This window comes from Ruania alba, from assembly GCF_900105765.1.
GTDB classification, from domain to species: Bacteria; Actinomycetota; Actinomycetes; order Actinomycetales; family Beutenbergiaceae; genus Ruania; species Ruania alba.
In genome coordinates this window covers 1,427,615-1,485,285 of record NZ_FNTX01000001.1, presented here as the reverse complement: position 1 = coordinate 1,485,285, position 57,671 = coordinate 1,427,615, and the positions used below count along the sequence as shown (strand labels likewise).

At 68.4% G+C, this 57,671-nt stretch carries 48 protein-coding genes and 1 pseudogene (2 of these 49 running past the window's edge); 21 read left to right on the top strand and 28 right to left on the bottom strand.

Annotated features, from left to right (window positions below; all coding sequences use genetic code 11):
* Together BLU77_RS06820 and BLU77_RS06815 are read left to right on the top strand one after the other, a co-directional pair.
* A protein-coding gene (locus BLU77_RS06820) for a thiolase family protein (protein ID WP_089772254.1) crosses the window boundary here: on the top strand, positions 1 to 791 show its 3' portion. The gene continues 454 nt to the left of window position 1, outside the view; 791 of the gene's 1,245 nt are visible here — the last part of the coding sequence; the start codon falls outside the window, past its left edge; its stop codon occupies positions 789 to 791.
* The gene (locus BLU77_RS06815; RefSeq protein ID WP_089772253.1) at positions 788 to 2,818 is read left to right on the top strand and encodes a 3-hydroxyacyl-CoA dehydrogenase NAD-binding domain-containing protein; all 2,031 of its coding nucleotides are present in this window, start codon (positions 788 to 790) and stop codon (positions 2,816 to 2,818) included. Before BLU77_RS06820 ends, BLU77_RS06815 begins: the two co-directional genes overlap by 4 nt.
* 73 nt (positions 2,819 to 2,891) lie before the next feature.
* Here the strand turns inward: BLU77_RS06815 and BLU77_RS06810 are convergent, their stop codons facing one another.
* From BLU77_RS06810 to BLU77_RS06800, 3 genes are all read right to left on the bottom strand, one after another.
* Positions 2,892 to 3,902, bottom strand: coding sequence for a ribose-phosphate diphosphokinase (locus BLU77_RS06810; protein ID WP_245708702.1), 1,011 nt, complete (start codon positions 3,900 to 3,902; stop codon positions 2,892 to 2,894).
* A 76-nt stretch (positions 3,903 to 3,978) separates the two neighbouring features.
* The gene (dxs, locus tag BLU77_RS06805; RefSeq protein ID WP_089773039.1) at positions 3,979 to 5,907 is read right to left on the bottom strand and encodes a 1-deoxy-D-xylulose-5-phosphate synthase; all 1,929 of its coding nucleotides are present in this window, start codon (positions 5,905 to 5,907) and stop codon (positions 3,979 to 3,981) included.
* A 13-nt stretch (positions 5,908 to 5,920) separates the two neighbouring features.
* Positions 5,921 to 6,619: a YqaJ viral recombinase family protein gene (locus BLU77_RS06800; protein ID WP_089772252.1), complete on the bottom strand. Its 699-nt coding sequence runs from the start codon at positions 6,617 to 6,619 to the stop codon at positions 5,921 to 5,923.
* Between the two features lie 93 nt (positions 6,620 to 6,712).
* Between BLU77_RS06800 and BLU77_RS06795 the strand changes: the two genes are divergently transcribed.
* The 3 genes from BLU77_RS06795 (at position 6,713) to BLU77_RS06785 (ending at position 11,755) form a co-directional block, all read left to right on the top strand.
* Entirely contained in the window at positions 6,713 to 8,167 is a 1,455-nt protein-coding gene (locus BLU77_RS06795; protein WP_089772251.1) for a GuaB1 family IMP dehydrogenase-related protein, read from the top strand.
* Between the two features lie 2 nt (positions 8,168 to 8,169).
* Positions 8,170 to 10,122, top strand: coding sequence for a S9 family peptidase (locus tag BLU77_RS06790; RefSeq protein ID WP_089772250.1), 1,953 nt, complete (start codon positions 8,170 to 8,172; stop codon positions 10,120 to 10,122).
* Positions 10,123 to 10,390: 268 nt separating this feature from the next.
* Positions 10,391 to 11,755 (top strand): MFS transporter, encoded by a 1,365-nt coding sequence (locus BLU77_RS06785; protein WP_217632369.1) that lies wholly within the window; start codon positions 10,391 to 10,393, stop codon positions 11,753 to 11,755.
* Between the two features lie 238 nt (positions 11,756 to 11,993).
* On the opposite strand, the gene acnA is transcribed toward BLU77_RS06785, so the two are convergent.
* From acnA to BLU77_RS06770, 3 genes are all read right to left on the bottom strand, one after another.
* Positions 11,994 to 14,747: an aconitate hydratase AcnA gene (gene acnA / locus BLU77_RS06780; RefSeq protein ID WP_089772249.1), complete on the bottom strand. Its 2,754-nt coding sequence runs from the start codon at positions 14,745 to 14,747 to the stop codon at positions 11,994 to 11,996.
* A gap of 146 nt (positions 14,748 to 14,893) precedes the next feature.
* Positions 14,894 to 16,138, bottom strand: a complete 1,245-nt coding sequence (locus BLU77_RS06775) for a class I SAM-dependent RNA methyltransferase (protein ID WP_089772248.1) — start codon at positions 16,136 to 16,138, stop codon at positions 14,894 to 14,896.
* Positions 16,135 to 18,150: an APC family permease gene (locus tag BLU77_RS06770; protein WP_089772247.1), complete on the bottom strand. Its 2,016-nt coding sequence runs from the start codon at positions 18,148 to 18,150 to the stop codon at positions 16,135 to 16,137. Before BLU77_RS06770 ends, BLU77_RS06775 begins: the two co-directional genes overlap by 4 nt.
* A gap of 123 nt (positions 18,151 to 18,273) precedes the next feature.
* Between BLU77_RS06770 and BLU77_RS06765 the strand changes: the two genes are divergently transcribed.
* On the top strand, positions 18,274 to 18,927 hold the full coding sequence (locus tag BLU77_RS06765; protein ID WP_089773037.1) for a potassium channel family protein: 654 nt from the start codon (positions 18,274 to 18,276) through the stop codon (positions 18,925 to 18,927).
* Entirely contained in the window at positions 18,927 to 19,607 is a 681-nt protein-coding gene (locus BLU77_RS06760) for a potassium channel family protein (protein WP_089772246.1), read from the top strand. The genes BLU77_RS06765 and BLU77_RS06760 overlap by 1 nt, the downstream gene beginning before the upstream one ends.
* On the opposite strand, the gene BLU77_RS06755 is transcribed toward BLU77_RS06760, so the two are convergent.
* From BLU77_RS06755 to dut, 4 genes are read right to left on the bottom strand one after another with little or no spacing between them, the layout of a single operon-like run.
* Positions 19,537 to 20,280, bottom strand: coding sequence for a DUF3159 domain-containing protein (locus tag BLU77_RS06755; protein WP_245708701.1), 744 nt, complete (start codon positions 20,278 to 20,280; stop codon positions 19,537 to 19,539). The genes BLU77_RS06760 and BLU77_RS06755 overlap by 71 nt on opposite strands.
* The gene (locus tag BLU77_RS06750; RefSeq protein ID WP_089772245.1) at positions 20,277 to 20,654 is read right to left on the bottom strand and encodes an OB-fold nucleic acid binding domain-containing protein; all 378 of its coding nucleotides are present in this window, start codon (positions 20,652 to 20,654) and stop codon (positions 20,277 to 20,279) included. The genes BLU77_RS06755 and BLU77_RS06750 overlap by 4 nt, the downstream gene beginning before the upstream one ends.
* A gap of 37 nt (positions 20,655 to 20,691) precedes the next feature.
* Positions 20,692 to 21,420, bottom strand: coding sequence for a DUF3710 domain-containing protein (locus BLU77_RS06745; protein WP_089772244.1), 729 nt, complete (start codon positions 21,418 to 21,420; stop codon positions 20,692 to 20,694).
* Positions 21,420 to 21,899 (bottom strand): dUTP diphosphatase, encoded by a 480-nt coding sequence (gene dut / locus BLU77_RS06740; protein WP_089772243.1) that lies wholly within the window; start codon positions 21,897 to 21,899, stop codon positions 21,420 to 21,422. The genes BLU77_RS06745 and dut overlap by 1 nt, the downstream gene beginning before the upstream one ends.
* A gap of 60 nt (positions 21,900 to 21,959) precedes the next feature.
* On the opposite strand from dut, the gene BLU77_RS06735 reads away from it, so the two are divergent.
* On the top strand, positions 21,960 to 22,400 hold the full coding sequence (locus tag BLU77_RS06735; protein ID WP_089772242.1) for a DUF3093 domain-containing protein: 441 nt from the start codon (positions 21,960 to 21,962) through the stop codon (positions 22,398 to 22,400).
* A 48-nt stretch (positions 22,401 to 22,448) separates the two neighbouring features.
* On the opposite strand, the gene BLU77_RS06730 is transcribed toward BLU77_RS06735, so the two are convergent.
* Entirely contained in the window at positions 22,449 to 22,748 is a 300-nt protein-coding gene (locus BLU77_RS06730; RefSeq protein WP_089772241.1) for a DUF4193 domain-containing protein, read from the bottom strand.
* 350 nt (positions 22,749 to 23,098) lie between these two features.
* On the opposite strand from BLU77_RS06730, the gene sepH reads away from it, so the two are divergent.
* Positions 23,099 to 24,184, top strand: coding sequence for a septation protein SepH (sepH, locus tag BLU77_RS06725; RefSeq protein ID WP_089772240.1), 1,086 nt, complete (start codon positions 23,099 to 23,101; stop codon positions 24,182 to 24,184).
* A 5-nt stretch (positions 24,185 to 24,189) separates the two neighbouring features.
* Here sepH and BLU77_RS06720 read toward each other — a convergent pair whose 3' ends face one another.
* Genes BLU77_RS06720 through BLU77_RS06710 form a run of 3 tightly spaced genes read right to left on the bottom strand, consistent with a single transcriptional unit; the run spans position 24,190 to position 28,597 of the window.
* On the bottom strand, positions 24,190 to 25,320 hold the full coding sequence (locus BLU77_RS06720) for an alkaline phosphatase family protein (protein WP_089772239.1): 1,131 nt from the start codon (positions 25,318 to 25,320) through the stop codon (positions 24,190 to 24,192).
* Positions 25,317 to 25,910 carry a DUF5998 family protein gene (locus BLU77_RS06715; RefSeq protein ID WP_089772238.1) on the bottom strand — a complete coding sequence of 198 codons (594 nt, stop codon included), beginning with the start codon at positions 25,908 to 25,910 and terminating at the stop codon, positions 25,317 to 25,319. The genes BLU77_RS06720 and BLU77_RS06715 overlap by 4 nt, the downstream gene beginning before the upstream one ends.
* A gap of 20 nt (positions 25,911 to 25,930) precedes the next feature.
* On the bottom strand, positions 25,931 to 28,597 hold the full coding sequence (locus BLU77_RS06710) for a GNAT family N-acetyltransferase (RefSeq protein WP_089772237.1): 2,667 nt from the start codon (positions 28,595 to 28,597) through the stop codon (positions 25,931 to 25,933).
* 72 nt (positions 28,598 to 28,669) lie between these two features.
* On the opposite strand from BLU77_RS06710, the gene BLU77_RS06705 reads away from it, so the two are divergent.
* Positions 28,670 to 31,144, top strand: a complete 2,475-nt coding sequence (locus tag BLU77_RS06705; RefSeq protein WP_089772236.1) for a DNA gyrase/topoisomerase IV subunit A — start codon at positions 28,670 to 28,672, stop codon at positions 31,142 to 31,144.
* Here the strand turns inward: BLU77_RS06705 and BLU77_RS21705 are convergent.
* The 4 genes from BLU77_RS21705 to BLU77_RS06685 are packed head-to-tail and all read right to left on the bottom strand — an operon-like array spanning position 31,103 to position 35,790.
* Positions 31,103 to 31,822, bottom strand: a complete 720-nt coding sequence (locus tag BLU77_RS21705) for a lysoplasmalogenase family protein (RefSeq protein WP_139177643.1) — start codon at positions 31,820 to 31,822, stop codon at positions 31,103 to 31,105. The two genes, BLU77_RS06705 and BLU77_RS21705, sit on opposite strands and share 42 nt — an antisense overlap.
* A gap of 7 nt (positions 31,823 to 31,829) precedes the next feature.
* Positions 31,830 to 32,807: a GNAT family N-acetyltransferase gene (locus tag BLU77_RS06695; protein ID WP_089772235.1), complete on the bottom strand. Its 978-nt coding sequence runs from the start codon at positions 32,805 to 32,807 to the stop codon at positions 31,830 to 31,832.
* Positions 32,804 to 33,667 (bottom strand): N-acetyltransferase, encoded by an 864-nt coding sequence (locus BLU77_RS06690; RefSeq protein WP_089772234.1) that lies wholly within the window; start codon positions 33,665 to 33,667, stop codon positions 32,804 to 32,806. The genes BLU77_RS06695 and BLU77_RS06690 overlap by 4 nt, the downstream gene beginning before the upstream one ends.
* On the bottom strand, positions 33,664 to 35,790 hold the full coding sequence (locus BLU77_RS06685) for a DNA gyrase/topoisomerase IV subunit B (RefSeq protein ID WP_089772233.1): 2,127 nt from the start codon (positions 35,788 to 35,790) through the stop codon (positions 33,664 to 33,666). The genes BLU77_RS06690 and BLU77_RS06685 overlap by 4 nt, the downstream gene beginning before the upstream one ends.
* 153 nt (positions 35,791 to 35,943) lie before the next feature.
* Between BLU77_RS06685 and BLU77_RS06680 the strand changes: the two genes are divergently transcribed.
* A complete protein-coding gene (locus BLU77_RS06680; protein ID WP_089772232.1) occupies positions 35,944 to 36,168 on the top strand; it encodes a DUF7455 domain-containing protein in 225 nt (74 codons plus the stop codon).
* Positions 36,169 to 36,387: 219 nt separating this feature from the next.
* On the top strand, positions 36,388 to 36,936 hold the full coding sequence (locus tag BLU77_RS06675) for a ferritin (protein WP_089773034.1): 549 nt from the start codon (positions 36,388 to 36,390) through the stop codon (positions 36,934 to 36,936).
* A 134-nt stretch (positions 36,937 to 37,070) separates the two neighbouring features.
* On the opposite strand, the gene BLU77_RS06670 is transcribed toward BLU77_RS06675, so the two are convergent.
* The 4 genes from BLU77_RS06670 to BLU77_RS06655 all read right to left on the bottom strand — a co-directional run bounded on the left by BLU77_RS06670 (position 37,071) and on the right by BLU77_RS06655 (position 40,832).
* Entirely contained in the window at positions 37,071 to 38,606 is a 1,536-nt protein-coding gene (locus BLU77_RS06670; protein WP_425441218.1) for an RNA polymerase sigma factor, read from the bottom strand.
* 234 nt (positions 38,607 to 38,840) lie between these two features.
* Positions 38,841 to 39,218: a glycine cleavage system protein GcvH gene (gcvH, locus tag BLU77_RS06665; protein ID WP_089772230.1), complete on the bottom strand. Its 378-nt coding sequence runs from the start codon at positions 39,216 to 39,218 to the stop codon at positions 38,841 to 38,843.
* A 12-nt stretch (positions 39,219 to 39,230) separates the two neighbouring features.
* Entirely contained in the window at positions 39,231 to 39,617 is a 387-nt protein-coding gene (locus BLU77_RS06660; protein ID WP_089772229.1) for a universal stress protein, read from the bottom strand.
* 105 nt (positions 39,618 to 39,722) lie between these two features.
* A complete protein-coding gene (locus BLU77_RS06655) occupies positions 39,723 to 40,832 on the bottom strand; it encodes a DUF4192 domain-containing protein (protein WP_175476963.1) in 1,110 nt (369 codons plus the stop codon).
* Positions 40,833 to 41,062: 230 nt separating this feature from the next.
* Between BLU77_RS06655 and BLU77_RS06650 the strand changes: the two genes are divergently transcribed.
* Positions 41,063 to 42,046, top strand: coding sequence for a polyprenyl synthetase family protein (locus BLU77_RS06650; RefSeq protein WP_089772227.1), 984 nt, complete (start codon positions 41,063 to 41,065; stop codon positions 42,044 to 42,046).
* A 165-nt stretch (positions 42,047 to 42,211) separates the two neighbouring features.
* Here BLU77_RS06650 and BLU77_RS06645 read toward each other — a convergent pair whose 3' ends face one another.
* Complete coding sequence (locus BLU77_RS06645; protein ID WP_089772226.1) at positions 42,212 to 42,586, bottom strand: Rv2175c family DNA-binding protein; 375 nt, start codon at positions 42,584 to 42,586, stop codon at positions 42,212 to 42,214.
* Positions 42,587 to 42,765: 179 nt separating this feature from the next.
* Between BLU77_RS06645 and BLU77_RS06640 the strand changes: the two genes are divergently transcribed.
* Complete coding sequence (locus tag BLU77_RS06640) at positions 42,766 to 44,307, top strand: lytic transglycosylase (RefSeq protein ID WP_089772225.1); 1,542 nt, start codon at positions 42,766 to 42,768, stop codon at positions 44,305 to 44,307.
* A 37-nt stretch (positions 44,308 to 44,344) separates the two neighbouring features.
* Positions 44,345 to 46,306, top strand: a complete 1,962-nt coding sequence (pknB, locus tag BLU77_RS06635) for a Stk1 family PASTA domain-containing Ser/Thr kinase (RefSeq protein WP_089772224.1) — start codon at positions 44,345 to 44,347, stop codon at positions 46,304 to 46,306.
* Between the two features lie 22 nt (positions 46,307 to 46,328).
* Here pknB and BLU77_RS06630 read toward each other — a convergent pair whose 3' ends face one another.
* From BLU77_RS06630 to BLU77_RS06620, 3 genes and pseudogenes are all read right to left on the bottom strand, one after another.
* Positions 46,329 to 46,967, bottom strand: coding sequence for a molybdopterin-dependent oxidoreductase (locus tag BLU77_RS06630; RefSeq protein ID WP_089772223.1), 639 nt, complete (start codon positions 46,965 to 46,967; stop codon positions 46,329 to 46,331).
* Positions 46,967 to 48,318: pseudogene (locus BLU77_RS06625) on the bottom strand (class II 3-deoxy-7-phosphoheptulonate synthase). Before BLU77_RS06625 ends, BLU77_RS06630 begins: the two are co-directional and overlap by 1 nt.
* 158 nt (positions 48,319 to 48,476) lie before the next feature.
* Positions 48,477 to 49,715, bottom strand: coding sequence for a pyrophosphate--fructose-6-phosphate 1-phosphotransferase (locus BLU77_RS06620; RefSeq protein WP_089772222.1), 1,239 nt, complete (start codon positions 49,713 to 49,715; stop codon positions 48,477 to 48,479).
* A 151-nt stretch (positions 49,716 to 49,866) separates the two neighbouring features.
* Between BLU77_RS06620 and BLU77_RS06615 the strand changes: the two genes are divergently transcribed.
* From BLU77_RS06615 to BLU77_RS06600, 4 genes are all read left to right on the top strand, one after another.
* A complete protein-coding gene (locus tag BLU77_RS06615; RefSeq protein ID WP_089772221.1) occupies positions 49,867 to 50,358 on the top strand; it encodes a hypothetical protein in 492 nt (163 codons plus the stop codon).
* Between the two features lie 70 nt (positions 50,359 to 50,428).
* Positions 50,429 to 52,237, top strand: coding sequence for an AMP-dependent synthetase/ligase (locus BLU77_RS06610; RefSeq protein ID WP_089772220.1), 1,809 nt, complete (start codon positions 50,429 to 50,431; stop codon positions 52,235 to 52,237).
* A gap of 175 nt (positions 52,238 to 52,412) precedes the next feature.
* Positions 52,413 to 54,227, top strand: coding sequence for a DEDD exonuclease domain-containing protein (locus BLU77_RS06605; RefSeq protein ID WP_089772219.1), 1,815 nt, complete (start codon positions 52,413 to 52,415; stop codon positions 54,225 to 54,227).
* A gap of 58 nt (positions 54,228 to 54,285) precedes the next feature.
* Positions 54,286 to 54,567, top strand: coding sequence for an Lrp/AsnC family transcriptional regulator (locus tag BLU77_RS06600; protein ID WP_089772218.1), 282 nt, complete (start codon positions 54,286 to 54,288; stop codon positions 54,565 to 54,567).
* A 30-nt stretch (positions 54,568 to 54,597) separates the two neighbouring features.
* Here the strand turns inward: BLU77_RS06600 and trpD are convergent, their stop codons facing one another.
* Both trpD and BLU77_RS06590 read right to left on the bottom strand, forming a co-directional pair.
* Complete coding sequence (gene trpD / locus BLU77_RS06595) at positions 54,598 to 55,668, bottom strand: anthranilate phosphoribosyltransferase (protein ID WP_089772217.1); 1,071 nt, start codon at positions 55,666 to 55,668, stop codon at positions 54,598 to 54,600.
* Positions 55,665 to 56,090, bottom strand: a complete 426-nt coding sequence (locus BLU77_RS06590) for a response regulator (RefSeq protein WP_089772216.1) — start codon at positions 56,088 to 56,090, stop codon at positions 55,665 to 55,667. Before BLU77_RS06590 ends, trpD begins: the two co-directional genes overlap by 4 nt.
* A gap of 260 nt (positions 56,091 to 56,350) precedes the next feature.
* Between BLU77_RS06590 and ctaE the strand changes: the two genes are divergently transcribed.
* Both ctaE and qcrC read left to right on the top strand, forming a co-directional pair.
* Positions 56,351 to 56,995 carry an aa3-type cytochrome oxidase subunit III gene (ctaE, locus tag BLU77_RS06585; RefSeq protein ID WP_425441208.1) on the top strand — a complete coding sequence of 215 codons (645 nt, stop codon included), beginning with the start codon at positions 56,351 to 56,353 and terminating at the stop codon, positions 56,993 to 56,995.
* A 53-nt stretch (positions 56,996 to 57,048) separates the two neighbouring features.
* A protein-coding gene (gene qcrC / locus BLU77_RS06580) for a cytochrome bc1 complex diheme cytochrome c subunit (RefSeq protein ID WP_089772214.1) crosses the window boundary here: on the top strand, positions 57,049 to 57,671 show its 5' portion. It continues 157 nt past the right edge of the window; only the first 623 of its 780 coding nucleotides appear in the window; the start codon lies at positions 57,049 to 57,051; the stop codon falls past the right edge of the window.

Genomic DNA, 57,671 nt, shown 5'->3' with positions numbered 1-57,671 from the left:
TCGTGATGGGAGCCACGGCGGAGAACCTGCACGACCGCTACCCACGGCTCACCCGCGCACGGGCGGACAGCTACGCGGAAGCCTCGCAGCGCAAGTACGCCCAGGCGCTGGCGGACGGGCACATCACCGGTGACCTGGTCCCGGTCGCGGTTCCGGATCCGGAGCGTGGGTGGGGCCTGGCCACCGCCGACGAGCCACCACGGCCGGAGACCACGGTCGCAGCCATGGCGACTCTCCCGACGCCGTTCCGGCCGGGCGGACGGGTCACGGCCGCCACGTCCTCCCCGTTGACCGACGGTGCGACAGCGGCGCTGCTGATGGATGCCGAGACCGCAGAGAGCCTGCACCTGCAGCCCCGCATGACCCTCGTCTCCTACGCCTATGCGGGTGTCGACCCCGAGGTGATGGGAGTGGGCCCGGTGCCGGCCACGCACCGAGCACTCGAGCTCGCCGGACTGACCATGGACGACATCGGTGCGATCGAGATCAACGAAGCGTTCGCCGTCCAGGTGCTCGCCTTCCTGGACGCCTTCGACATCGACGACGACGACGAACGAGTGAACCCCTATGGCGGAGCGATTGCGGTGGGGCACCCGTTGGCCGCCTCGGGTGTGCGGCTGATGAGCCAGCTGGCTCGCCGGTTCGCCGAGCGTCCCGAGGTGCGATACGGCATGACCACGATGTGCGTGGGACTCGGCCAGGGCGGGACGGTGATCTGGGAGAACCCGCACCACGACGCCTCAACCCGGGTCGGTGCAGCAGATTCACGTCAGGAAGAGGTCACCCGATGAGCGAACGCGTCACCCACTCACTGGTCCGGGACGTCACCCTGAGCGGTCATGGCACCCTGGCCCTGATCACCCTCGACAACGGCGCCGGGCCACGCAAGCCGAACACCGTCGGTCCCGAGGGGATGGCCGAGCTCCGTGCAGCCCTGGAGAGCCTCACCATCCGCGCTCGCGCAGGCGAGATCGTCGGTGTGGCAGTCACCGGCAAGCCGTTCCACTTCGCCGCGGGCGCAGATCTGCACGGTGCGGCCGAGCTGACCAGCCCCGAGGCGGCGCGTGGGATCGCGGTGGCCGGTCATGAGACGTTCCGGCTGCTCAGCGACATGCCGGTCCCGACCTTCGCGTTCGTGTCCGGTGCCGCGCTCGGCGGCGGGTTGGAGCTCGCGCTCTCCTGCCACTACCGCACGGTCTCCGGCGCCGTGCGCGGGATCGGTCTGCCCGAGGTGTTCCTCGGCCTCATCCCCGGCTGGGGCGGCACCTATCTGCTCCCCCGGCTGATCGGGATGGAACGGGCGCTCAGCGTGATCGTGGAGAACCCGCTGCGGCAGAACACCCAGCTCAGTGGTCCCGAAGCGGCCCGGCTGGGTATCGCCGATGTGGTGCTGGACCCAGCCGACTTCGTCGCGGAGTCGCTACGCTGGAGCGCCCAGGTGATCGGTGGAGCGACCGTGCCCCCGCGCGGCGAGCGGGACGATCCGGACACCGCGCGTGCGCTCGTGGAATCGGCCCGGACCGAGGTGCAGTCACGCCTGCACGAGGCGGCGCCCGCCCCCGGCCTGGCGCTGGATCTGTTGCACCTGTCCGCAGGTGGCGACCGCGACGAGTGCTTCGAGGCGGAGAACGCGGCCCTGACCGACCTGATCTGCTCGCCGGAGTTCGCCGCGTCCGTCTACGCCTTCGATCTCACCACCCGACGAGCGAAGGCGCCGGTCGGTGCCCCCGACCAGGAGCTCGCCCGTCCGGTCCGGTCGGTCGGGATCGCCGGTGCCGGACTGATGGCCTCGCAGCTTGCGCTGCTCTTCGCGCGCCGGATGCGCGTGCCGGTGGTGATGCGCGACCTGGACAGCACCCGCACCGAGCGCGGCCTGCAGTTCGTGGCGGATGAGGTGCAGAAACTGGTCACCAAGGACAGGATCACTGCCGCGGAGGGGAACCGGATCCGGTCCCTCGTCAGCGCCACGACAGTGCTCGAGGATCTGGGTTCGGCCGACCTGGTGATCGAGGCGGTCTTCGAAGAGCTGGACATCAAGAAGCAGGTCTTCGCCGAGCTGGAGCAGGTGGTCAGCCCGGATGCGGTACTGGCCACGAACACCTCCGCACTCTCGGTCTCCGCTATGGCCGCGGATCTGACGCACCCCGAGCGAGTGGTGGGACTGCACTTCTTCAACCCGGTGGCACAGATGCCACTGGTGGAGGTGGTCCGGGCCGAGCACACCGACGACGCCGCGTACGCCACCGCGTTCGCCGTGGCCGCGGCATGCCGCAAGTCCGCCATCGCCGTGGCGGACGCTCCCGGATTCGTAGTCAACCGCCTGCTCGTTCGGTTGCTCGGTGAGATTCTCGGTTCCTTGGAGGACGGCACCGAGGTGCGGACGGCTGATCGTGCGCTCTGGCCGCTGGGCCTGCCGATGGGGCCGTTCCAGTTGCTCCAGCTGGTCGGTCCGGCGGTCGCCGGCCACGTGCTGGACACGCTGCGCGAGCACCTCGGGGAGCGCTACCCCACTTCCCCCGGCCTCGCTGCGATGATCGCCGACGGCGCCGCGTTCGTGGAGTACGAGGGTCGCCCGAGTGCCTCCTCACCTGTCGACACGAGCATCGAGCAGTACTTCGGGTCACGGGCTGAGGTCGGAGGCCAGGACGAGGCCGGCCTCCTGCAGCGGGTCCGGGACGCCCTGGCCGAGGAGGTGGAGCTGATGCTGAACGAGCACGTGGTCGCCGAGGCGGCCGACATCGATCTCGGCATGATCCTCGGTGCCGGCTGGCCGTTCCACCTCGGTGGCATCACGCCCTACCTGAACCGCACGTCCTGACAGTTCTCGGCTCGCAGGGCGCACGCGGGTGCGTTCTGCGAGTCGACCAGCCGCCAGGTGGGTGCTGGCAGAATCAGACTGCTTCGAAGAGGGTGCGTTGCGGTGGTGCGTGCGTGGGGTCCACACCGTCGAACAGACTGCTCACCGACTCCCCCACATGCACGCGGCGGATCGCCTCGGCGAACAGCTGGGACGTGGACCGCACCGTCAGGTCGTGCCACTCCGGCGGGGCCGGCACGGTGTCCGTGGTGACCACCTCGGAGATCTTGGGGTGGTCACGCAGCCGTTGCATCGCTGGCCCAGTGAACAGTCCGTGGGTACAGGCCACCGAGGCTCCGGTACAGCCGGCGTCGGAGAGACGGTCCATCAGTTCCACGATCGAGCCACCGGTGGCGATCTCGTCATCGAGGACGATCGCGCGCTTGCCGGCCACATCACCGACGATCGCGTCGATCACCACGCGATCATCGGCGAGCCGTTGCTTGTTCCCGGCCGCGACCGGCAGACCGAGCAGCCGGGCGAACTGCGTCGCGGACTTGGCGTTGCCCAGGTCCGGAGAGACCACGATGGAGTCGGTGAGGTCGGTCTCGCGGAAGTGGTCGGCGAGCACCCCCAGTGCCGTGAGGTGATCGACCGGCACCGAGAAGAACCCGTGCACCTGAGGGGCATGCAGGGTCATGGTGAGGACCCGGTCGGCGCCTGCGCTGACGAGCATGTCGGCCACGAGCCGGCCCCCGAGCGAGATGCGTGAGGCATCCTTCTTGTCGGAGCGCGCGTAGGCGTAGTGCGGCATCACTGCGGTGATCTGGGCGGCTGAGGCACCTCGAGCCGCATCGATCATCAGCAGTAGCTCCATCAGGTGCTCCTGCGTGGGCGGCACCACCGGCTGCACGATGTAGACGTCCCGCTGGCGACAGTTCTCCAGGAGCTGTGCCTGGAGGCAGTCATTGCTGAATCGGGTGATCCGAGACGGGCTGAGCTCGAGGCCGAGCTCACCACAGATCCGCTCGGCCAGAGCCGGGTGTGCGCTGCCGCTGAAGACCACGATGTCTCGGGCGGCGATCGAAGTACCGGCGTTCCGCACGGGTGTTCCCTTCAGCTGCGAGGCTCTTGTCGATCATGCTAAGGGATGACACGCGCCAGCGACTCATCTCGGGGCATCAGGGCTGCGTCGACGGTCGCGGCGCGCTGGTGATGTCGATGCCTTGCTGGTCCCGGGCGACAGCCGCGGCCGTGTCCCTGGCGATGTCCTGCGGACGGAGCCCGAGCTCCTCCTCGAGCTGCCCGCGGGAGGCGTGCGCGAGGAACCGGTGCGGGATGCCGTGCGCGCGGACTGGCACGGTGAGCCCCTGCTCGGCGAGTGCCTCCCGCACTGCGGCGCCGAAGCCTGAGGTGACCAGACCGTCCTCGATCGTGACCACCAGATCCACGTCCGCCGCAGCCTCGACCAGCCCAGCCGGGACCGGGATCACCCACCGCGGATCCACCGCGGTGGCACCGATCCCCTGATCCTTCAGTCGGGCGACGACGTCGACGGCGGTGGTCGCGAAGGGACCGATGCCGACCACGAGCACGCGAGCGTCCCCGTCGCCGGCGGCACGGGCGAGCACGTCCATCCCGGCCATCCGGCCCTGTGCCGGCAACGGCTCGGGCAGGTCGCCCTTGGGGTAGCGCACGACCGTGGGAGCGTCGGACACCGCGACCGCCTCGCGCAACGCCGTCCGGAGCGTCTCCTCGTCGCGCGGCGCCGCGAGCCGCAACCCGGGCACGAGCCGCAACAGGGCTACATCCCACATGCCGTTGTGACTGGCGCCGTCGGTTCCGGTGAGTCCCGCGCGATCCAGGGTGATCGTCACCCCGGCCCGGTGCAAGGCCACATCCATCAGCAGCTGGTCGAAGGCACGGTTCAGGAACGTGGCGTAGAGCGAGACCACCGGATGCATCCCGGCGAACGCCATCCCGGCTGCCGAAGTGAGGGCGTGCTCCTCGGCAATCCCGACGTCGATCACTCGGTCCGGCATCTCCCGCGCCATCGGTGCCAGGCCGACCGGTTCCGGCATCGCTGCGGTGATCCCGACGATATCGGACCGGGATCTCGCGATCGTGAGGATCTCGTCACCGAAGACAGCCGTCCACCCGAACCGGGACGGCACCACCGGGAGCCCGGTCTCCGGGTGGATCTTGCCGACCGTGTGGAACCGGTCCACCGCATCGCTCTCGGCGGGCACATAGCCACGGCCCTTCTGCGTAACGGCGTGCACGATCACCGGGCCGGCGTACCCGCGGGCGCTGCGCAGTGCGGCATCCAGGGCGTCCAGGTCGTGCCCGTCGACGGGTCCGATCGACTTCAGGCCCAGCTCCTCGAAGAGGCCCTGCTGAGGGCGGAGCACATCCTTGAGCCCCTTCTTCATGCCGTGCAGCGCGTCATAGGTGAGTCGCCCGGGCGCGCCTGCGCCCTGCAGGGTGCGCTTTCCCCAGCCGAGCACCCGCTCGTAGTTGCGATCGGTGCGCACGGCGTCCAGGTAGCGGGCCAGGCCGCCGACGGTCGGCGAGTAGGACCAGCCGTTGTCGTTGACCACGATCACGAGGCGCTGGTCCGGCGAGTCGGCCAGGTTGTTCAGGGCCTCCCAGGCCATCCCGCCGGTCAGCGCACCGTCGCCGATGACGGCAACGACGTATCGATCGGTGTCCCCGGCGAGCAGCCGGGCACGGGAGATACCGTCGGCCCAGGACAGCGCCGTGGAGGCATGCGAGTTCTCCACCACGTCGTGGTCGGACTCGGCGCGGCTGGGGTACCCGGAGAGGCCACCGCGCTGACGGAGCGTCGAGAAATCCTGTCGTCCGGTCAGCAGCTTGTGCACGTATGCCTGGTGGCCGGTGTCGAACACGATGGAGTCGCGGGGCGAGGAGAACACCCGATGGATGGCGAGGGTCAGCTCGACCACACCGAGGTTGGGCCCGAGGTGCCCCCCGGTGCGGGAGACCGAGTCCACCAGGAACTCCCGGATGTCCTCGGCGAGGGCACGCACCCGCCGCGGGCTCAGCGTGCGCAGGTCGTCCGGGCTACGCAGGTTCTCCAGCTCGCTCACGTCCACTCCCGTCCTAGCCTGCTCGGGAGTCCATCGTACGTGCCCGTACCGGCTGCGGGCCGGGACTCAGGTCCTGCACCAGGCGACCGGACCGATGATCGAGCAGCTCATCACCCGCGGCCACGTGCAGGGCGCGCAACTCGTCCAGCTCGTGGAGGAAGGAGTCGGCATGCTCAGACAGCATCGCGATGCGTTCGTCGTCCCGCTCGACCCACCGGAAGTCGCGCCGGTAGCTGTGCCGGTTCTCCACGACGAACAGCACCCGCTCGCGCTCGGTCACGTGCAGCTGCCACTGCAGCTGGTCCCGATAGGTGCGCGCGGCACCGTCGAGGTCGTCCACGGATGTCTTGATCTCGGCGATCGAGTGCTCGCCCAGTCCGTCCGGGGTGGCGAGATGGCGCGGGTTCGTCCCGGCACAGAGCCAACCGCTCGGGGCGATACCGAACCGTTGTTGCACCCACGCGGCGATCACTGGCTCTCGCTCGATCCCGTGCTCGAATTGGGGCAGGCGGGGCCCTTCCCACCCGGTGAGCTTGGCCTCGAGGAGGCGTCGACGCTGCTTGCTCACCCTGCCGGTTGCGGTGACCAGTCGGCGGGCGTCCGTGGCGGTGACGCCCCACAACCGGGCCCGCAGCCACGCCACACGATGCCGGGAGGACACCGGGGTGCCGTCCCCCGTGCGCACCACTCGGTATCCGGCTGCCTCGATCACCCCCGAAGCCTACGACGGCCCAGGCACCCAGACGGGGGTCACACGCGGAGCCGACCCTGTCCGCCCGTCAGCGGGAGCACCTAGTCTGAGATCATGAGATTCCTGCCGGGACACCACCTCACCCACGACCTCACCTACGACGACGTCTTCCTCGCCCCGTCGTACTCGGAGGTCACCTCCCGGTTCGACGTGGACCTGGCGAGCATCGACGGCACCGGCACCACCATCCCGATCGTGGTGGCGAACATGACGGCGATCAGTGGCCGTCGAATGGCGGAGACGATGGCCCGCCGGGGCGGCCTCGCCGTGCTCCCGCAGGACCTGCCGTTGGCCGAGGTGCGCCGCACGATCGCCTCGGTCAAGGGGCGCCATCCGGTGCTGGAGACGCCGGTGACGGTCGCTCCGACGGATACGGTCCACACGGTGCTGACCCTGCTGGACAAGAGGGCGCACGGGGCAGCGGTGGTGCTGGAGCAGGGACGTCCCGTCGGGGTTGTCACCCGGTCCGACTGCCAGGGGGTGGACCAGTTCACCCAGACCGAGGACGTCATGTCGCCGGACCCCACGGTGCTCGACCTGGATGTCCTGGAGGGGCCGGATGCGCTGCGCGCTGCGTTCGAGACCCAGCATGCCGCCCGACGGCGATTCTCTCCGGTGGTGGACACGTCCGGTCGGCTGTGCGGTGTCCTCACCCGGCTCGGTGCACTTCGTTCCTCCATCTACACGCCTGCCCTGGACGATGCCGGCCGCTTGCGGATCGCAGCGGCTGTCGGGGTCAACGGGGACGTCGCGGCCCGCGCCCGAGGACTGCTCGAGGCCGGCGCCGACGTCCTGGTGGTGGACACCGCGCACGGGCACCAGGCGAAGATGATCGAGGCGCTCCGCGCCGTGCGCGCACTCGACCCCCAGGTCCCGATCGTGGCCGGCAACGTGGTGACGGCTGATGGTGTCACGGACCTGGTCGAGGCAGGGGCAGACATCGTCAAGGTCGGCGTCGGCCCCGGAGCGATGTGCACCACCCGGATGATGACCGCCGTCGGACGCCCGCAGTTCTCGGCCGTGGCAGAGTGCGCCTCCCGTGCGAGCGAGCTCGGTAAGTACGTGTGGGCCGACGGCGGTATTCGCCACCCGCGCGACGTCGCCCTGGCCCTGGCTGCCGGCGCCAGTCAGGTGATGGTGGGGTCCTGGTTCGCCGGCACGTACGAGTCGACCGGAGACCTCCGGACCGATCCGGACGGGCGCCAGTACAAGGAGAGCTACGGCATGGCCTCCTCCCGGGCGGTGGCCGCACGGACCGCGGCCGACGCCAGCGCCTTCGAACGCGCCCGTAAGAGCTTGTACGAGGAGGGGATCTCCGCGTCGAAGATCTACCTCGACCCCGCACGTCCGGGTGTGGAGGACCTGCTCGACCACATCACGGCGGGCCTACGCAGCGCCTGCACCTATGCCGGGGCAGTGACCCTGCCCGAGTTCGCCGAGCGGGCGCTGGTCGGGCTCCAGTCCAGGGCCGGGTACGACGAGGGCCGCCCCCTCCCCGGTGGGTGGTGACGATGTCTCCCACGATGCCCTACGGCTCCTGGCCGTCCCCGCTCGACGCCGAGCAGCTCGCAGACGCTACGGTGCGGCTCTCGGAGGTGCTGCTCGAGGGAGGCGACACCTACTGGATCGAGTCCCGTTCCCTGGAGGGTGGGCGTAGCGCCCTGGTCCGCCACCGCGACGGCAGGACGACCGATGTGGTGACCGCGGCACCCGATTCGGGCACCTTCGACGTCCGCACCCGAGTGCACGAGTACGGCGGCGCTGCCTACGCGGTCACCGATTCGTGCGTGGTCGCCTCTCGACGTGAGGACGACCGGTTGTACCGGATCGACCTGGTGGACGACGGCTTCGCTCCCCCGGTGCCGCTGGTCCCTGCCGATGGGCGCCGGTACGCGGACCTGGAGATCGACCGCGAGCGGGCGTTGGTCTACGCCGTCGTGGAGGATCATGGCGGTCCGGGCCAGTACCGCACCGATCCCGGCGCCTCCCTGGTCGCCATCCCGCTCGACGGAGCAGCAGCCGAGCACCGGGACCGGGTGATCACCTTGGTCACCGGACCGGACTTCGTCAGTTCGCCCCGCCTGAGCCACGACGGCGCACTCCTCGCCTGGATCACCTGGGAGCACCCGGACATGCCCTGGGACTCGGGCCTGCTCCACCTGGGCACGGTCGCCGATGGAGGCGGACGCCTGCTCCATCGACGTGTCATCGCCGGCGGCCCGAGCACGTCGGTGGCGGAGCCCTTGTGGACCCCGAAGGGCGACCTGGTGCATGTGGACGACCGCTCCGGATGGTGGAACCTCTACCGGAGCGAGTTCGACGCCGCGCAGGTGCGGACGCGTCACCTGCATCCCTCCGACGCCGAGTTCACCCTGCCGCAGTGGGGCTTCGGTCCCCGCACGTCGGACCTACTGGACGAGCACCATCTGATGGTCTCCTTCGGAGCCGGGGGACGCCGTCGGCTCGGTGCCGTGCACATCGACAACGGAGCCCTCGAGGCCTGGGACGGCGACTGGGAGCCGGAACGGGACGTGCGAGCGGCGCCCGGGCGCGTGGTCTTCATCGGTGCGTCGGCCACTCAGGCTCAGTCGGTGGTCGAGCTCGATCTTGCTCAGGGGCAGGTGAACGTGCTGCGCTCGAGCTCCGCGTTGCGCGTGTCGGCCGAGTCCGTCTCAGTGGCCGAGGAGGTCTCCTGGCCGTCCGAGGACGGTGTCGCCCACGGGTTCCTGTACCGCCCCACCTCCGAGACTGCGCAGGGGCCGGAGACAGCGCTGCCTCCGCTGCTGGTGCTCTCCCACGGCGGGCCCACCGCGGCGAGCACGGCCGGGTTCGATCCAGCCGTGCAGTTCTGGACCACGCGCGGGTTCGCGGTGCTCGACGTCAACTACGGCGGCAGCACCGGCTACGGGCGTGCGTATCGTGAACGTCTCCGGGGCCGGTGGGGGATCGTCGACGTGGCCGATTGTGCGTCGGGTGCACGCTGGCTCGCCGACCGGGGCATCGTGGACGGGTCCAGGATGGCTGTACGCGGAGGCAGCGCCGGCGGATTCACCACGCTCGCTGCCCTCACCTTCACCGACGTCTTCGCCGCAGGGGCGAGCCACTACGGCATCGGAGACCTCGAGGCACTCGCCGAGCACACGCACAAGTTCGAGAGCCGGTACCTCGACTCCTTGGTCGGGCCGTACCCGGACCTTGCCGACACCTACCGGGCCCGCTCGCCGATCCATCACACCGACCAGCTGCGAGCCCCGATGATCCTGCTGCAGGGCACTGAGGACCGGGTGGTGCCGCCTGCGCAGGCAGAGACGATGGCCGCCGCTGTGCGCGCTGCGGGGATGGAGGTGGAGGTGCACATGTTCGACGGTGAAGGGCACGGCTTCCGCCGTGCCGAGAACAAGCGGGCTGCGCTGGAGGCGGAACTGGCGTTCTACGGCCGGGTGTTCGCCTTCACACCGGCATGATCGCCGGAAATGCGCTGAGCCTGCGGAACGCTGCTAACGTATCTGGCATGTCTGCCGCTTCATGCTCAGCCGCCTGCGCGGCCGTGACGAGGATGTCCCGCTAGCGGCGGGACGTCCGGCTCTCAGCACTACCTCACCCTGGAACGTTCAGCCGCTTCGCGATCAGGCCGGAGCGGCACGTGTGTGCTGCCCGGTAACTCTTCATTCGACGGAGCTATCGATGCGTTCAGGCACGACCTTTTATTCACGCGGGCACAGTCCCGCCCCGATGCGCGCATGGCTTGTGCTGTGCGCGATGTCCATGCTGCAGTTCTTCATCGCGGTCGACGTGACCGTAGTCAACATCGCGCTACCCTCGATCGGCGCGGACTTCGGCGTCGAGGGTCACTCCCTGACCTGGGTGGTGGTCGGCTACACCATTACCGGCGGCGGGCTGCTGATGCTCGGCGGCCGGCTCGGTGACCTTCTCGGCCGCCGCCACACCCTGCTGGTCGGCACGACTCTCTTCGGCGCGGCCTCCCTGCTGGCGGGCCTGGCCCCGTCCTTCCCGGTCCTGGTCGCCGCGCGCCTGCTCCAGGGTGCCGGCGAGGCCGTCGCGCTGCCCGCGGCGATGGCGACCATCGTGCTGCTCTTCCCGGAAGGCCCGCGCCGGTCGCGCGCCTTGAGCGTGTGGGCGGCCGTGGCCAGTTGCGGACTGGTTCTCGGGTTCGCCTTGTCGGGGATCATCACTGCGCACCTGGGCTGGCGCTGGATCTTCCTGATCTCGGTGCCGTTCATCCTGGTCGTGATCGTGGCCACGCTCCTCCTGGTCCCGGCCGACCGGCCGGTACCCCGCGAGCGGGTCCGCCTCGATCTCCCGGGCTCGTTCTTGCTGACAGCGTGCCCGCTGCTGTTCGTCTACGCCGCGGTCGAAGCGGGCGAGCCGGGGACCGCTCCATGGGTGAGCGTGGCCGCGCTGGTCGGCGCGGTGCTGGCCGCTGTCTGGTTCGTGCGGGTCGAGTCGAGGTCGCCGAACCCACTGGTCCCGCTGACGTTCTTCGCGGACCGCGCTCGGCTGCGGGCGAACGCGACGACGATGCTGCTCAGCGGTGCGTTGTCGACCTCGTTCCTGCTGTTCACCTTCTACCTGCAGGACAGGCTCGGTATCGGGCCACTCGGGGCGGGCCTGACGATGCTGCCCCTGGCTGTGGCGCTGATCGCGGCATCGGTGCTCGTGCCCCGGCTACTGGGACGCTGGGGCGCACGGGTGTGCGTGCTGGTCGGGCTCGCGGCTGCTGCGGGCGCGATGGCGGTGGTCGCGCTCGTGGCCACCCTGGGCGGCGGGGCGGCATGGCTCCTGCCGGCGATGCTGTTGATCGCAGCGGGTATGGGCTTCGGCATCGTGGGTTTGCAGTACATCGCGGTCAGCGGGACCACCGACGAGGACGCCGGGATCGCCTCCGGCGTCCAGCGAGCAGCAGACCAGCTCGGCGGAGCCGGGGGCGTGGCCGTCTACGTGGGCCTCGGGTTCGCCCCGGCCCTGCACGCCGGAGACCCGTTCGTGATCGCCGCGGTACTCGCCGTCGCCGGGCTGGTCGTCGGTGCCATGGTCATCAGCCGCTTGCCGGTCACCGCACAGGCGCAGGTCAGGTAGCAGCGCAGGCTGCCGCGCCGCGCCCGAACGATTGCGGCGCGGCAGCCCCGCCCCGCACGGCCGACCGTCACGGGCGAATCGTTCGTCGGAATCTGGGGCCGCCGCCTCTGCGACCGGCACGAGACAGGCAAGTGCCCGTCAGGCCGGGCCTGACGGGCACTTGTGCGAGACTCTAGTAGGGCCGCCGGTTATGGCAGGTCACCGTCCCGACCCTCTGGACAACCAGCCGATCGAGCCATCAACCGACCAGTTGGCGCAGGACGTACTGCAGGATTCCTCCGTTGCGGTAGTAGTCGGCTTCGCCCGGGGTGTCGATCCGGACCGCCGCGTCGAACTCGACCACGGTGCCGTCTTCCTTCGTGGCCCGCACGGCGACCGACTCCGGGATCGTGCCCTCGTTCAGGGCCGTCACACCAGAGACCTCAAAGGTCTCGGTACCGTCGAGACCAAGGGAATCGATGCTCTCCCCGGCGGGGAACTGCAGCGGCAGCACGCCCATCCCAATGAGGTTCGAGCGGTGAATGCGCTCGAAGCTCTCGGTGATGACAGCCTTCACACCGAGCAGCGCGGTCCCCTTGGCCGCCCAGTCGCGAGAGGACCCGGAGCCGTACTCCTTGCCACCCAGGATCACCAACGGGATGTCCGCCTCGGCGTAGGCCTGCGCGGCATCGTAGATCGTGGTCTGCTCACCAGTGAGGTGATTCAGAGTGAACCCGCCCTCAACGCCGTCCAGCAGCTCGTTGCGCAGCCGGATGTTGGCGAAGGTGCCGCGGATCATCACCTCATGGTTCCCGCGCCGGGATCCGTAGGAGTTGAAGTCCTTGCGCGCCACGCCGTTCTCGGCCAGGTACGTGCCGGCCGGTGAGTCCGGCTTGATGGATCCAGCCGGTGAGATGTGGTCGGTGGTGACCGAGTCGCCCAGCTTCGCCAGCACCCGGGCGCCGCTGATGTCCTGCACCGGCTCCGGCTCCGCGCCCATACCGTCGAAGTACGGGGGCTTGCGCACGTAGGTGGACTGGCTGTCCCAGGCGAAGGTGTCGCCCTCGGGAGTGTCCAGGGATCGCCACTGCTCGTCACCAGTGAACACGTCCGCGTAGTCGGAGGTGAACATCGCACGGTTGATCGAGGAGTCGATCGTGGACTGCACCTCCTCCGGGGAGGGCCAGATGTCAGCGAGGAACACGGGCTTACCGTCCTCACCGTGACCGAGTGGCTCGTGGGCGAAGTCGAACTCCATCGTGCCGGCCAGTGCATAGGCGATCACCAGGGGCGGGGACGCCAGGTAGTTCATCTTGATGTCCGGGTTGATCCGGCCTTCGAAGTTCCGGTTCCCGGAAAGGACGGAGACCACTGCCAGATCATTGGCGTTGACCGCCTCGGAGACCTCTGGGTCCAACGGGCCGGAGTTGCCGATGCAGGTGGTGCAGCCGTAGCCCACCAGGTGGTAGCCGAGCTTCTCCAGGTACGGCCACAGACCGGCCTTGTCGTAGTAGTTCGTGACCACCTGCGACCCCGGTGCCATGGACGTCTTCACCCATGGCTTCACGCTCAGGCCGGCGTCGACGGCCTTCTTCGCAAGCAAGCCAGCGGCGAGCATCACCGACGGGTTCGAGGTGTTCGTGCAGGAGGTGATCGAGGCGATCGCCACGGCACCGTGGAAGAGCTCGTAGGTCGCGCCGTCCGGTGTGGTGACCGGCACGGTCTTGCGCGCCTGATGACCGATGGCGGGCGAGTCCGAGGCTGGGAAGGACTCCTTCTCGGCCTCGTCCACACCGTTGCGCACCTCGGGGGCGTAGGCCGGCAGGTCGCGCTGGAAGGCCGCCTTGGCGTGCGAGATCGCAATCCGGTCCTGCGGGCGCTTCGGACCGGCGATGGAGGGAACCACGGTGCCCAGGTCGAGCTCGAGGTACTCCGAGAACACCGGCTCGGTGGACGGGTCGTGCCACATGCCCTGTTCCTTGGCGTACGCCTCGACGAGGGCGACCTCGTCGTCGGACCGGCCAGTCAGGCGCAGGTACTCCAGGGTGACCTCGTCGATCGGGAAGATCGCGGCCGTGGAACCGAACTCCGGGCTCATGTTCCCGATCGTGGCGCGGTTAGCCAACGGGACGGCGGCCACGCCGTCGCCGTAGAACTCCACGAACTTGCCGACCACTCCGTGCTCACGGAGCATCTCGGTGATCGTGAGCACGACGTCCGTGGCTGTCACGCCGGACGGGATCTGGCCGTTCAGCTTGAACCCGACCACGCGCGGGATGAGCATCGAGACGGGTTGGCCGAGCATCGCTGCCTCGGCCTCGATACCGCCGACGCCCCAACCGAGCACACCCAGGCCATTGACCATCGTGGTGTGCGAGTCGGTGCCGACGCAGGTGTCGGGATAGGCACGCAGGACCTTTTGCCCGTCGATGTCGAGCTCGCGGGTCATCACCGTGCGGGCCAGGTACTCGATGTTGACCTGGTGCACGATCCCGGTGCCCGGGGGGACGACCTTGAAATCGTCGAAGGCGGTCTGGCCCCAGCGCAGGAACTTGTAGCGCTCATGGTTGCGCTCGTACTCGATCGCCACGTTGCGCTCGAACGCGTCCGAGCGGCCGAACACGTCGATCTGCACGGAGTGGTCGATCACCAGCTCGGCCGGAGAGAGGGGGTTGATCGAGGCAGGGTCACCGCCCAGCTCTGCGACTGCTTCGCGCATGGTGGCGAGGTCGACGACGCACGGAACACCGGTGAAGTCCTGCATCACCACACGAGCAGGGGTGAACTGGATCTCCGTGCTCGGCTGAGCACTCGGATCCCACTCGGCCAGGGCGCGGACGTGGTCGGCGGTGATGTTCGCGCCGTCCTCCGTGCGCAGCAGGTTCTCGGCAAGGACCTTCAGGCTGTACGGAAGTCGCTCGAGTCCGGGGACCGCGTCGAGCCGGTAGATCTCGTACTCGGCCTCACCCACCCGGAGGGTGCTCTTCGCGGAAAAACTGTCGACTGTGCTCACGTGCCACTCCTCGGTGCGGATCTTCGCTGACGCTCTCGCGACCTGCCCGACTTACGGAAGGGTCGCGTTTCACAATTTATCTCGATATCGAGATAAATACTATCGCAGCGTCTCCATGCCCGCGAGCGACGCGCGTGACGGCCTCATCAGGCAGGTGTGAGGAGCGCCACGGTCTCCACATGGTGGGTGTGCGGGAACAGGTCCACCGCGTCGAGGGCGTCCAGGGTGTAGCCGTGCTCGCGGGCATAGGCCACGTCCCGGGCCAGTGCCGCCGGATCACAGGCGACGTAGACCACCCGTTCCGGCCGCGTGCTGAGTACCTGCTCCACCACCGCTTCGCCGGCCCCCGCACGGGGTGGGTCCAGCACCACCACGTCGGGGCGGGTGCCGGCGAGCGTGGTCCCGAGAACCCGGTTCACGGGACCCTCGTGCAGGTGCACCTGACGGTGATCGTGCACGTTGCGTCGAGCGTCCCGCACAGCGCGTGCCTCCCCTTCGATCGCGTGCACCACGCCGCTCTCCCCCACCGCCTCGGCCAACGGCACGGTGAGCAGGCCGGATCCGCTGTACAGGTCCAGGACGGTGGCGCCGTCGGCCGGACGGGCTGCCGCCAGGACCGACCGCACCAGCTCGCTCGGGGCGGCGTCGTGCACCTGCCAGAACCCGGTGGCCGCCACCCGGTAGGTCCACCGCCGATCGTCGACGAGAACCTCCTCGCGGACGGCACGGCGCGTGCTGCGCAGCGGAACGCCATCGACCAGGACCATCGGCGGACCGATGCTCGGCGCCACCGCGTCGATCCGGCTCCCTGGGCGCCACTCCCGGCGGAGCAGCTCGCCCACCTCCAGCTCCGGGACGGCGAGCGGCATGGTCTCCAACGGAACGACGTCGTGCGTGCGGTGCCGAAACATCCCGGCTCGACCGAGCTGGTCGGCGACAAGCTCGATCCTGGTCCGGTACCCGAGCCCGTTCCGGTCCTCGTCGCCGGCTGCCGCGCGCACCGTCAGCGTCGCCAGGAGCTCCGCCTCAGGGGCAAGTCCACCGATGCGCGTCAGGGCATCGACCAGCACGTCCTTCTTCCACCGGCGCTGTCCTGCCAGGCTGACGTGTGCGAGCTCACCACCACCCACGCCGTCCGCGCCGGCCTCGGGCCACACCGACGGGACCCGGTCGGCAGACGGCTCGAGCACCTCGATCGCGTCGGCACGCCAGTGGCCGCGCCGGCTCGCGTCGGTGAGCCGGGCGCGGACCCGTTCCCCAGGCAGCGTATGCCGGACGAAGACCACTCGACCGTCCAGGCGAGCCAGGCAATGCCCGCCGTGCACCGGCGTCACCGGCGTCAGCTCGACGACGTCGCTTTCCCCGTTCTCGTTCCTCGCCACCGTACTCATCGCGTCTCCGTATCGCCATCGGTGCGCACGTCGTGCACCGTTCCGCCGGCTGTCGGTCCGACCAGCTGCGCCGAGCGCAGCTGCCACGGCACTGACGCCATCACCACTCCGGGCATGTGCAGCAACCGCGCTTTCAACCGGATCGAGCTGCGGTTGTGCAGCACCCGTTCCCACCACGAACCAACGACGTACTCGGGCACGTAGACCACGACGAGGTCCCGGGGCGACTCCCGACGGATCGCCTTGACGAACTCCAGCACGGGCCTGGTCACCTCCCGGTAGGGCGAGTCGAGCACGGTCAGCGGGAGCGGGAGCCCGAGGCGGTCCCACGCGGACCGTAGGGCGGTGGCCTCCTCCGGATCGACGGCCACCGAGATGGCTTGCAAGGTGAACGGTCGCGTCGCACGCGCATACGCCAGTGCCCGCATCGTCGGCTTGTGCACCTGAGAGACGAGCACCACGGCGTGCACCCTGGACGGAAGCGCCTTGGCCTTGCCCTCGTCGTCGAGAGCGAGTTCCTCCGCGACGGAGTCGTAGTGGCGGCGGACCAAGCCCATCAGCACGTACAACAGTGCCATCAGACCGACGGCGATCCATGCCCCGTGCGTGGCCTTGGTGAGCACCACGACCACCAGGACGACCGCCGTCAGGACGAATCCGAACGCGTTCACCGCGCGCGCCCGCAGCATCCGAGATCGCTCCTGGGCGACGATCACGGTGCGCAGGTACCGGTTCCAGTGCTTGACCATGCCCAGCTGGCTCACCGTGAAGGAGACGAACACGCCCACGATGTACAGCTGGATCAGCTGGGTGATCTGCGCCTCGAAGACCCAGATCAGCGCGATGGCCGCCACCGCGAGACTGACGATGCCGTTGGTCAGCGCCAGGCGGTCCCCGCGGGTGTGCAGCTGACGCGGCAGGAAACCGTCCTTGCCGAGCACCGAGGCCAGCTGGGGGAAACCGTTGAACGCCGTGTTGGCAGCGAGCACCAAGATCAGCGCCGTCGCACCGACCACCACGAAGAACAACCATGGCACCGCGGCGAACACCACCTCCGCGATCTGTCCGATCACCGGTGTCTGCACGAAGTCCTCGCCCGGGACGACCCCGTCGAGGCGCAGGTCTCGGGACGGGTCCTCCACGAACTGGACGCCGGTCGCATGAGCCAGACCCAGCACGCTCATCAGCATCGTCGAGCCGATCAGGCCGAGCATCGCCAGGGTGAGGGCGGCGTTGCGCGCCTTCGGCCGCCGGAACGCAGGCACACCGGTGCTGATCGCTTCCACACCGGTCAGCGCCACGGCACCAGAGGAGAAGGCACGCAGCACGAGGAATGCGCCTGCGATGCCCATCAGACCCTGATCGAGACGCTCCAGCGGCACGACGTCGTACTGCGCACTGGCGGCCTGGCCGATGGAACCGGCCGCCCACTGGATCCCGCCGACCACCGCCATGACGCCCATGGCCGCGAGGAAGAGGTAGACCGGGACGGCAAAACCGAGCTTGGACTTTAACCGGCCGCGCACGTTCGCCAGGGCGACGAGCACGACCATCCCGGTGGCCACCCACTCCTCGTTCCCACGCAGCGCCGGCCACAACGTGGTCAGGTACTGGGCGCTGGAGGAGAGCGAGACAGCGACGGTGAGCACGTAGTCGACCAGGACCGCGCTGCCGACGGTCAGTCCGGCCCGCTTGCCCAGGTTGACCGTGGCGACCTGATAATCGCCACGACCGTCCGGGTACGCGCGCACCAGATGACGGTAGGAAGCGACAACGGTGAGCATGACCCCGACGACGGCCAGACCCACCCAGGGTGAGATCGTGGCCGCCGCGATCCCGGCCAGCGAGAGGGTGAGCAGGATCTCGTCCGGTGCGTACGCGACGGAGGAAAGCCCGTCCGCGGTGAAGATCGGCAACGCCTCGCGCTTGCGCAGCAATGCGTGACCGAGCCGGTCGCTACGAACCGGTCGCCCGACCAGCAGCCGTTTCGCGGCGTCGACGATGTCTGGCACGCGGCCATGCTACGCGGGTCGGGAACGCCGGCAAGCAGGTCCGAACGTCGGGCGTTGCTCGGGTGTGTCCCTGACTCGAGCCCCTGGTGCGGTGTAGCGTCTTCTCTCGTGCACTTCGTGATCATGGGCGCGGGACGCGTCGGCACCACTCTCGCCGAGACGCTCGAGTCCCGCGGGCACTCGGTGGCGATCATCGATCAGAACCCGGACGCGTTCCGGCGCCTTCCCGAGTCATTCGAGGGCCGTCGAGTCACCGGTATGGGTTTCGACAGGGACGCACTGGCACAGGCAGGTATCGAAGACGCCTACGCCTTCGCCGCTGTCTCCAGCGGGGACAATTCGAACATCATCGCTGCCCGGGTCGTGCGCGAGACGTTCGGCGTGGAGAACGTGGTGGCCAGGATCTATGACCCGGCTCGTGCGGAGATCTACCAACGGCTCGGGATCACCACGGTCGCCACGGTCCGCTGGACGGCCGACCAGGTGCTGCGCCGCATGATGCCGGTCGGGGCAGCCAGCGAGTTCCGGGACGCGTCCGGCTCGATCACGCTCTGTGAGCTGGACCTCGACGCCGGGTGGCTGGGCCGTCAGGTGCGGGACGTGCAGACGGCGACCGGTGCGCGCGTCGCGTTCCTGTCCCGCTTCGGGGACGGCTATATCCCGACACCTGAGGACGTGCTGCAGGAGCAGGACGTCCTGCACGCCCTGGTCTACACCGACGCTCTCGAGGAGACGCAGCGAACTCTGAGTCGCCCACCACGGCCCGAGGAGGACTGATGCGCGTCATCATCGCCGGAGCCGGCAGCGTCGGGCGATCCATCGCCAGGGAACTGATCGGGCACGACCACGAGGTCACGCTGATCGACAAGAATCCTGCGGCCATGAAGGTGTCCTCGGTCAGCTCGGCCGAGTGGCTCCTCGGTGACGCGTGCGAGATCGCCTCGTTCGCGACGGCACACCCAGAGGCATGTGACGTCGTGGTCGCGGCCACCGGGGACGACAAGGTGAACCTGGTGGTGTCGCTACTGGCGAAGACCGAGTTCGGTGTCCCACGCGTGGTGGCCCGGGTGAACAACCCGAAGAACGAGTGGATGTTCGACGATGCCTGGGGGGTCGACGTGCTCGTCTCCACCCCGCGCATCATGACCGCCCTGGTCGAGGAAGCGGTCTCGATCGGAGACCTGGTCCGAATCTTCACCTTCCACCAGTCCGGCGCGAGCATGTACGAGATCACCCTCGCGCCCGGAGCAGCCGTCGTCGGTGAACGAGTGGCGGACATCGACTGGCCCACCAGTGCGGTACTGGCCGCCATCATCCGCGGTGATCAGCCGATCACACCGAGCCCGGACGACACCCTGGAGGCGGGTGACGAACTGCTGCTCATCGTCACCTCGGCCGATCAGGAGGATCTGGTGACTCTGCAGCATCTCCTCGGGGACGTACCCACAACCACGTGATCCACAGGACCAGCGCCCACATCGGCACCCCCATCACCAAACGCGCCGTGCCGAGCCACCCAGCCGCCGCATTCAGGTAGAGCGGCCCCTGCACGGCGAGCCGCGCCGCGAACGCCCCGAACCACAGCCAGGACGCCGCTGCGTAGCGTCGGCGCAACGTCCGGTCGGTCCGCCACGAGGTGTCCTGACCGGTCAGCGTCGCGACCAGTACCCCGACCACCGGCCAGCGCACCAGGATCGAGATGAGCACACCGACGGCGAAGGCGATGTTCACGATCAGGCCCCACGCGAAGAAGTCGGAGGCCTCACCGGAGCGCCAGGCCCACACCGCGCCGATCGCGACACCCACCAGACCGCTGATCGCCTGTGTCAGTGGGGTGCGGCCGATCAGGCGCGCGATCGAGGCAACCACTGCCACGCTCACGGACGCGACCAGCGCCGGCATCAGGTCACGGGTCGCGACGAAGATCACCACGAAGACCAGCCCCGGAGCGATCGTCTCGACGAGGCCGCGCACTCCGCCGACGGACTCAGCCAGGTTGAACTCGGTGGCGGTGAGCTGGCGCACACCGCGGCCAGGAGGTGCGGTCTGATCGGGCTGCGCGTCGACAACAGCACCCTCGTCGGTGTCGATGCCCGGGTCGGGTTCGGCGCCGGTCGACTCGGTGCTCACGATGCGGCCTGCGTCGGAAGGATCCGGTAGCTGGGGTTGTAGATCACCGGGCGCGGGTGGTCCGGGGAGGTGCGACACAACATCCCCTCCACGCGCAGCCGGCAGCCTGGTTCGATACCCGGGATCTCCCGCCGTCCCAGCCAGATGAGATCGATGCTTCCCGAGCCGTCGTACAGCTCGGCCACGAGCGCAGGCGCACCCTTGACCGGCGGAAAGGTCACGGCCCGGACCACTCCCGAGATCGCCACCCGCTCACGGCTGCGGCAGCTGGCCACCGGTACGGTGTTCTGCCGTTCCGCCTCGCGCTGTTCCTGCCCGGCGTCCAGTTCGGACTGGGAGGCGAGCACGTGCTTGATGCGCTCACGCCAACTCATCGGTGTTCCTTCGTCTGCGAGGGCCGCGGTGCCACACTCATCGGACCTCCGAGATCTCGGGTCCGCGGGGCGGCAGCTCGATCTGGGGCGTACCGCCGTCGGAAGGTACTGCCCGCTTGCCGGGCAGGTGCAGCGGCAGCAAGTCACGCGGTGGGCGGGGGTCCGACCCCCGGACCACCACGATGTCGCCGAACAGTGCCTCCATCGTCGCGCCCGCCTCAGCATCGACCGCAGCCTTGCCGGTCAGCACGCCCCGGAGGAACCACCGGGGGCCGTCCGCCCCGAGGAAACGGGCCGGACGGTGGCCGCTGCGACCGTCCGGGAGCCGCACCGGGAGCCGCGCCAGCAGCTCCGTGCCGAACGGTCCGGTCCGCTCGTCGACCGATCCGCCCTGCTTGCTGATCTGCGTGGTCAGCTCTCCCCTCAGGGCCGACCACAGACCGGCAGATCGGGGTGCCGCGAACGCCTGCACCTGCAGCGCGGAGCCGTCGACCGCCACGTTCACGCCGACGACCCGTCGAGTCTTCTTGTCCAGCTCCATCCGGACCTGAAGCCCCTGCCGCTTCGGCAGTCGGACGGCCCCGAGATCGAGACGCTCGCCCAGCTCGGGCATCTCCTCGACATCCCACGGGCCGATCAGGTCCTCATCCTCGAGGCGCTCCGCGGCGTCGTGGTCCTCCCGCTGGTCGGCGCGTGAGGTCTCCTCGGCGTCCTGCGGAGCGGCCGACGCCGCCTCGGCGGCCCGCCGACGACGGAACAATGCCATCAGTGCTGTCCTCCCATCGCGGCCGCGCCCCCGGTCGAACCGAAGCCGCCTGATCCCCGCGCACTACCAGGCAGTTGTTCCACCTCCACCAGGTCGGCGGTGCAGACGCGCTGGATCACCAACTGCGCGATCCGGTCACCCCGTTCGAGGCGCACCGGCGCGGACCGGTCGGTATTGACCAGGATCACCTTGATCTCTCCACGGTACCCCGCATCCACGGTCCCCGGCGTGTTCAGCACCGTCAGGCCGTGCCGCGCCGCCAGCCCCGATCGGGGGTGCACGAATGCGGCGAATCCGAGCGGGAGCGCGATCGCGAGCCCAGTCGGCACCGCATGCCGCTCCCCTGGTGCCAGCTCAACCGCCTCTCGGGCAAGCAGGTCCAGACCGGCGTCGCCCGGTTGCGCATACCGAGGCAACGGCAGCTCGCGGTCGAGTCGGTGCACCAGCACCTCGACACCGTCGTGGGCAGTCTCGTCCATCGTCACCCTCCCGAGCCTACTGGCCACACGACCCCCTGCCGGCCGTGGCACTCTTGCCTCATGACTGACTCGTTCACCGAGCGCGTACTTCCTTCGACCACTGGATGGTTGCTCGCACCAGCGGCCGGAGTGCTCGTTGCCATCGCCCTGCTACCGGTGGACGCTCGCCTCGCCGCAGCAGTAGCGATCGTCGTAGCGGCGGGTGCGGCCGCGGTCCTCGTGCTGGTCTCCCCACGGATCGTCGTGGACGACGAGGCCCTGCATGTCGACCGCACGCACCTACCGCTGGGCGTCATCGGCGCCATCGAGCCACTCGCGGGTACTGATCTCGAACACGCCATGGGACCCGGCCTCGATGCGCGTGCCCATGTGCGTTTCCGGGCATGGGCACCGAGCGCCGTGCGGATCACCGTCGCGGATTCGTCAGACCCGACGCCGTACTGGATCGTCTCCACCCGGAACCCGGACGAACTCAGGCGGGCGCTGCGCACAGACCGGTGACCCGCCGCAGCGGACCGACCTGTGCGCACCCCGCCAGAGTGCCCGAAGTCAGGCAGCGCACTCCGAGCAGACCGGCTGGCCGCCCTTCTCGTAAGCCAACTGGCTGCGGTGGTGCACCAGGAAGCACTCCGAGCAGGTGAATTCGTCGGCCTGGCGCGGCAGGACGCGGACGGAGAGCTCTTCCCCGCTGAGGTCGGCTCCGGGGAGCTCGAACCCTTCAGCGGCTTCGGTCTCGTCCTCGTCGACCGCACCAGAGTTCTTCTCCGCACGCCGGGCCTTGAGCTCCTCGAGCGAATCCTCGCTCAGGTCCTCTTCAGTCTTGCGCGGTGCATCGTAGTCGGTCGCCATAGTGGGCAAGCGCTCCGGTTTCTCTCGTGATTAGGGGGTCGCACGTACAACGCTCGGCGCGCCGAAATGTTCCCGTGGCGGGTGAATTGTGCACCATCGGAGCGCAAATTGCATCCCCACCCTCGTCCGGACCACCCTGAGACACCGGTGCGATCGCCCATGGCATAGCATCGAGGGCGTCGGTTCACGGCGATCCAGGGGTCGCCTGTGGCTGCGTACGGTTCGAACGCACGGCGCGTCCGAGCCGGATCGGCCGCCACACCGCCGGGAATCCGCCGTCGAACCGCCTGAACCTGGCAGGCTCGAGACGAGCTGAAGATCGGCTCGTCGGAGCCGAGCACGGAGGCGACATGGTCGAGTTGGAACTTGTAGGGATCCACACGGACGCGGAACACCTCGTCCTGATGGGTCCCGAAGGCGAGCGCTACCGCCTGGTGATCGACGACGCGCTCCGGGCGGCGGTACGCCGGGATCGGCCGCACCTGGAGAAGGTGCGCACCGAAGGTGCGGTGCGTCCGCGGGAGATCCAGGTGATGATCCGCGCTGGAGCCAGCGCCGAGGACATCGCCGCCGATTCGGGCGTCCCACTGGAGACCATCCGGCGATATGAGGGGCCTGTCATCGCCGAGCGCCAGCACGTCAGTCAGCGGGCGCGAGCCCTGACGATCAGCCGTGAGTCCGGCGCGCCCGTCTTGTCGGACGTGGTGGTGGACCGGCTCGCGTCGCGCGGGGTGGAGGCAGACTCGATCGTCTGGGACTCCCGCCGTACCGGGCAGGATCCGTGGGTCCTGGTAGCCCGGTTCGTGGCCGGTGAGCGGGAGCGGGAGGCGACGTGGCAGGTCGATCTGTCCGCGCGCATGCTCACGGCCCTGGACGACGAGAGCCGCTGGCTCTCCGAGACCGAGTGGCCTGTCTCGGACGGGCCGCGTCGGCACCTGTCCGCCGTCCGCGGCGGTAGCCCGGTCTACGACATCGAGGCGACCGACGACGTCGACATCACGGGCTCGTTGCACGCCGTGGACGCAGCGCTGCGGCCCGCCGAAGAGGGCGACGGCTCCGAGGGCGAACCCAGTGCCGATGCAACGGATGCGGCCGATGATGCGGACCAGACGGAGGCGCTCCTGGACCAGCTGTCCGCGAGCCGTGGCGTCCGCCAGCCGGTGGCCGACCCAGAGGAGGACGACGTCCACGAGCCGATGCTCTGGGACGATCCACCACCGGCGCACCCGCCTGCCTCGCACCCCGAGGAACGACCGGACGCGACAGTCCTGCACGCCCCACAGAAGCCCACCTCCACCGAGGACTCTGACGATCAGGACGGCTCGCAGGCCCGCGACACCACCCGGGAGTCGGGGGAACGCCCCCGGCGGACGCGACGACGGCGCACGAGTGTGCCGTCCTGGGACGAGATCGTCTTCGGCGCCAAGAACGACTGAGGCCGCTAGCCGGCTACCGTCACCAGCGGGACAGTCGTCTCCTCGGCAGTGAGCGCACCGTGCATCCCGATCAGGGCCAGGGACGAGGCACTCTGGCTGCGCGAGTCGACGACGGCGTGCCTGCCGCGTGCGATCACCACCACGTCCCCGACGACGTCCCTCGCCTGAGGGGTGACGTCACCGATGAGGCCGGAGGTCAGAAGTTCGGCACGTGCACGCACGTCCACAGAGTCGCCGAGCACTTCCCGCCACCGCGCAGCCACCTGGTCCGCCCGCCCGGGCCGGGTGTACAGGTGCACGGCACGGGGCTCCCCAGCGACCAGGTCGACATCTCGACGGAGCCTGTCGTCCTCGGCGATATCGGTGCGTTCGGTCGCCGGGACGTCGACCATCCCGTGGTCGGCCGTCACCATGAGCAGAGTGCCCGGTGGCAGCATCCGAGCCAAGCGGGCAAGTTCGGTGTCGATTGCCTCAAGCTCGTCGGACCACTCCGCGCACTGCCAACCGGCCCGGTGCCCGATGGCGTCCAACTCACCCCAGTACAGGTAGACGACATCCACGTGCGGGTCCCGGAGCTCACGCAGCGCGGTGTCCACCCGCTCCGGCAGTGACTGTGCCGGGCTGTACTCGCCACCGCGCAACGCCGCGCGGGTCAGGCCCGAGTCGGCGAAGCGCCAGGGCCCGACACTGACCGCCACATGCCCGGCTCGCTCCAGTCGCTCGAACACCGTCGCCTCCGGTTGCCACTGCTCCGGGTCAGCCGTGCCGTTCCAGGACACCAGGTTCAGCAGACCCCCACCGCCGCCTCGCACCGTGTAGCCCAGCATCCGCGTGCGTCCCCCTTCCCGCCCGGTGCCCAGGTAGGTCACGTTGGTGGCGGTGGTGGACGGGAAGGTCGTCCGCACGGAACGCAACCGCTCCTCACCGCTGAGGAACGGCGCGCGGGAGGCCCGATCAACCAGGTTGTAGGCGCCGAGGCCGTCCACCAGGACCACGCACGCCTTCCGGCTGCGCGGCAGTGCCAGGCGGGCACGCGCGGCCTCGGCCTCGGCCCCGCCCGGAAGGTCGATGCCGCAGGCTCCCACGGCGCCCAGCAGCACATCACCGAGCCGCCCGGCCGTGCCGTCGAGGCTCATTCCCGAGCAGCCGCCGTGGCCGCCGAGAGTTCGGTGGCGAAGGCTGTGGCCGCGGCCATCGCGTGCGGGCCTTCCGCCTGGGCGCTGATCCGTACCACGAGATCGTCCGGCATCGCTGTCCCGGTCAGCCCGTGGTCTGCTTCGCACTCCGGGTCCGGGCAGGTCGCCGGCTCCAGGTCGATCCGGGTCACGGCCCCCCAGCTGATCGCAATGGTCAGTTCCGTGCCACCGGCACCTTGGGTATAGGTCGCCGGGTCATTCACACCGTGCGTCAGTCCCACAGAGCGAATCTCCCGAACCGCCACGGCCTCCGTGGTGGCCGCCGCGTTCACCGCGCCGATCGGTACCTCGCCAGGGAGGTCATCCACGTGGGCGACCACCAGGCGGGTGGGGGTGAGCACCAAGGTGGTGATGTGACGACGCACCTCGGTCCGGTCGAACATGGTTTCGGGGTGTACGAGGAACGCGCGCACCGGTTCCCCGGCGAGCGCAACTTCGAGCACATCCATCACCAGGGACGGGTAATAACCGGCGCGGTCGATCTCCCGCCTGAGGTCACGTTGCTGGTCCGTTCGTGAGGTCACCGCCATAGTCTCCCACTTCCCCGGCGTTACGGGAGTACCCGTCGAGCAGCATCGCCACGCTGAGGCTGTGCCACATCCACGTGCATGCCGAGGATCGCCACACCGGACTCCGAGACCAGGACGGGGTTGAGCTCGAGCTCCGACACCTCAGCGAGTTCGTCCTTGAGGACCGAGACCCTGCCGATCACCTCTTCCAGGGCGGCCACGTCGAGCGGAGGCAACCCGCGCTGTCCCAGCAATCGAGGGGAGGCACGCAGCGAACGGACCATGTCTGAGCTGTCCTCATCGGTCAGTGGCGGGACGCGGTAACTCACGTCGCCAAGGAGCTCCACCGCATCGCCGGCCAGTCCGACGCTGATGATCGGACCGTACAACGGGTCCTCGGCAGCCCGGACCACGCAGGCCACACCGGGCGGCGCCATCGCCTGAACATCAAAGGTCGTCGGTCGCCCGGTCAGTGTTCGCACGCGTGCTTCCGCCTGCCGGTACGCATCGGTCAGCTCCGTCGGCGTGGACAGGTCGAGCCGCACGGCGCCCAGGTCGGAGCGGTGGCGCAACAACTCCTCAGCGGTCTTCAGGGCGACCGGCCATCCGATCTCCGCCGCAGCAGCGAGCGCTTCGTCCAGGCTCGCGACGCGACGTTCGGACCAGGTCTGCACCCCGTGGCTGATCAGGAGCTCGCGGGTGCGTTCAGGGCTCAGGCGCTTCGTGGTGCCGGCGGGAAGCCCGGTCAGCTCCGCCTGGACGAGGTTCTTGGCGGCCTGACGGTCGACGTCGTCGAAGTCGAGCCGCGTCCCACGGCCGCTCTCGCGCCAACGCTGATAGCCGCGCGCCTGCGCCAGGCCCGCCACCGCTGACTCCGCACTCGGGAAGGTCGGCACCCGCACCGGCTCGCCCGGATCATGCGGGACATCGCCGGCGTCGATAAGCCCGGAAATCCCGTACAGCGTGGCGGCCACGGTGCGACCTGACTCGGCCGCGAGTCGCTGGATCTGGGCGGCGATCGCTTCACTGTCCGGCTCCAGCAGCGGGGCGTACCCCACCACTGCCACGTCCCAGTCCGCCCGCGCCAAGGCGGCGTCCACCTGCGCGGCATAGTCGTTGCCGCACGCACGCGGGCTCATGGCAACCGGATCCCCCGCAAGGGCGAGGCGGTGGTATCGGATCAGCTCGGCGAACACCGCGGCCTGCGCCCCGGTGTTGGTGATGACCAACACCCGATCCCCCGGTGGGAGGGGCTGTTCACTCAGCAAGGCTGCCAGGTCGAGCATCTCGGGGACTGACTCGGTCTGCAGCACCCCTGCTTGGTGCATCAACTCGTCCAGCGCCCGCCGGGGAACACGAGTCGTGCGCACCGAGTGCCCGGGGAGCGGGAGCTGCCCGGTGGTTCCGGCGATCATCGCCACCACCGGCCCCTTCTCCGAAAGCCGGCGCGCTACTCGGGAGAACTTGCGGGGGTTCCCGATCGACTCCAGACGTACGCACGCGACCGTGGTCTGGTCGTCCGTGGTCCAGTACTGCATCGTATCGTTGCCGGAGACGTCGACCCGGTGACCGGCGGACAGGAACGTGGACAGACCGAGCCCGCGATGCGTCACGCCGTCCAGCAGGTTCAGCCCGGCCGCGGCCGACTGACAGAAGATCCCGACATGCCCCCGCCGGATTCCGCGGGTCCACATCGTCGCGTTCAACCTGCCGAACTCACCGCCGGTGAGCACGCCGAAGGAGCGTGGACCCACCAGTCGCATCCCGTGCTGACGTAACGTGCGGACCAACGTGCGCTGCGGCACTTTCCCGCTGGGCGGGCCGGACTCGTACCCACCCGTGTAGAGCACGACGGCGCGCACCCCCATGCGCGCCAATCGTGGCACGAGGTCGAGCACCTCCACCGCCGGTGCAGCCACGAGGGCGAGGTCAATCCCTTCCTCGCCCGGCTGGACGTCCTCCACCCGGGCACTGTGACCCGCGATCCCGACCACATGCACGCGCTCGGACACGGCCGTGCCTAGCCCGGCCAGCAACTGCTCGGCGAACGCCGTTCCCTCCTCTCCCGAGCCGACAAGCAGGACCTGACGAGGCGAGAGTACGGCGCGCATGCTGAGGGCTTCTGCCCGCCGTTCCCGTTCCATCAGCACTGCCATCGACCGGTCGGTCGGTCGAATGGTGAACGAGACGCCGATGATCCCGTCGTCGAACTCTTGATGCACGTCGTAGCCGGCATCGGTGAACACCCGCAGCATCCGCGCGTTCTGTGGGAGGACGTCGGCCACGAACCGACGCACCCCGAGCTCGCGCCCTGCCGCAGCCAGGTGCTCCAGGAGGACGGAACCGACGCCCTTGCCCTGTGCGGCGTCGGAAACGTTGAACGCCACTTCTGCGGCATCGCTGTCCACCCGGTCGAAACGACCGATCGCCACGATCTCGCCACCGGCCTCGAGTACCAGAGCCACTCGGGTGTGGTGGTCGACGTGGGTGAAGCGGTGCAGATCCCGCGCAGGCAACCGCTCCAACGGGGCAAAGAAGCGCAGGTACACCGATTCCGGGGACTGACGGGCGTGGAAACGCTCCACCGCGTCGGTGTCCGAAGGCAGGATCGGACGGATCCGCATCGTGGTGCCATCGCGCAGCACCACGTCGGCCTCCCAATGCTCCGGGTAGGGGGCTTCCTCCTCGGAACTGTTGCCGTGAGCCATGCCACGATCCTAGATGCCCACCGTCGGTGTGTACTGGTCGGCCTGGTGCTCTGGGCGCGCGATGATGGACAGATGGCACGCCGCAGCACCTCCGGACCGGACCAGGCCCCGGTCGAGTCCATCATCATCGACACCGACGTCTCGACCGAGATGCGGGGCTCCTTCCTGGAGTACGCCTACTCGGTGATCTACTCCCGCGCGCTGCCCGACGCGCGCGACGGGCTCAAACCGGTCCACCGCCGCATCCTGTTCCAGATGGCCGAGATGGGTCTGCGCCCGGATCGCGGTCATGTGAAGTCCGCACGCGTCGTCGGTGAGGTGATGGGGAAGCTGCACCCGCACGGTGACGGCGCCATCTACGACGCACTCGTGCGGATGGCGCAAGCGTTCTCGCTACGGCTTCCGCTCGTGGACGGGCATGGCAACTTCGGGTCTCTCGACGACGGACCAGCGGCCCCGCGGTACACGGAGGCCCGGCTCGCACCCGCCGCGTTGGTGATGACGGCGGACCTCAACGAGGACGTCGTCGACTTCGTCCCGAACTACGACAGCCAACTGACCCAACCCGAGGTGCTCCCGTCGGCGCTGCCCAATCTGCTCGTCAATGGGGCGTCCGGGATCGCGGTCGGGATGGCCACCAACATGCCTCCGCACAACCTCGTCGAGGTGGTCGCGGCGGCTCGGCACCTGATCGCCCACCCGGACGCCGATCTCGAGGCCCTGATGCGGTTCGTGCCCGGCCCGGACCTTCCCGGCGGCGGCAAGATCGTCGGGCTGGAGGGCATCCGGGAGGCCTATGCGGGAGGACGTGGCTCGTTCCGCACCCGCGCCACAGCGCGGGTGGAGAACCTCACTCCGCGCAAGAAGGGCATCGTCGTCACCGAGCTGCCTTACCAGGTCGGACCTGAACGTGTCATCGAGAAGATCAAGGACGCCGTCCAGGCGAAGAAGTTGCAAGGCATCTCGGCCGTGAACGACCTCACCGATCGCACCAACGGGCTGCGGTTGGTGATCGAGGTGAAGAATGCGTTCAACCCGGAGGCCGTCCTCGCCCAGCTGTACAAGTTGACTCCGCTCGAGGAGTCCTTCGGGATCAACAACGTGGCGCTCGTCGAGGGGCAGCCACGCACTCTCGGCCTCCGAGAGCTCCTCGTCGTCTACGTCGAGCACCGCCTCACCGTGGTTCGCCGCCGGTGCGAGTTCCGGCTCGCCAAGCACCGGGACCGTGCGCATCTGGTGGAAGGACTGTTGATCGCGATCGCTGACATCGACGAAGTGATCGCGGTGATCCGCACCAGCGATGACGCCGAGTCCGCGCGGGCCCGGCTGATGGCGGTGTTCGACCTGTCCGAAGCACAGGCGGAGTACATCCTCGAGCTACGGTTGCGACGTCTGACGAAGTTCTCCCGGATCGATCTCGAGGCAGAGCGGGACGAGCTGGCCCGCGAGATCGAGTCGCTCGAGGCGATCCTTGCGGACGAGGGCCTGCTGCGAGAGCTGGTCTCCGACGAGCTCGCCCGGGTTGCTACCGAGCACGGAACTCCGCGACGTACCGTCCTGCTCGAAGCCTCCGGTGCCACCGCGACCGCCCAACCAGGGCAGGCACGTTCCCGTGCCGGACGAGGCGCCGAGGTTCCGCTCGAAGTCGCCGACACGCCGTGCCGGGTCCTCCTTTCCGCGACAGGGCTGCTCGTCCGGACCGCTGACGACGCCGAGCCGACCCGGACCGGCACTCGCAGCGCCCACGATGCGTTGCACGCGAACGTCCGCGCCACGGCTCGCGGGGAGGTCGGCGCCGTGACCAGTCGCGGTCGAATGCTCCGGCTCTCGGTGATCGAGGTTCCCGCGCTGCCGCCCACGGACGCCGCTCCCAGCTTGTCCGGCGGCGTCCCGGTGAGTGAGGTACTCATGCTCGAGGCTGGTGAGCGGGTGGTCGGCCTGGCCGGCCTCGACGCCAGCTCTGCCCCGCTCGCGCTGGGCACGCGCACCGGCCAGGTCAAGCGCGTGAGCGCCGACTACCCGCGAAGGGACTCGTGGGACGTGATCTCGTTGAAGGATGACGATGAGGTCGTGGGTGCGTCAGCGGCCGCCGACGAGGACGAAGTCGTCTTCCTCTCCTCCGAGGCGCAGCTGCTGCACTTCCCCGCTGCCCTGGTCCGACCGCAGGGGCGTGGGGCCGGCGGGATGGCTGGTATCAAGCTCGCGGAGGGGGCCACGGTCATCTCGTTCACCGTGGTGCCGGCCAGCCGGGCGGAGGACGCCGTGGTGGTCACCGTCTCGGGGTCGTCCACCGCGCTGCCGGGCACTGCACCGGGCTCGGCGAAGGTGACGCCGTTCGCGCTCTATCCAGGCAAGGGACGTGCCACCGGAGGGGTGCGTGCGCACCGTTTCGTCCGCGGTGAGGATTCGCTCGTGCTCGCGACCGTGGGCCCGGACCCGGTGCGTGCCGTGGGGTCGGCCGGTCAGGCTGTGGAGCTGCCTGAGCTCGACGAACGACGAGACGGTTCAGGCCGACTGCTCGACGCTCCCGTCGCCGGCCTGGGCTGATCCCGTCGGGTCAGACGCCATGGCACCGGCCTCGATCGAATCAGCTCGCCACTCGCGCAGCATGCCCATCGCGATGAGCACCTGGGCAGCGATATAGCTGGTCATCACGAGAAGGTCGTGCGCCGGAGCCCGGTACCAGATGGCGAATGCCTCGAGCCCGATCAGCGAGTCGGACGCGAAGAACACGAGGCCGCCCACGCCCACCAGGAGATTCACCCGAGTGGCGCTGGCGGCTGCAGCGACCAGGACGACTCCGTACACCGCGACGAGCGGAAGCAGAGACCCTGCTCCGGACGCGCAGGCTGCGAAGAGCGCGGCGAAGCCGGCGATGTACCCGACGATCACCATCGGATGAAGCCGTGTCCGGCGCAGGTGGTGGAAGGTTGCGACGAAGCACGCCTGCGCAATGCCGAAGGCGGTGACCATCGCGATGAATCCGGCGTCGTCGCCAAGTATCCGTGGAGCAGCATCACCTGCCCAGGAGAAGAACAGCGCACCGGCGTACAGGCGCGCGGATCGCGTACCGCGCGGCACCTCCGGGCGATTCCATACAGCACCGGCAAGAGCGGGCATGAGGAGCACCTGGGTACTGTCGGCCAGCACCTGCGCACCGATCGCTTGCGCCACCAGGTGCGCCACGATCAGTACCGCTGCGAGGATGTCCCAGGCACGGTTCATCGGCTTCTCACACCTCGATGGTGTACGTGGTCGACCCCCGGGTCGGCTCGAACCCGAGCTTGTCGAACAGTCCAAGTGAGTCCTGCCTCGTGGCGTGATCGACGCCCAGGGCCGCGTACTCCATGCCGGACTCTGCGAATGCTCGCATCGCTCGCACCAGGAGTGTCGTCGCGATACGGCGGCCCCGCCACGGGGCGCGTACACCGAGCATGTCCACGTACCCCTCGGACCATCCGAGTGTCTCCCAGTCCTGCTCGTACTTGCTGGCCAGAAGGTAGCCCGCCACCTGCGCACGATCAGTGGTCCGGTCGAGCACCAGAAAGCTCCACTCCGGAACGAAGTAGGTGCGGCCCTCGGTCCAGACGGTCGCACTCTGGGCCTGCGCGTGGGAACCGAAGGCCTCATTGTGCGCAAGTCTGATCTGGTCGTCGAGCTCCATCGTCCACGGCTCCACGCTCAGGGGTCTGAGCACCGCCACCTCGGGCAACTCGAGTGCCAGGTCCCGGCGCATCTCCGTGTGGTAGCCGGCCTCGGAGAAGCCGTATCGCCTGACCAGGTCGGCCGAGTGGTCCATCCCGTCCTCGACGTGCACCACGATCGTCCCGGACCCGTTCCCGGTCTCGGTCAGCACGCCCCGCGCCCGTTCGATCTGCCATTCCAGGATCGCTGAGCCGACCCCGCGGTGTCGATGGTCGGGGCACACTCCACCATCGAGGAACACCCGGACCGGTCCGGCGTCGTCGGGCGGCACGCTGACTAGACCGAAAGCGCACAGCCTTCCGGTGGAATCAAACCCCGCGATCGAGTTCTCCGTCAGGTCCGTCCACTGGGTCACGAACGACTCGTCGAGCTCCTCACGCGTGCTCCGGTAGGGCGGGTCGTCGTGTTCCTCGATCCTCTGCCAGAGCATGAACAAGGCTGCAGCGTCACCCTGGTGCACAGGTCGCCAGGTGAGCTCAAGATCCTGAGAACCACTTGCGATCATGGGCGGACCGCCGGCTCGGTGGAGTACCGGACGGCCTCACTGAGAGTCTCGAATCCGAGGGCGTGGGCAGCGTGCAGCACCCCGTCCTGGCGGAGGTCGACGTCGATCCGTGCAGTAACCATGTCAGCGGAAGCGTAGGCGCGCAGGGCCGTGACGAGCAAAGGCAGCGCCACCGTGTCGCTGCTACCGGCACTGTCCATGAGGGCCCAGCGAAGCCGAACAGCTCCGTGATCGGGCCATCCGACGGGGATCTCCTCACCCTCGAGCACAGCACACGCACGACCGTCGACATGAGCGGTCCAGGCACGCCCGCTCGAGGTCACCAGATCTTCGATGACGGGCTCACTCGCACCCGGCGGACCATCCCGGAACGAGGGTGCGGCGCTGGTATCGAAGGGACGCTGCACGGTGCGCACGCGTCCCGCTGACGTGAACCCTGCGGCGGCACAGAGGCGACGCTGATCGGTCCGGCTCTCGTCAACCATCACGTGGGTCGACACGGGTTCGATCCGCTGTGCACAGGCGTCTTGCCAGCGGAGCATCGCGCGGCCGATTCCTCGGCCGCGCCAGCCCGGGTCAATCACCGCTGACAGCAGGGCATGACCAGCCTTTCGGTGAACTACCGCGGCAGCACGCAGCACCCCCTGGTCGTCCAGCCCGGCAAGTGAGTCCGCCGCAAGGTCCACCCCGGCCTTGTGGAGCCGGTGCGGGCTCAGATCAGTGCCGTCCGGATGCGTGCTCTGGTCGACCGCCCGGGCGCGCGTGAGGAGGAGACGCACGCCCTCGTCGTCCGCTACCGTGAGCGGGCTCCACTGCAGCCCGAGATGCGGGCCCGGCAGTGGTGGGCGGCCCGTACTCACGCGTCGATCCGATCCCTGTCCAGATCGTTCGCTCCGGCGATGATGAAATCCTTGCGGGGAGCCACATCGTTCCCCATCAGCAGGTCGAAGACGGTCTCAGCCGCTTCCACGTCGTCCATCGTGATCTTGCGCAACGTGCGGTGCGCCGGATCCATGGTGGTTTCTGCGAGTTGGTCGGCATCCATCTCACCGAGACCCTTGTACCGCTGGATGGGTTCCTTGTACCGCCGTCCCGACCGCTCCAGAGTGCGCAGCACCTTGGACAGCTCGGCCTCGGAATAGGTGTAGGTGATCGATCCCTTGCGCTTGCCCTGCGCCGGCATCTCCACCCGATGCAGGGGGGGAACCGCTGCGAACACGCGCCCTGCCTCCACCAACGGCCGCATGTACCGGAAGAACAGGGTAAGCAGGAGCGTGCGGATATGGGCGCCGTCGACGTCCGCGTCGGTCATCAGCACGATCTTGCCGTAGCGGACCGCGTCCAGTTCGAAGGAACGCCCGGAGCCCGCTCCGATCACCTGGATGATCGAGGCACACTCAGCGTTCTTGAGCATGTCCGCCAGGGACGCCTTCTGCACGTTCAAGATCTTGCCCCGAATGGGCAGCAGCGCTTGGAAGTCGGACTGGCGGGCCAATTTCGCCGTGCCCAACGCGCTGTCCCCCTCCACGATGAACAGCTCGGACCGCTCCACATCGTCACTACGGCAGTCGGCGAGCTTCGCCGGGAGCGTCGAGGTCTCCAGTGCATTCTTGCGCCGGGAGATCTCCTTGTGGGTCCGCGCAGCGATGCGGGCACGCATCTCCCCGACGACCTTCTCGAGCAGCATTCCCGCCTGCGCCTTCTCGCCGCGCTTGCTCGAGGTGAGAAGCGAGGAGATCTCGGTGTCGACCACCTTGGCGACGATGCCACGCACCGGCGCCGTACCCAGAACCTCCTTCGTCTGGCCCTCGAACTGCGGCTCGGGAAGGCGCACCGTGACCACGGCTGTCAGCCCGGCCATGACGTCATCCTTCTCGATGCGTTCCTTGCCGTTCTTCCCCGTGAGCTTGAGCCGGCGCGCGTTCGCCTCGATCTGCTTACGGACCGCCTTCAGCAGGCCCTGATCGAAACCGCTCAGGTGAGAACCGCCCTTCGGGGTGGCAATGATGTTGACGAAGCTGCGGACCTCGGTCTCATACCCGATCCCCCAGCGCAGCGCCACCTCCACCTCGCAGGTTCGCTCCACGTCGACCGGGTGCAAATGCCCCTGGGAATCGAGTTGCTGCACGGTCTCTGTGAATGTGCCCTGACCGGTCAAGCGCCATGTATCGGTCACGGCGCTGTCAGCGGCGAGGAACTCCACGAAGTCGCACGCCCCGCCGTCGTGCCGGAACACTTCCTCCACCGGGCCGTCCTCGCCCGGGGTGCCGGGCAGGCGCCGCTCGTCGCGGACAGTCAGCTGCAGCCCGGGCACCAGGAAGGAGGTCTGCCGTGCCCGGGTGATGAGCTCGTCGTACGAGAACGCGGCCGAGGCCGGGAAGATCTGGCTGTCAGCCCAGTACCGCACCCTCGTCCCGGTGACCCCGCGTTTGACCTTGCCCACCTTGCGGAGCTCGGAGTGGTCAGTGAAGGGGGTGAACGGCGAGTCAGGCGAAACGTCCGTACCGTCGTCGAAGATGCCTGGCTCTCCACGGTGGAAGGACATCGCATAGGTGGTGCCACCTCGATCGACCTGCACCTCCAGGCGCGACGAGAGGGCGTTCACCACAGACGCACCGACCCCGTGCAGTCCCCCCGACGACGCGTACGAACCACCACCGAACTTCCCACCGGCGTGGAGCTTGGTGAACACCACCTCGACGCCGCTCAGCTTCAGGTTGGTCACGTTGTCCACCGGGATGCCGCGGCCGTTGTCGCGCACCTCCACCGAACTGTCCGGGTGGAGCACAACCTCGATGGCGTCCCCATGCCCTTCCAACGCTTCGTCGACTGCATTGTCGATGATCTCCCACAGACAGTGCATGAGTCCGCGGGAGTCGGTGGAACCGATGTACATCCCGGGTCGCTTGCGCACCGCCTCGAGCCCCTCGAGCACGGAGAGGTGACGGGCGGTGTAGCTGGATTCCGTAGAGGTTTTCGACACCCTCCCATTCTAGGCGGGAGGACTCTCGTCCAGCCGGATCGCCACCCAGCATGGTGGAATCTCTCCAGCCAGGGATGCAGGTCACGTTCCGCAGTGAGCGAACTCGCCGCTCCTGAAGGATGGCACCGGGCAGTGAGATGGTTACATGGCAGCGTGAGCACTTTGACTGCCGACAACGCCCATGACGCACTGACCGCGGCCGACCGCTGCGACGCTTGCGGAGCACAGGCGTACGTACGCGTGCTCCTGGATGCCGGTGAGCTGCTCTTCTGCGCCCACCACGCACGCAAGCACTCTGAGAAGTTGACCTCCGTCGCCACGCACATCCAGGACGAGACCGAGCGGCTGCACGCCGACGCGGAGTCCACCGGCTCCTGAACTGGGCTGGCCCCGCACCATCCGTGCAACGACGGCAACGCTCCTGGCTCCCACCGAGGCGCCAGGAGCGGAGTTGACCGCGGTACAGCCTGTGCTGGCTGTACAGCCGGTGCCGGCTCGGTCACGCGCTGCACAGACGTCGATGAGGTATGCCACGCCTCACTGAGGCCAGCCTCGGCTTCGATGCGCATCGGCGCCGCGGTGATTACGCTCGGTCGTATGACCACCACGACCCAGTCCGAGTCCACCTACGTCCGACTACTGACCGAACAGATCGGTCACGAGTTCGATGCGCACACCCAGTACGTCGCCATCGCCGTGTGGTTCGACGCGCAGGACATGCCGCGGCTCGCTGCGCACTACTATCGGCAGGCGCTCGAAGAGCGAAACCACGCGATGATGATCATCCAGTACATGCTGGACCGCGACATTCATGTGGCGATCCCCGCAGGCTCGGCCGTACAGAGCGACTTCTCCGATGTGCGCGAACCAATCGCGCTCGCGTTGAAGCAGGAGAAGGAGGTCACCTCGCAGATCGAGGCGATCTTCCAGGCCGCCCGTGCCGAGGCGAACGTCATCGGGGAGCAGTTCATGCTCTGGTTCCTCAAGGAGCAGGTGGAGGAAGTGGCCTCCGCGAGCACGCTGCTCACCGTCGCTGAGCGTGCCGGCGACAACCTGTTCGACCTGGAGAACTTCCTCGCCCGGGAGAGCATCGGCGATGCCGGTGAGTCCGCCGATGCTCCAGAAGCCGCGGGCGGTGCCGTCTAACACCCGGCTCAGCCTTCCCACCACCGCGGAACACCCACTCCCCACCCGGCCGAACGCAACCTGGTGCGGCAGAATCTCTGCGATCGCCGCACAAGGTTGCGTTCGGCCGGGTGGGTGGGCTCGGCCCGTGTGGGTCAGTCCAGGTAGTCCCGCAACACCTGAGACCGACTCGGGTGACGCAACTTGGACATCGTCTTGGACTCGATCTGCCGGATCCGCTCCCGGGTGACCCCGTAGACCTTGCCGATCTCGTCGAGGGTCTTGGGCTGACCGTCGGTGAGGCCGAACCGCATGGAGACCACACCGGCCTCTCGCTCGGAGAGCGTGTCAAGCACCGAGTGCAGCTGCTCCTGCAATAGCGTGAAACTCACCGCGTCCGCAGGGACGACCGCCTCGGAGTCCTCGATGAGGTCGCCGAACTCGGAGTCCCCGTCCTCACCAAGCGGTGTGTGCAGCGAGATCGGCTCGCGACCATACTTCTGCACCTCGACGACCTTCTCCGGGGTCATGTCGAGTTCCTTGGCGAGTTCCTCCGGCGTCGGCTCGCGACCAAGGTCCTGCAGCATCTGCCGCTGCACCCGTGCCAACTTGTTGATGACCTCGACCATGTGCACCGGGATACGGATCGTGCGAGCCTGGTCGGCCATCGCCCGGGTGATCGCCTGACGGATCCACCACGTGGCATAGGTGGAGAACTTGTAGCCCTTGGTGTAGTCGAACTTCTCGACCGCGCGGATCAGGCCGAGGTTTCCTTCCTGGATCAGGTCCAGGAAAAGCATGCCGCGTCCGGTGTAACGCTTCGCGAGCGAAACCACCAGGCGCAGGTTCGCCTCGAGCAAGTGGTTCTTGGCGCGACGGCCATCCTGCGCGATCCACTGCATCTCGCGGCGCAACTTCGGCGCCATCTCCGAGCCGTCGCTGGCCAGCTTCTCCTCGGCGAACAGGCCTGCCTCGATCCGCTTGGCGAGCTCGACCTCTTGCTCGGCGTTCAGCAGCGCGACCTTACCGATCTGCTTGAGGTAGTCCTTGACCGGGTCGGCTGTCGCACCAGCGGTGACGACCTGCTGCGCGGGAGCGTCGTCGTCATCGGAGTCCGAGTAGACGAAGCCACCGGCCTCCTCGGTCTCAGCGTTCTCGGCGGCGGTCGTCTTGGTGGTCGTGGTGGGTTCTTCGACCTTGGGGCGATCCTGGTCCGGTGTGTCCGAGGCACTGTCCGCTTCCGGGACGGTGGCCAGAGAGTCCTTCGGCGCACCCGCCTTCTTTCGCGTGGCCGTGCCCTTCTTCGCCCCTCCGGCAGCAGCACCGCCAGTCGAGGACTTTCCCGGGGCCGCCGTTGTGGACTTCTTGGAAGCGGACTTCGCAGCAGGCTTCTTCGCGCTCGACGATCCGGCGGACTTCGAAGCCGGCTTCTTCGTGCCTGTGGAGTCGGCCGACTCCACAGTGGCGGTGGTGCCTCGACGCGGGGCTGCATTGGCGACAGCCCGGGCAGGGACGTCGGTAACGGTGATCTTGGCGGTCTGCATGGCGCCGAGAACCTCCTTGAGACGGCGGGGCTTGACGTCGGCCTCCTCACACGCCGCTCGGAACTCGGTCGCAGTGAGCGATCCGCGCTCCAAGCCGGTTCTATACGCCTTCTGCAAGGAAGAGTGTTCAAACTCGCGGGGCAGCACAGCGTGGGAACGAGGCGACGGCACAGAGAACCTTTCGGCGGGGAGACAAGGCGCGGACAGCGACCTGGACGTCGCGGCGTCCTACAATTATAACCGCCCGGAGGCGGTGTGCTCGGCGAGCGAGCACCGGCTGAACAATGCACCACAGCGATGTGCCGCGGCACTGTCAGCCGAAGTGGTCGACGGGTAGTACAACGCCCGCCGGGAGCCCGATGTTCCTGGCTGTGTTTGCCCCTACGTCTCGATCAGGGCGCGGTACGCGGCAGCATCCAACAACTGGCCCGTCACGACGTCGCCGACGTCCACGCGGAACAACCAACCGCCGTCGTACGGGGAGTCGTTCACCTGTTCTGGCGTGTCAACCGCGAGGGAGTTCACTTCGATGACCTCACCGGTCACCGGGGCGTACAGCTCGCTGACGGACTTCGTGGACTCGATCTCGCCGCAACTCTCCCCTGCGGTGACTGTGTCGCCCACCGCGGGAAGCTCGACGAAGACGACATCGCCGAGCGCCGACGCAGCATGCGCGGTGATCCCCACGGTGGCGACACCCCCGGAGAGCCGCACCCACTCATGCTCAGCGGTGTACTGGCGGTCCTCCGGCACGTTCATCGGTGTGCCCCTCTAGTTGAGCTCGGGCTTGACGGCGAGCACAGGGCACGGCGCGTCCAGCAGGATTCGCTGAGCATTGGAGCCCAGAATCAACTTCCCCAGCGGGGACCGGCGGCGCAGACCGATCACGATCAGTGCAGCGTCCAAGGACTCCGCGGCCTCCATCAGAGCTTCGGCGACATCACCTCCGAGCGGAACCGTCTGGACGTCCGACGAGATGTCCCGACCACTGAGCAACTGGCGCGCCTCTGCGGCAGCGGTGTCGACGTCCTCCTGCTCAGCGCCCCGTGGCCCGTGCACCAGGACCGTCACACTGTCCGACCTGCGCCCCGCCTCCTCGACGGCCGCCTCGAGCGCGGCGCGCCCTTCAGCGGTGGCGATGAACCCGACCACGATCACGTCGCACTCCCTCCGTTGCCTACGGGCCGACCCTAGCGTGTCCCGTGGGAAGTAGCAGGTCGTCGAGCACGATTCCCACGATCGACCGCTGCCCACCCCGACGGTTCAGGCCGTACGAGGCTCCCGCGCCCACCCAGGAGGCACGCCTGCGGTGACTGCGGCAGCGAGCAGGCGAGCCAGCGGATAGTCGGCATCAAGGGCGATCGTGCGTTCCAGCAGGAGCGAGGCTCTCACCCCATCGCCGCCCCACCAGGCCAGCCAGGTCGCAGTAGCCAGCACCGGGACGCGCCAACGCTTGCTCGCGTGCGTAGCCAGCACGGTCAACGCGGCCGAGCCCGTGGCGAGCCGATCCTCCCGCGGCCCGATCCTGCCGCTGAAGACGGCTTCCAGCACGCGCCCACGCTCTCGATCGGTCACGGCACGACCGGTCGCTGCCCACAGCAGAACCCCGTCACGCACCCACTCGTCCTGCATGCCTGCGAGCACCGCGCCGAGGAGCGTCGGCTCGATCGTGACCCGGTCCAGCCCATCCGGTGCTACGCGATCGGTGAGCTCCACCCAGCGGCGCAACGCAAGCTGTCGCCAACGCACAGGGTCGATCCGCTGTCGCCGAGACGCATGCCTGGTCGCGGCCGCACTGGCGGCACGTCGCCGATCGGCCGCGCGATCGACATCGGCCACGACGGCCTCACGTGACGCCGCGTAGGACCGTCCGCGGAAAACCATCGCAGCGCTCACCTCGGAGTGCTCCAGAACGGTCGTCGACCGGCCGACGGCAGGACAACACGGTGCGTCAGCACAGCGCACGCACCGGAAGGCGTGCGGCGAGAGCAGCCAGGTTCGTTCCCTACTCCCCCACCTGGTGCTCAACCACCACCGTAGGACCGAACCCGCACCGTCCCGGCCGTGCATGATCCGAAGCCAGGGCTGATCGCTCACGATGACGCACAGGGCACCTACGGCATTCTCGAGCGCAAGCTGGCGCTCCACCTCATCACGCACCTCGGCGGCGTCGAGATCGGCGACGTCGAACCGTGCCACCAACCCGATGGAGACACCGGCGGTTTCCTGGCGGAGAGCAATCACCACGACTGATTCCTGCGGCCAGAACCCCAGCTGATAGGGAAGCCAGGAGAGCACGTCAACAGGATCCTCGGGATTGATCTGCACAGGCGCTGGGAGCAGGCTTTCGGAAGGTTCGGTGATCTCGTCCATGTCCTCCATCCGAGACCACGCCGCTCTGTAGCGCGCCGCAGCCGGCAGGGGGTTGTGGACACCCGAGCAGGGTCGGGTTGGCAGTGGAAAACTGTGCGCGCTCCGCATACCTGTGGACGCGTCCGCATCGTCGGGTGACCGTGGCCGGGTGACGGTCAGCACGTCGGCCAGGTACGGCACCGAGCCCCGCCGAAGACAAGGGCCAAGCCATTTCGCCGTACGCTGAGCAGGTGCACACGACCGCCCCCGCCACCTCTTTGCAGCACCTGCGTTCAGCGGTGTCCGACCGTGTCCGGGACAGCTTCGCCGAGGTGATGGATCAGCACGCCGATGTCGGCCCCGAGATCACCGATCTCGGGGCAGTGGCCACTGACCTGCTCGATGGCGGCAAGCGGCTCCGAGCAGCATTCGCCGCCGCTGGATGGATGGCGTTCGGTGGACCCGAGCTGGACGACCGGATCGTCGCTACCGGAGCAGGCCTCGAGCTCTTCCAGATGGCAGCGCTCGTGCACGACGACGTGATCGACGACTCCAGGACCCGCCGCGGACGTCCAGCCGCCCATCACCAGTTGGCCATGCGCCACGACGAGCTCAAGATGATGACCGATGCACGCCGGTACGGGGCGTCGTCGGCAGTGTTGCTGGGCGATCTTCTGCTGGTCGCCGCGATGCGCGAGCTCGACGAGGCCCTGGACGCGCTCCCCGACGACGAACGTCGGTCGGCACGCCGCCTCGTCACCGACATGATGGCCGGTGTGACCCTCGGCCAGTACCTGGACATCTACGCTCAGTCCGCGCCGTGGTCGGACGATCCGAGCGTTGATCTGGACCGCGCCCGACGCGTACTCCGCGCGAAAGCCGCAAGATACAGCGTGGAGCAGCCGTTGTGCCTGGGGGCGACGATGGCGGGTGCGCCGCCCGACGGGGTCGAGTCGTGTTCTCGGATCGGTCTGCCGATCGGTGAGGCATTCCAGCTACGTGACGACCTCCTGGGAGTGTTCGGCGATCCCGCACTCACCGGCAAGCCCGCAGGTGATGACCTGCGCGAGGGAAGCGAACAGTGCTTCTCACCACCGCACTGGAGCGTGCTGATCCTGCCGACGCCACCGAGCTCCGCCGAGCGATTGGCGATCCCGACCTTGATCCGGTCGTGCTCACCAGAGCACGCGAGATCATCGCCGGCACACAAGCCCCGGGCGCCGTCGAGACGTTGATCGAGGATCGGCGTCACGAAGGCCTCGCAGCCATCGATGCGGCCGGCCTCGAGCGTGCTGCAGTCGAGCTCCTGCGCCTACTCGCCGATGCTGCGGTCACCCGGATCGCATGACGCCGCCCCGGAGCGGAAGGACTACCGGCTCGGTCGCACGACGATGCGCGGCCTAGAACGCCAGCGGCTGCGCCGCCCGGCGCACGGCATGTGTCCGGCCCTGACGGAGAGCGTCGATGGGCCGTTCCTCCAATTCGTCGTTGTGGTCAAACAACCAGGCCACGATCTCTTCGTCGTCGAATCCTGCATCACCGAGTTGCATCGCGGTGCCGCGCAACGTACTCAGCACTGTTGAGCCACCCGCACCGACGTCGTCATCGACGAGAAACTCCCCTGGTACCGACCACGCCCTGTTCTCGCCGCGCCGGAGGGCGATCAGACGGCGTTCGGTCAGCATGCCGCGTACGTCCCGCAAACGGACCTGCAGGGCGTCGGCCACCTCCGGCAGGCTCAACCAGCCGCTGCTGGGAATCGATCTCTCAGTCACGAGACTGAGCCTACGGGTCCCAGCGATCTGTCACGAACGGGTTGTCAGGTTCCACACATAACCACTACTGTCACTTTTGTCCCACTCTTCTCATACACCTCAAACAACACAAACGTCACGTTAGACACGCCGTGTCGCCGACTTCCGCGGCGACGGAGACACCTCGGGGGAATTCCGCCATGATCCGCAGCACGCGCCGCGCCAGGACGCGCCGCGCCACGTCCGCTACGACGCTCGGTGCGATCGGAGCCGCCACCGCCGTGGGCCTCACTGGCACCGCCGCGCCGGCAGCGGCCACTCCCACCACGATCGACATCACCCAGGAGTTCACCGGCCTCCCGCAGATCGCACCACGCCACACGGCGGGTGTGACCTCGGTGGACCGCGCACCGTCGGACACTCTCTACACAGTTCGAGCGGGCGACACCGTCAGTCACCTCGCGCTGCGATACGACACGACGGTGCGTGCGATCATCCAGGCGAACGATCTCGGCTCCCGCGCGGTGATCCGCATCGGACAAACCCTGCGGATCCCCGGCTCCAGCTCCAGCTCCACGAGCAACTCGAGCTCCACCAGCAGCAGCTCGAACAACTCCAGCAGCTCGAGCAACGCCACGAGCTACCGCGTACGCGCCGGCGACACCGTCTCCGCCATCGCCGCCCGCCACGACTCCACCGTGCGCGCCATCATCGACGCCAACAACCTCAACTCCAACGCCCTGATCCGCATCGGACAAACCCTGCAGATCCCTGGCTCCAGCTCGACCAGCTCCAACTCAAGCTCGTCAAGCAACTCCAGCTCCACCAGCAGCAGCTCGAACAACTCCAGCAGCTCGAGCAACGCCACGAGCTACCGCGTACGCGCCGGCGACACCGTCTCCGCCATCGCCGCCCGCCACGACTCCACCGTGCGCGCCATCATCGACGCCAACAACCTCAACTCCAACGCCTTGATCCGCATCGGACAAACCCTGCAGATCCCTGGCTCCAGCTCGACCAGCTCCAGCTCCAGCTCGTCAAGCAACTCCAGCTCCACCAGCAGCAGCTCCGGCAGCTCCTCGTCCAGGTCATCCAGTTCGACCGAGGCCAGCACCACCCACCGCGTGGTCGCAGGCGACACGGTCTCAGGTATCGCGGCCCGCTACGGCAGCAGCGTCTCCGCGATCGTCAACGAGAACGACCTCGGCTCTGCGGCTGTGATCCGCGTGGGGCAGCGCCTGAAGGTCCCGTCCGGACTCGTCTCGAACACCTTCCTGCACTACACCTACGCCTCGGACGTCACGGCGGCGGCGAATGCGAATAAGCGGACACTGCTGGCGGCGGACCTGCCCAGCCATGCGCAGATGGAGGCGATGGTGCGCAGCACCGCCATCGAGATGGGTGTGGATCCGGCCCTCGCGCTCGCCGTGGCACACCAGGAGTCCGGATTCAACATGGACGCCGTCTCCCCCGCCAACGCCATCGGCGTGATGCAGGTGATTCCCACCTCCGGCGAGTGGGCTTCGAACCTGGTCGGCCGCGATCTCAACCTGCTCGACCCCGAGGACAACGTCACCGCCGGCGTCGCCATCCTGCGCCAGCTGCAGCGTTCGGCCGACAACCAGCGTGAGGCGATCGGCGGCTACTACCAAGGACTTGGTTCCGTGCAGCGGAACGGTCTGTACGACGACACTCGCCGGTATGTGGCAAACGTGCAGACCCTCATGACACGCTACGGCTGAGCCCGGAGAATCGGGTCGGCCGCCATACACTCGGCTCATGGCCACCACTGTCGCCGACCCGCTGATCGGCCGCCTGGTCGACAGCAGGTACGAGATCACCGCGCGCGTCGCACGCGGTGGTATGGCGACGGTCTACCGGGCGCTTGACCGGCGGCTGGATCGGGTCGTCGCGCTCAAGGTGATGCACTCCCACCTCACCGAGGGGGCAGACGTCGCCGCCCGGTTCCGTCGCGAGGCGCGAGCCGCCGCACGGCTCGCCCATCCAGGCGTCGTCGGTGTGTTCGACCAGGGCAGCGCGGACGATCTCAACTACCTGACGATGGAGTTCGTCGACGGGACCAACCTTCGAACCGTGCTACGCCGTCGCGGGGCATTGCCGCTCGGTGAGGCCCTCCGGCTGGTCGAGCACGTGCTCAGCGCGCTGGCCGCGGCGCACAACGCCGGGTTGGTGCACCGGGACATCAAACCCGAGAACATCCTGGTGGCGCACACCGGCGAGGTCAAGGTTGCCGATTTCGGCCTTGCCCGTGCGGTGAGCGAGGCAACGGCCGCCTCCACCGGCAGCCTGCTCGGCACTGTCGCCTACCTCTCCCCCGAGATCGTCACCTCCGGCAACGCCGATGCACGGGCCGACGTGTACGCCGTCGGGGCGATGCTCTTCGAGCTCCTCACCGGCCATCAACCGTTCCTGGGCGAGACGCCCATCCAGGTGGCCTACCAACATGTCCACGAGGACGTACCGGCCGCCTCCGACGCGGTGCCCTGGCTGCCGCTCGAGATCGACGATCTCATCCACGCGATGACGGCCCGCGAACCGGCAGACCGTCCTGGTGACGCGGGCACGGCCCTGACGTTGCTGCGCCGGACCAGGGACGGCCTGGACCCGCACCAGCTTGATATCCGGGCAGACGTCGACGGTGCGGACAATGAACCGGCGACCCCGGTGGTGACCGCCACGGTCCCGGATGCCGACGATGTGGTGGCTGAGGCGGCCGGCGATGCGAACACGACGACGGGCCTTGAGCATACCGGCACCGTTGCCCTCCCTATCGGGGCCGTCCCCGCCGACCACACGGAGTCGTCCGTGGGGCCGGAACGCCGGCGGGTACGACGACGCCGGCGTGTCGGCGTCGTGCTCATCATCCTGTTCCTCCTGGGCCTGGCCGGAGGTGCCGGGTGGTGGTACATGACCATCGGCCCGGGTGCGTACGCCGAGGTGCCAGATGTCGTCGGCGCCGAGGAGGTGGAAGCGCTCGCTCAGCTCGAGGCACACGGTTTCGTACCCTCGACCACGGCGGAGTTCTCTGATGACGTCCCTGCGGGAGCAGTGATCAGCACCGACCCACCGGGCGGCGCTGACCTGATCCGTGACGGAGAGGTCACCGTGGTGGTCTCTCGCGGCGTGCAGATGCTGACGGTGCCTAGCGTGGCCGAGCTGGAGCAGGCCGACGCCGTGCAGACCTTCGAGGACGCGGGCTTCACAGTGGCGCCGGTTCAGCAGGAGTACTCCCAGAACGTCGCCGAGGGTGTGGTGATCGAAAGCGACCCCGAGGCCGGTGCCGAGGTACGGCACGACACCGCAGTGACCCTCACGGTCTCTCAGGGACGAGAGCCGATCACCATCCCGGACGTCGCCGGCGCGGACGAGCAGACGGCGGTCAGCGACCTGGAGGACGCCGGTGCAACGGCCCAGATCGATGAGTCCGTTTACCACGACACCGTGCCCGAGGGGCATGTGATCGCGCAGGATCCCGGGAGCGGGGATGCGCTGCGTGGGGACGTGGTGCGGTTGACGATCTCCCTGGGACCGGAGCTGTTCGAGGTCCCGGACGTGTTCGGGCAGCAGTACTCGGACGCAGAAGCCACCCTGGAGGACCTGGGCTTCGTGGTCGAGCGGGAGAACTTGGTCGGTGGCATCTTCGGCACAGTGCATTCCCAGTCGGTGGAAGCCGGCTCGATGCAGCCACGCGGCACGGTGATCGTGCTCTCGGTGGTCTGACGCCCGACGGCGCAGCAATCCCCTAGTCCTGGGGCACGCGCGGGCGCGGTGAGTTCTCCTGGTAGGCGTACCGTTCCTGGCGCCACGCGTCCCCGTGGCGGTGATAACCGCGTTGTTCCCAGAACCCGAGCTCAGCGGACCCCTCGGGAAGGTAGTTCCACCCCCGCACCCACTTCGGGCCCTTCCAGGTGTACAGGTGCGGCAGCACGAGACGCATGGGCGCGCCTCGCTCGTAGGACAGGGGCGCACCCTCCAGTCGGGTGGCGAGGATCGTCCGAGGCGAGAGCAGGTCGTCCACGGCGATGTTCGCCGCGTACCCGAACTCGGCGAACACCAGCACCTCGCGTACGTGCGGGGCAGGGGGCGCCAGCTCCACCACGTCGGCTGCACGGGGCCCGGCCCAGTGCTGATCGAGTGCGGACCACCGGGTGGCGCAGTGCATGTCGGCCACCACCTCACAGTCGTCCAAGCGCTCGAGGTCTGCCCAGCCGAAGACACGCTCGGCGCCATCCGCCGTCGCGCCGCCCACCGTGAAGGACCACCGATCCGGTCGTGGCCGCGGGACCGGTCCGTAATGCATCACCTCGGGCTCGGCACGCCAGTGCTGGCCAGGTGGGAGGACCCGTTCCAGGGGGGCACCGGTGGCGTCACGCTCGGCCATCAGGCCCCCCGGAGCATCTCCGCCACGAGGAAGGCCATCTCCAAGGACTGCTGGTGGTTCAGGCGGGGATCCACGAGAGTCTCGTACCGGCGGGTCAGCGCGTGGTCGTCGATCTCCTCGCTCCCGCCGAGCACCTCCGTGACGTCCGACCCGGTCAGCTCCACGTGCAACCCACCGGGAACGGTACCGAGGCTGCGATGCACCTCGAAGAAGCCACGCACCTCGTCGATCACATCGCTGAACCGACGTGTCTTGTACCCGTTCGCCGACGTGATGCCGTTGCCGTGCATCGGGTCGCACACCCAGGTCACCGGTCGGCCGTCGCCGCGCACGCCGTCGACCAGGGCAGGCAGCAGGTCCCGCACCTTCGACGCGCCCATCCGGCTGATGAACGTCAGGCGCCCTGGTTCACCGTCGGGGTTGAGCCGGTCCATCAGCGCGATGGCGTCGGCCACCGTCGTCGTCGGCCCGAGCTTGACTCCGATCGGGTTGCGCACCTGGGCGAAGAAGTCGACGTGCGCACCGTCGAGCTGACGGGTCCGCTCACCGATCCACAGGAAGTGAGCGGAACAGTCGTACGGCAGGCCGGACCGGGAGTCGATCCGGGTCAACGGCCGTTCGTAGTCCAGGAGCAGACCTTCATGACTGGAGAAGAACTCCACGCTGCGTAGCGCCTCGAAGTCCGCTCCGGCCGCACCCATGAACCGGATCGCCCGATCGATCTCCCCGGCGAACGCGTCATACTGGGCGTAGGCGGGGTTCTCCATGAAGCCCCGGTTCCATTCGTGCACCCGGCGCAGGTCCGCGAACCCACCCTGGGTGAACGCCCGGATCAGGTTCAGCGTCGTGGCGGAGTTGTGATAGGCGTCCACCAGGCGCTGCGGGTCCGGCACCCGCGCGGCCTCGGTGAATGCGTGGTCGTTGACGATGTCCCCCGATAGGCTGGCAGAGTCACCTCGCCGCGGGTCTCGGTGTCCGAGCTGCGCGGCTTCGCGTACTGCCCGGCCATCCGTCCCATCTTGACGATCGGCATGCTCGCCCCGTAGGTCAGCACCACCGCCATCTGCAGGATGGTCTTGATCTTGTCGCGGATGTTGTCCGCCGTCAGCTCGCTGAAGGTCTCCGCGCAGTCGCCGCCCTGGAGCAGAAACGCTTCCCCACGGGAGGCCGCAGCCATGTGCTCGCGCAGGCGATCGGCCTCGCCCGCGAACACCAACGGCGGGACCGCGGCGAGGCGGTCGGTGGCCGCCTCGAGGGCGGCCGGGTCGGGCCAGGTGGGCTGCTGCCGTGCGGGCAACTCACGCCACTGCTCGAGACCGGTCAGGACGGCGGGGTCGGGGATCACACTCACGGACCTCAGGATACGCACCGGCGAAGCACCCTCCTGACCACCTGGGGAGCCGGACCGTCAGGAGGTCCGCCACCCACGCCGTCGGTACGCCGGGGAACACCGACGGCGGCCCGGACCATCGTCCGGACTGCCGTCGGCAGGGTGGCGGAGTGCTGCGATCAGTGCGCGGCCGGCTCCGCCGGCTCCAGCGGCTGCCCGATGCCTGCCAGCAGCTCGCCGAACCAGTCCACCGTGACGTCGAACGGCTTGCCACCGGCGATGCGTGGGAAGGCGATCGCGGTGAGCTGGTCGCCGTCCTCCTCATCGTGGCCGATGACGCCGGACTCCCCCGCGAGTGCGGTATCCACGGCGAGGTCGGTCATCGACCGGATGAGCTCCAGGTCGGCCTCGTTCGCCGGGGCCGACCGCGAGAAGTAGCCCGACTTCTGCACCATCACCTTCTCGGCGCCGATCAGCTCGGCGAACTGCTTCGCGAACCATGCACCCGGGTTGATCGTGTCGAGCATGACGTGCCCGAACGGGTCCCGCTTGACCTCCTCGCCGGCTGCCTCCAGTTCGGCGACGATCTCCGGAACACCCGCACCTTCGGAGAGGAAGATGTTCACGTTGCCGACCTCGTCCATGATGGCGCGCAGACGGCTGGCCTCTGCCTGCAGGTCCACCTTGAGTTCGGGCAGCAGGACAGCGTGCACGTCCCAGCGTTCCTGGGACAGGCCGAGTCCCGGATTCCAGGTCTGCTCGGCCCACCAGGTGCGGTAGTCCCGGGCAGCCGCGGCAGTCAGCCAGCCGCAGTGCCGACCCATCACCTCGTGCACGATCAGCATCCGCGGGTTCACCCGGTGCTCGCCGATGATGTTCTGCGCGAACCGGGAGGCCTCCTCGGCGGCGGTCATCGCGCCGAGCGACTGCCGGATCGGGACGATGTCGTTGTCGATCGTCTTGGGCAGACCCACCACGGTGAGGTGGTAGTCGTTCTGCTCCAGGTACTCGGCCAGGTCGGCAGCGGTGGTGTTCGTGTCGTCACCGCCGATGGTGTGCAGCACATCCACACCGTCGGTACGCAACCGCTCCGCCGCCACCGCGAGCGGGTCCTGCCCGTCCTCGACGAGGCCGCGCTGGACAAGGTCCTTGGCGTTGGTGAGCTTGACCCGGCTGTTGCCGATCGGGCTTCCGCCGAACTTGTCGAGCACGTCGATCGCGGCACGAGCCTGCTCATCGACCACGACGAAGTTCCCGGTGAGCAGACCGTGGTAGCCGTACTGGTACGCGATGATCTCGGCATCCGGGAGAACGTCGCTGTAACGGCGTACCAGCCCCGCGACGGCGGCCGAGAGGCAGGGCGCGAAGCCGCCCGCAGTGAGCAGGGCGATCCGGCGGATCGGGGCGTTCTGGGTCATCAGGCAGGGACCTTCCGGGGGTGTTCTGTTGGACGGTGGGCGCATCGGCCGGACCACACCGGCCCGGGCGATACCTGTGCTCATGCTACTGATCCGGCGATGCTGCCCGGGCCGTCGCGAGACCCGGGACCATCGCCGTACAGTGAATGACATGCCCCCAGGCACTCCCGACGACAGCGACTCCCCTACCGACCGCCCCGAGCCGTCGGACGCTGACGTCGACGCGCGCTGGGCCGAGATCACCGCCCAGCTCGGCGAGCTGCGCGCTCCGACTGACTCCCCCGGGCCCGCGGAGCCGTCGGACGAGCACGGCACGCTCGCTGGAGCCGACCGCCCTGCTGGCGGCGTTCCCGCTGCGCCATCCGGTCCACGCGACTACGAGGTCCCCGATGACGCGGACGAGGCCGGTTTCATCCCACCGGATCCTCCACCGCTGCGGGCCACCGACCCGTTGCCGACCGTGGCCTGGTTCTTCGCGCTGGGCGGGCCGATCCTGACCGTGCTCTTCCTGATCGTCTGGCCGGCGGCCCCGCCGGTGGTGTACCTGACCGCGATCCTCGCCTCCATTGCCGGCTGGCTGATCCTGCTGTGGCGGATGCCGCGTGGTCGCCGCGATGATTCCGACGACGGCGCGGTGGTCTGAAGCACGCGCGGGAGGCTCCACGCGGATAGAGTGAGCGCAGGATTATCACTGTGCCGAAGGAGCCGCTCGCATGAATGCCACCGACGTCCCGCTCATGGTCTCCACGCCGGAGGAGCTGGCGATCCCCGACCTCCTCGTCGACTGGGCTGCGAAGGAACCGGCACGGGTCCTCATCGAACGTCCCGACGGCGCCGGCTGGTCCCCCGTGACCGCGCAGACGTTGCACGAGCAGGTCACAGGTGTGGCGAAGGGTCTGATCGCTTCCGGAGTGCGCCCCGGTGACCGCATCGCGATCATGTCCCGCACGCGTGCCGAGTGGACCGTTCTCGATTTCGCCATCTGGTACGCAGGCGCCGTCACCGTGCCGATCTATGAGACGTCCTCGGTCGAGCAGGCCCGGTGGATCCTGTCCGACTCGCGTGCCGATCGAGTCGTCACCGAGACGGCGGAGCTGGCGACCCTGTTACAGGAGGCCGCAGGCGAGAACCCGCTGCAGGCAGTGTGGGTGCTCGACGACGGTGCGGTGGATCAACTCACTCAGGCGGGCGTCGAGGTGAGCGACGACCAGGTGCGCGAACGCTACGACGCGCTGCGACTCAGCGATCTGGCCACGATCATCTACACCTCGGGCACCACAGGCCCGCCCAAGGGTGTCGAGCTCACGCACGGCAACTTCGTGGAGCTGTGCCGCAATGCCATGGCCGCCCTCGGGCAGGAGATCCTGCACGACGGAGCACGGACTTTGCTCTTCATGCCGTTGGCGCATGTCTTCGCCAGATTTGTCTCGATCCTGACCATCTGTGCGGGCGTACCGATCGGGCACGTCGGTGATCCAACGACCTTGCTGCAGCACATCGGAGCGTTCCGCCCCACGTTCATCCTCTCGGTGCCTCGCGTGTTCGAGAAGGTGTACAACTCGTCCGAGCAGAAGGCTGCGGCCGGTGGCAAGGTGAAGATCTTCCGGTGGGCAGCAGGTGTGTCCACGGAGTACTCCCGTTCGCTGGACACCGGAGGACCGGGGCCCGCGCTCAAGCTCAAGTACGCGGTGGCCGACAAACTGGTCCTGCACAAGATCCGAGAGGCCCTCGGCGGCCAGGTCGAGTATGCGATCTCGGGTGGCGCCCCGCTCGGAGACCGGCTCGGCCACTTCTTCCGCGGCGTCGGGGTCCGGGTGCTCGAAGGGTATGGGCTCACCGAGACCACTGCGCCGGTGTCGGTGAATGTGCCGTCCCGTTCCAAGATCGGCACGGTGGGTCCGGCGCTCCCGGGGATCAGTCTGCGGATCGCTGAGGACGGTGAGATCCTCGCCAAGGGCATCGCCGTGTTCAGTGGATATCACCAGAACGATGAGGCCACGGCCGAGGCCGTCACCGATGGGTGGTTCCACACCGGCGACCTGGGAACCCTCGATGAGGATGGGTACCTGCGGATTACCGGCCGGAAGAAGGAGATGATCGTCACCGCCGGTGGCAAGAACGTCATCCCGTCCCAGCTCGAGGACAAGATCCGTGCACACGCGCTCATCAGCCAGTGCGTCGTGATCGGCGATCAGCGCCCGTTCGTGGCCGCGCTGCTCACCCTCGACGCCGAGATGCTGCCGACGTGGCTGTCCAACCAGGGGCTGCCGGAAATGAGCGTGACCGAGGCCGCCGAGCACCCGCAGGTGCGCGCGGCGCTTCAGGACGCGCTGGATTCGGCCAACGCCTCGGTCTCGCGTGCCGAATCGGTCCGCCGGTACGACGTGCTGCCCGAGGACTTCACGATCGGCGACTATCTCACCCCGAAGATGAGCGTGAAGCGCAACCTGGTGCTACGTGACTTCGCCGAGGAGATCGACGCGCTGTACGCCAAGGCGGCGGCCGAGCGCGAGCAGGGCTGAGGCGAGGGCACCCGGTCCGGGGTGTCCGAACCTGTCGTGTCACCCCTGGCGCGTAGCGTTTCGCGGTGATGGCCGAGAACTTGCTCCGTCCGCCCCGGCCGGGGCGCCGGCTGCCCGAGTCGACGATCCCGCCCAGCCGGGAGCGCCGGGGTCGGCGGGTGCCCCCGGAACTCCCGTGCAGTTGGGCTTGGACGAGCTCGGCACGCCGCTCTTCGATGCCACCTTCGTCGTGGTGGACCTCGAAACGACCGGCGGATCTCCACGAGAGAGTGCGATCACCGAGATCGGGGCGGTCAAGGTCCGCGGCGGCGACGTGCTCGGCGAGTTCCAGACACTGGTGAACCCTGGGGTGGGTATCCCACCCACCATCACGGTGCTCACCGGGATCACCAATGCGATGGTCATGACGGCACCGCCGATCACCGAGGTGCTCCCCGCCTTCCTGGAGTTCACCCGTGGGGCGATCCTGGTCGCGCACAACGCACGCTTCGACGTCGGCTTCCTGCGTGCCGCGAGCGATCGGATGGAGCTCACCTGGCCCCGGCCCCAGGTGGTGGACACGGTCGCGCTCGCTCGGCGGGTGGTCACCCGTGACGAGGCTCCCAACCACAAGCTCGCCACCTTGGCTCCGCTGTTCGGCTCACCGACCGCACCGGACCACCGGGCACTGACCGATGCACGCGCCACCGTGGACGTGCTGCACGGGCTGCTCGCTCGGATGAGTGGCCTGGGCGTCACCCATGTCGAAGACCTCGCCACCGCGGCCGACCCGGTTCCCGCGGGCCGCCGCCGCAAGGCCACACTTGCCGACGGTCTACCGACCGGGCCAGGCGTCTACCATTTCCTGGGTCCGCGCGGTGAGGTGCTCTACATCGGCACCGCCGTGAACCTCCGCCGCCGGGTACGCAGCTACTTTACGGCGGCGGAGAAGCGCACGCGGATCGCCGAGATGGTGGACGTGGCGACAGCGGTACGTCCGATCCCGTGCGCGACGCCGCTAGAGGCCGCCGTGCGTGAGCTACGCGGGATCGCCGAGCATCGGCCCCCATACAACCGCCGGTCCCGGTCACCGGAGCGGCAACCCTGGCTCCGGCTCACCGACGAGGCGTATCCCCGTCTCTCCGTGGTCCGCACCGTGCCGGTCGACCTGGCCGATCGCGCAATCGGGCCGTTCTCCTCTCGCGTTCAGGCGGATCGTGCTGCCGCGGCCCTGGTCGCGGCCACCGGCCTGCGTACGTGCACCACGCGGCTCGCCCGGACTCCCACGGGGCGCACCTCAGCCTGTGTGCTCGCCGAGATGGGCAAGTGCCTGGCCCCGTGCGTACGGGAGGTCCCCGAGTACGACGACCGGGTCCGCCGCGCGCAGCAAGCGATGGACGGTGATGTCACGGCCGTCGTCGACACGGCCAGGCGGGTGATCGCTCGCCTGGCCGGACAGCAACGCTACGAAGAGGCTGCCGTCCGGCGGGACCAGCTGCTCGCCTACCTGCGCGGTGCGTCTCGCGCCGAGCGACACGGCCCGCTCCAGCGGGCCCCGCAGATCATCGCTGCCCGCCGCCACTCCGACGGCGGATGGGAGTTGGTCCTGATCCGTTTCGGACGACTCGCCGCCACCACGGTGACCAAGCCGGGGGCCGCCGTCATGGGTGTCGTTCGTGCGCTCGCCGAGAGCGGCGAGGACGTCCAGCCCGGTCGTTGCCTCGGTGGAGCAGCCACCTCGGAGGAGACCGAACTGGTGCTCCGGTGGTTGGAGACACCGGGCACCCGCCTCGTGGAAGCCACACTGGCCGACGCCGGGAGCGGATGGTCGGTCCCGGTGCACGGAGCAACGGCGGCACTGCCGCGCTTCACCGACCGCCACGTGCGCGATACCGAGCACCGCGCCCTGGGTCCGTCCCGGAACGACACGCCGATCTTCCACCCCGACCATTCCACCCACGGCGCGCCCGCCACCGACCGTCACGGCGGCGGCAGCTCCGGCGCGGCATGATGGGGCACATCTCGCCGGTCATTGCGCCGGCACCGTCGCACACCCTGGAGGAACCATCATGCTGACCGCGATCGTCTTGATCGACGCCGAGTCCGCGAAGATCCCCGAGGTGGCCGCATCGGTCGCCGAGCTCTCCGGGGTCAGCGAGGCGTACTCGACCACTGGCGACGTCGACGTCATCGCCGTGGTGCGCGTCTCAGCGCACGAGGAGTTGGCCGACGTCATCGCCGACCGGATCAGCAAGGTCCCCGGAGTCGTGAGCACACGCACCTACATCGCATTCCAGGCCTACTCCCAGCACGACCTGGAAGCAGCGTTCGCGCTCGGACTCGATGACTGATCGACGACAACCGCGCCGATCTAGTCACTCTCACACCTGGGTCGCAGCGACCCAACGGTCTAGTGCCTGAGCAGCTGCCCCGGAGTCGATGGCCCGTGCAGCCGTCTCGATCCCGGCGGCAAAACGGTCGGTGAGACCACCGTCGGACGTACCAGGAAGCGACCCGTGTGCGACCAGACCGGCAGCAGCGTTCAGTAGGACGGTGTCCCGAACAGGGCCAGGTGCGCCGGCGAGCAGATCCCGGGCCACCTGAGCGTTCTGCTGCGGTGACCCACCACGCAGATCGTCCAAGGTGGCGCGGGGCATACCGAATACCGTGGCGTCAACAACGTGCTCGCGCACCACACCGCCGCTCGCGGCTGTAACATCCCACACGCGAGCCGGAGCAGTGCTGGCGAGTTCGTCGAGCCCGTCCTCGCTCCGGAAGACCACCGTGGAGGTCCCCCGCTCGGCGAACACGCCCGCAACGATCGGTGCCATCCGGGCGTCCCCTACTCCGATCGCCCCGGCACGCGGCCGCGCCGGGTTCGTCAGCGGACCGAGGATGTTGAACGCGGTGGCCACTCCGAGTTCACGTCGCGTGGCTGCCGCGTGCCGGAAGCTCGGGTGATACACCTGGGCGAACAAGAAGGTGATCCCCGTCTCACTGGCCACCCGCGCGGCCTCGGGCGGGCTCAGATCGAGCCGTACTCCGAGCGCCTCGAGCACATCGGCAGAACCGCTCGAGGACGACGCGGCGCGGTTGCCGTGCTTGACCACACGAACTCCCGCACCCGCGACCACCAGCGCTGCCATCGTCGAGATGTTCACGCTCCGGTGCCGGTCACCCCCGGTGCCGACGATATCGACCGCATCGGGGTTGATATCGGCGGTCAGGGCGTGCCGGCGCATCGTGTCCGCCAGGCCCGTCACCTCGGGCACGGTCTCGCCCTTGGCACGCAGGGCGACCAAGAAGCCACCGAGCGCGATCGGGTGGCTGTTGCCAGCCATCACCTGGTCCATCACCCAGGTCGTCTCCGCGGACCCGAGGTCTTCCCCAGCCACCAGTCGGGTGATCAGGTCCGGCCAGGTGAACGCCTCGGATCCCTGGCCTGCTGTCACGACGAAGCAAGCATGTCGGCGACGGTCTCCTGCAACTCAAGCGGGTCGAGCGGCATCGACACCACGGCGTCAGCCTCCGACCAGGACGCGAGCCACGCATCCTGTGCACGCGCGATCAACAGCAGTACCGGTGGGCACTGGTAGATCTCCGTCTTCAAGCTGCGGCATAGTCCCATGCCACCGAACTTCGCTGACTCACCGTCGAGGATCAGCAGATCGTAAGAGCCGTTCTCGACGTAGTCGACCACCGCAGCCGGGGTTGCGACCTCCTGCCAGAGGATCCGCGGACTGTTGATCGAGGCCCGTCGCCCCACCCCGGTGAGCACCTGAGCGCGAGTAGCCGGGTCGTCGCTGTAGAGCAGCACCGATACCGTGCTCTCGGTCTCAGCCGCTGCCACTTCCTCGTGCTCTACTGCGGTCATCGTGGTCCTTCCTACCCAGGGCACACTCCAGGCCCGCACCGTCGTGGTCCTCGACCATCCTAGACGCGACCGCCCTCCTCCGTGCGCATCGGACTGCGCTCCGAGCCCAGGGGCATGAGACGACGGATTCGACTCTCCTGTCAGGTCGATGGTCTGGACGACGCGCCGGGAGATCACATTTCAGGCGCGATCGCGCCTGAAATGCGAATCGGAGCCTCATGAGGTGTCCAGCACGGGCTCCGAACCGCCATAATGACACCGTGTCGTCTGCAACCTCTCACCCAGCTACGCCACACCTGGCGGTGAACCGGCCCAACCTCACCCAGGTGGGCACGATCGTCTGGCTCTCCTCCGAGCTGATGTTCTTCGCCGGGCTGTTCGCGATGTACTTCACCCATCGATCTGTCGCCGGGCCGGAGGTGTGGGGCCAGGGCTATGACTACCTGAACATCACCTTCTCCGGCATCAACACCCTCGTGCTGGTGCTCAGTTCAGTGACGTGCCAGTTGGGCGTGTGGGCGGCCGAGCGCTTCCAGCCGGTACGTACCGGCTCGCTGCTGCAGGTCACCAAGTGGGGGATGCAGGAGTGGTACATCCTCACGTTCCTGATGGGCTCGTTCTTCGTCGCGGGTCAGGTGTACGAGTACGCCGAGCTCGTCGAGCACGGCCTCACGATCGCGAATTCGTCCTACGGGTCCGTGTTCTACCTGGCCACCGGCTTCCACGGCCTGCACGTGGTCGGCGGGCTGATCGCCTTCCTGGTCGTCATTCTGCGTTCTTTCGCGGCGAACCGGTTCGGCGAGCACGAGGCGACCACGGCACTGGTCGTCTCCTACTACTGGCACTTCGTCGACGCCGTCTGGATCGTCCTGTTCGGCGTCATCTACCTGCTGCCAATGCTCTAGCAGCGTCTCGCCCCGTCAACTCCGACCCCCACCTGATTCGAGGATTCGTAGAAGTGAAGGCTTTAGCCGCAGGTCGACGGCACCGGTTGGCGCCGGTCGTCCTGATGATGTTGGCACTGCTGTTCACCGGTGCCGTGTACGCCGCGTTCGCCCCGAGCGCGGCCCAGGCGGACACGGCCAGCGCGAACGACCTGGCCGAAGGCGAGCGCTTGTTCATCACGAACTGCTCCACCTGTCACGGGTTGGACGCCGAAGGCATGGACACGGCCCCGTCCCTCGTCGGCGTCGGTGCCGCGTCAGTGCACTTCCAGATCGTCACCGGGCGGATGCCGATGGACGCGAACTCTCCGCAGGCGGAGGCCAAGCCACCGCAGCTGGACGAGGAGCAGGCCCGGCAGGTGGCGGCCTACATCGCGTCTCTTGGCCCCGGACCGTCGATCCCGTCCGACGAGCAGGTGGACCCCGCGCTCGGCGATGCTGCTGTCGGTGGTCAGCTCTTCCGCACCAACTGCGCGATGTGCCACAACGCCGTCGGTGCGGGGGGTGCGCTCACGGAGGGTAAGTACGCCCCAGCCCTGTACGAGTCCACACCGACCGAGATCTATGAGGCGATGCTCACCGGCCCGCAGTCGATGCCGGTATTCAACGACGCGACACTCACGCAGGAGGACAAGCG

Excerpts from the sequence above, each read along its gene's own strand:
- BLU77_RS06815 (WP_089772253.1), top strand. The coding sequence starts at position 788 with ATGAGCGAACGCGTCACCCACTCACTGGTCCGGGACGTCACCCTGAGC.
- BLU77_RS06795 (WP_089772251.1), top strand. The coding sequence starts at position 6,713 with ATGAGATTCCTGCCGGGACACCACCTCACCCACGACCTCACCTACGAC.
- BLU77_RS06790 (WP_089772250.1), top strand. The coding sequence starts at position 8,170 with ATGTCTCCCACGATGCCCTACGGCTCCTGGCCGTCCCCGCTCGACGCC.
- BLU77_RS06785 (WP_217632369.1), top strand. The coding sequence starts at position 10,391 with ATGCGCGCATGGCTTGTGCTGTGCGCGATGTCCATGCTGCAGTTCTTC.
- BLU77_RS06775 (WP_089772248.1), bottom strand. The coding sequence starts at position 16,138 with ATGAGTACGGTGGCGAGGAACGAGAACGGGGAAAGCGACGTCGTCGAG.
- BLU77_RS06765 (WP_089773037.1), top strand. The coding sequence starts at position 18,274 with ATGGGCGCGGGACGCGTCGGCACCACTCTCGCCGAGACGCTCGAGTCC.
- BLU77_RS06760 (WP_089772246.1), top strand. The coding sequence starts at position 18,927 with ATGCGCGTCATCATCGCCGGAGCCGGCAGCGTCGGGCGATCCATCGCC.
- BLU77_RS06750 (WP_089772245.1), bottom strand. The coding sequence starts at position 20,654 with ATGAGTTGGCGTGAGCGCATCAAGCACGTGCTCGCCTCCCAGTCCGAA.
- BLU77_RS06745 (WP_089772244.1), bottom strand. The coding sequence starts at position 21,420 with ATGGCATTGTTCCGTCGTCGGCGGGCCGCCGAGGCGGCGTCGGCCGCT.
- dut (WP_089772243.1), bottom strand. The coding sequence starts at position 21,899 with ATGGACGAGACTGCCCACGACGGTGTCGAGGTGCTGGTGCACCGACTC.
- BLU77_RS06735 (WP_089772242.1), top strand. The coding sequence starts at position 21,960 with ATGACTGACTCGTTCACCGAGCGCGTACTTCCTTCGACCACTGGATGG.
- BLU77_RS06730 (WP_089772241.1), bottom strand. The coding sequence starts at position 22,748 with ATGGCGACCGACTACGATGCACCGCGCAAGACTGAAGAGGACCTGAGC.
- sepH (WP_089772240.1), top strand. The coding sequence starts at position 23,099 with ATGGTCGAGTTGGAACTTGTAGGGATCCACACGGACGCGGAACACCTC.
- BLU77_RS06720 (WP_089772239.1), bottom strand. The coding sequence starts at position 25,320 with ATGAGCCTCGACGGCACGGCCGGGCGGCTCGGTGATGTGCTGCTGGGC.
- BLU77_RS06715 (WP_089772238.1), bottom strand. The coding sequence starts at position 25,910 with ATGGCGGTGACCTCACGAACGGACCAGCAACGTGACCTCAGGCGGGAG.
- BLU77_RS06710 (WP_089772237.1), bottom strand. The coding sequence starts at position 28,597 with ATGGCTCACGGCAACAGTTCCGAGGAGGAAGCCCCCTACCCGGAGCAT.
- BLU77_RS06705 (WP_089772236.1), top strand. The coding sequence starts at position 28,670 with ATGGCACGCCGCAGCACCTCCGGACCGGACCAGGCCCCGGTCGAGTCC.
- BLU77_RS21705 (WP_139177643.1), bottom strand. The coding sequence starts at position 31,822 with ATGAACCGTGCCTGGGACATCCTCGCAGCGGTACTGATCGTGGCGCAC.
- BLU77_RS06695 (WP_089772235.1), bottom strand. The coding sequence starts at position 32,807 with ATGATCGCAAGTGGTTCTCAGGATCTTGAGCTCACCTGGCGACCTGTG.
- BLU77_RS06675 (WP_089773034.1), top strand. The coding sequence starts at position 36,388 with ATGACCACCACGACCCAGTCCGAGTCCACCTACGTCCGACTACTGACC.
- gcvH (WP_089772230.1), bottom strand. The coding sequence starts at position 39,218 with ATGAACGTGCCGGAGGACCGCCAGTACACCGCTGAGCATGAGTGGGTG.
- BLU77_RS06655 (WP_175476963.1), bottom strand. The coding sequence starts at position 40,832 with ATGGACGAGATCACCGAACCTTCCGAAAGCCTGCTCCCAGCGCCTGTG.
- BLU77_RS06640 (WP_089772225.1), top strand. The coding sequence starts at position 42,766 with ATGATCCGCAGCACGCGCCGCGCCAGGACGCGCCGCGCCACGTCCGCT.
- pknB (WP_089772224.1), top strand. The coding sequence starts at position 44,345 with ATGGCCACCACTGTCGCCGACCCGCTGATCGGCCGCCTGGTCGACAGC.
- BLU77_RS06630 (WP_089772223.1), bottom strand. The coding sequence starts at position 46,967 with ATGGCCGAGCGTGACGCCACCGGTGCCCCCCTGGAACGGGTCCTCCCA.
- BLU77_RS06620 (WP_089772222.1), bottom strand. The coding sequence starts at position 49,715 with ATGACCCAGAACGCCCCGATCCGCCGGATCGCCCTGCTCACTGCGGGC.
- BLU77_RS06615 (WP_089772221.1), top strand. The coding sequence starts at position 49,867 with ATGCCCCCAGGCACTCCCGACGACAGCGACTCCCCTACCGACCGCCCC.
- BLU77_RS06610 (WP_089772220.1), top strand. The coding sequence starts at position 50,429 with ATGAATGCCACCGACGTCCCGCTCATGGTCTCCACGCCGGAGGAGCTG.
- BLU77_RS06600 (WP_089772218.1), top strand. The coding sequence starts at position 54,286 with ATGCTGACCGCGATCGTCTTGATCGACGCCGAGTCCGCGAAGATCCCC.
- BLU77_RS06590 (WP_089772216.1), bottom strand. The coding sequence starts at position 56,090 with ATGACCGCAGTAGAGCACGAGGAAGTGGCAGCGGCTGAGACCGAGAGC.